The sequence below is a fragment of the Variovorax sp. 20P10.2.4 genome (assembly GCF_058244205.1).
This window is the reverse complement of the sequence record NZ_JBZAYE010000007.1, coordinates 1-43153: the sequence shown is the minus strand read 5'-3', so window position 1 is coordinate 43153 and position 43153 is coordinate 1. Positions and strand designations below refer to the sequence as shown.

The window sequence follows — 43153 nt, the reverse complement described above, 5'->3', positions numbered from 1 at the left end:
AATGTGCGCGAACTGGAGAACCTCGTCGAGCGCCTGCTGGCCTGCCACGGCTACCTGGCGCCCGAGGGCCGGCTGGACCGCGCCCGGCTGCTCGAGGTGTTCGCGGAATGCACGCAGGCACGCCCGGCGCCCGCGCGCAATCGCCTGCTCAAGGGCGCGCGCACGGCCGCGGAGCGGCAACGGGTGCGCGAGGTGCTGCAGTCGGTCCAGGGCGACCAGGACCAGGCCTGCGCCATTCTCGGCATCAGCCGCTCGACGCTGTGGCGGCGGTTGCGCGACGAGGGGCCGGGGGCGTAGGCGGCCTTCCTCGAGAGGGGCGGCACGGCCGCTGTCCGATAATCGCGTCGCCGCGCAACTGGCGAACGGATGGAGCACCATCGGGGAACGCGGCCATCGTCACGCCGATCGCCTGGGCATGTCTGTCGTCTTTTCAGGAGTTCCGACGATGAGTGTCCGCATGCCCGCGCCGCACCGGCGCATCCTTTCGCTGCCACGGCTTTCGCCCTTCCGCTCCGGAGGTGCGCGATGACCTGCATCCTGCTCGACGGCAAGTCGGTCGCCACCACGAACGAGGAGGCGCTGCGACAGCGGGTCTTCGCATTGAAAGCGAGGAACGGCGAACGCACTCCCATCCTCGCGACCCTCCTGGTCGGCGACGATCCTTCGTCCGCGACCTACGTGCGGATGAAAGGCAATGCCTGCCGCCGCGTCGGCATGGACTCGCGCGTCGTGACGCTCGATGCGCACGCAACCACGGCGGACGTGCTGCGCGAGATCGATGCACTGAACGCCGACGAACAGGTGCACGGCATCCTGCTGCAGCATCCCGTTCCCGCGCAGGTGGACGAGCGGCAGTGCTTCGACCGCATCGCCATCCGCAAAGACGTGGACGGCGTCACCAGTCACGGCTTCGGCCGGATGGCATTGGGCCAGCCCGCCTTCGGCTCGGCGACGCCCGCGGGCATCATGCGGCTGCTCGCGCACTACGGCATCGACGTCGCCGGCAAGCGCGCGGTGGTGGTCGGCCGCAGCCCGATCCTCGGCAAGCCGCTGGCGATGATGCTGCTGAACGCCGATGCGACGGTGACCGTCTGCCACTCGAAGACCGCGAACCTCGCCGACGAGGTGCGGCGTGCCGAGGTGATCGTCGGCGCCGTCGGCCGGCCGCGCTTCATCCGCGGCGACTGGATCCGCGACGGTGCCATCGTCATCGATGCCGGCTACCACGAGGGCGGCGTCGGCGACATCGAGACCGAGGGGCTGTTCGAGCGCTGCGCGGCACTCACGCCGGTGCCGGGCGGCGTGGGGCCGATGACGATCTCGACGCTGATCTCGCAGACGCTGGAGGCGGCGGAGCGCGCGGCCGCCTGAGCACGCTGCGTCGTTGCGCGACTGTAGCCTTGTGGCTACAATGGCGCCATGTTCACGGTCATTGAAACCGATGAGTTCTCAGGGTGGCTGGAGGGGTTGAAGGATGGCATGACGCGCATCCGGCTGGCCCGTCGGCTCGACAAGGCGCGCCGAGGGAATCTGGGGGACGTCGCGCCCGTCGGTGAAGGTGTTTTTGAAATGCGTGAGTTCTTTGGCCCCGGTTGGCGCATGTATTTCATCGAGCAGGCCGGGACCATCATCGTCATGCTGGGTGGTGGCGACAAGTCGACCCAGCAGCGCGACATTGGACGAGCCAGGAAGATGGCTCTGGAGTTGCGAAATGAGCAAGATCAAGACCCGTCCCTTTGACATCGCCAACTACCTCGCCAGCGAGGCCGACATGGTGGAGTACCTGCGCCAGGTCGTGGATGACAACGACCCGGCCGAACTGGCAGGGGCACTTGGCGCCATTGCGCGCGCACGCGGCATGGCCCAGCTCGCCAAGGACACGGGCCTGTCCCGCGAGAGCCTGTACAAGAGCCTCTCGGGAGAAAGAGCGCCCAGCAGCGATACCTTGTTCAAGGTCATCAAGGCGCTGGGCTTCAAGCTGACGGTGGAGCCGGCGGACACCTGAACCGCCGGGGCCTCTCAGCCCTGCTCTTCGTGCTCTCCGCGAATGATCTGGTGCAGCGTGCGCAACAGCACCTCCGGCTGCACCGGCTTGAACATCACGACCAACCCGCTGGCATAGGCCGCGCGCACCCGCTCGGGATCGGTATCGCCCGTGACGAGGATCGTGGGCACGCGGCGGCCGGCGAGCCGGCGCAGTTCCGCGGTCGCCTCGATGCCGTCCTGCGGATCGGCGAGCCGGAAGTCGATCAGGAAGGCGTCGAAGCCGTCGGGCGTGGCGCGCACCTGCGCACTGGCATCGGCGAGCCGGCAGGTGATCTCGATACGCTCGCAGTAGGGTGCGAGCCACATGCGCACCGCCTCGCCCACCGGCTGCTCGTCGTCGAGCAGCAGCACACGTGGTGGCACCAGCGGCAGTTCGGTGATGTCGGCCTGCGCGGTATCGGGCATGACCGCGGGCGCGACGGGCAAGGCGGTGGGCACGGGCGGGCGGCGCGGCAGGTCGACCCAGAACACGCTGCCGTGGCCTAGCCGCGAGCGCACGCCGATCTCGCCGCCAAGCAGGTCCACCAGCCGCTTGACGATCGCCAGCCCGATGCCCAGGCCGCGCGCGACGTCGCGCTGCGGGTTGTCGACCTGGTAGAACTCGTCGAACACATGCGGCAGGTGCTCGGGCGCGATGCCCAGGCCGGTGTCCCACACGGCCAGCCGCAGGCGGTCGCCGCGCGGCCGCGCGCTCACGAGGATGCCGCCCTGGCGCGTGTACTTGAGCGCGTTGTCGACGAAGTTGGTCAGCACGCGCAGCAGCAGGTCGCCATCGGTCTGCAGCCATTCGGGCGCGGTGTGGAAGCGCAGCGCGAGGCCGGCCTGCTGGGTGCGCGGCTCGAAGATCTGCGACAGCCGCAGGAACAGCGGGTCCACCGCCATCTGCACCGGCTGCGGCACCACCGTGCCGGCATCGATCTTCGAGATGTCGAGCATCGCGTTGAGCAGGCCGCTCACCGCATCGGTGGCCTGCACCACGCGGCCGGCCACGGGCGCCAGCGGATGGTCGGCCAGGTCGCGCTCGAGCGAGCGCGAGAACAGCGCCAGCGCATGCACCGGCTGGCGCAGGTCGTGGCTGGCCGAGGCGAAGAAGCGGCTGCGCTCGCGGTTGAGCCGCTGCAGCTCGAAGGACTGGCGCAGCAACTGCTCGCTCAGCAGTTCCTTGTCGATCTGGTCGGACAGGCTGCGCCGGATCAGCTGGTGCTGCGACAGCGCATAGCGCGCCATCGAGCCGCCGAACAGCAGCCCGACCACGCAGGTGAACCAGCCATCGGTGCCGCCCATCCAGGCGAAGCGCGTGACCACGCCCAGCGTGAGCGGAATCGTGACCACGGGCACCATCGCGCGCCAGGTGGCGATCACCGGCACCGAGCCCATCAGCACCGCGAACATGCCCAGCAGCAGGATCAGGATGCGCATCGGCGATTCGGTGCCCGGCGGCATCAGCGCCCAGGGCGCCAGGGTCCACATCGACATGTAGGCGCCCAGCGGCAGCATGAAGCGCCAGGCGCCATCGGGCTGGCGCAGCGTGAACTCGGGCTCGGGATAGAGGCGCGCGTTCCAGCGCATGAACACCAGCCGCAGGCACAGCAGCGTGCAGATCACGATGCCCCATGCCAGCGCGCCGAAGCCGCGCGTCATCCCGAAGAACACGCCGGCCATCGCGATCGCCGAGGCCAGTGCCGTCAGCACCGTGGGCGGGCCCATCACGAACATGCGGCGCAGCAGGCGTTCGCGGACCAGTTGGGCATGGGAGTCGGCGGGCCCGGGCACGGGGCCCGACGGGGTGGAGGTGGCGCCCGGCGTACGCATGGGCGGCAGTGTAAGGGCCGGGGGCAACTACCATCGGCGGGAACCGATGTCCTTTTCTTGATGGCGAACTGGCCTGGGGGAGAAAGTTCTTGCGCGAAGAGGTCCACTACAGCCGAGCGATCGAGGTCCCCGGCCTCGTGCTGAGCACGGCCCGGTTCGCCGCGTTCCGCTTCAAGCCTCACTACCACCTGGACTGCCACGTGGCGCTGGTCGCCGAGGGCGTTCAACGCCAGCGCTTCAAGGGCGAGTCGCTGCTGCTCACGCGCGGCGCGATCCAGTTGATGCCGGCGGGCGAGGTCCATGATGGCGTCGCCGGTGCCGACGAGGCCTACACGCTGCAGACCTTCAGGCTCTCGCCCGCGCTGCTGGCGGGCCTGGGCGAGGAGATCACCGGCAAGCACCACTTTCCTTCGCAGGCCGCCCTGGTGCTGCGCGATGAGCGGCTCGCGGAACGGTTGCTGGGCATGCACGCGGCGCTGCGGAACGCGGCGGCCGATCCGCTGCTCGAGGAAGCCCGCGTGGTGGAACTCTTCGAGTCCCTGTTCGCGCGGTTGCTGAAGCCGCCGCCCCAGCGCATCGCCGGCACCTTGACGCCCCGGCAACTCCAGCGCGTGCGCGACTTCATGGAGGCGCAGTTGTGCGAGAAGCTCGGCCTGGAGGATCTCGCCCTCCTGCTGGAGCTCGACCGCTTTCGCTTCCTCAAGCTCTTCAAGCGCACCGTCGGCATGACGCCCCATGCCTGGCTGTTGCGGCTGCGTCTCGAGAAAGCGGTCGAGCTGATCGAGGCGAAGCGCGACATGTCGATGACCGAGATCGCCCACACGGTCGGGTTCTTCGACCAGAGCCATTTCACGCGCGCGTTCAGCGATGCCTATGGGGTGACACCGACCCGGTTCCAGCGGCCCAGGGGCAATTTTTTACAAGGCGACCCCGCAGCCGATCGGTAGCCTTCGACCTAGATGCCCGGCCGCTTGCGGAGCCGGACGCCCATGGAAGCGCACCGAATGACCACCTTCAGTTTTCTCGACGACTACAGCGAGGGCGCGCACCCCGACATCCTGCGCGCGCTCGCCGACACCAACCTCGTGCAACAGGCGCCCTACGGGGACGACGACTACTCGGCGGACGCGGCATCCAGGATCGGGGCGTACCTGGGAGAGGCCTTCCAGGGCGCCATCCACTTCGTCGCGAGCGGGACCATGGCCAACATCGTCTCGATATCGAGCTGCCTGCGCCCGCACGAGGCCGTGATCGCGGCGGCCTCCGGCCACATCGTCGTGCGCGAGGCGGGCGCGATCGAGGCCACGGGGCACAAGCTCATCCTCGTTCCAGCGGTCGACGGAAAGATCACGCCCGAGAACGTCGAGATCGCGCTCGCGGCCAACGCGCACTTTCCGCACATGGCCAAGCCGCGGCTGATCTATCTCTCGAACGCGACCGAGACGGGCACCGTCTACACCCTCGCCGAACTGCGCCGGCTCTCGGCCCTCGCCAGGGAGCGGGGGCTGATCCTGTTTCTCGATGGCGCGCGCCTCGGCGCCGCCCTGGCCTCGCACAGGAACGATGCCGCGCTGGCCGACATCGCCTCGTTGGTCGATCTGTTCTGGATCGGTGGCACCAAGGTCGGCGCCCTGCTGGGCGAGGCCATCGTGGTCTGCAATCCCGTGCTGGCCGAGGACTTTGCGTTTCACCTGAAGCAGCGCGGCGGCATGCTGGCCAAGGGGCGCCTGCTCGGCATCCAGTTCCGGGCGCTGTTCGGCGACTCGCCTCTGTTCTTCGACCTCGCGCGGCATGCGAATGCGATGGCGGCGAGGCTGGCGGCCGGCATCGCATCGTGCGGCCATGCACTGGCCGCGTCGACCGAGACGAACCAGGTGTTTGCCATCCTCCCGGACCCGGTCGTGGCTGCGCTGCGCCGGGACTTCGCGTTCTACGTGTGGGGCGAATCCGCACCCGGGCATTCGGTGATCCGCCTGGTCTGCTCGTGGGCGACGAGCGCAGATCGGGTCGATGCTTTCGTGTCCCGCCTGGCTTCGCTCTCGGCGCCCGAAAACGCAGTGCTAGACTGACCCTTCCCGCTCCAAGACCTTGGCGGGCCGAATTCCGACGCGGAACAGACGGCCTCGCAGAAGTGCATAACAAGCCAGGGTTGCGTTTCACCACTGCGACAGCGCTCGAACGAGCGCGACGAAGGACCTCCATGAACGCGATCAAGGAAGCACGCCGGCTCATCACGGCCGACCCGAACAGCGAGGAGTCCCTGACCCTGGCACGGCTGGTCCTGGCGCTGGAGTCGGATGTCGATTTCTCCCTGGCCAGCCTCTATGCGCTGAAGCTCAAGAGCTTCGATCTGGCCCTCGACATCCTCAAGGAATGGCGGCTCGACCGCTACTACGTGCAGAAGGGCAAGCTGCTCGACGTGTCGTACCAGGCGCACGTGCTGGCGGCGCACTGAGCGGTTGCACCGGCGTTCGCGCGCTGGTTGTTGGCGCCCCAAAAGGCCGCTCCCACCGGGTAGCGCAGCGGCCGCGGCGATCCGGCTCGCCAGCCGATCTCAATGCATCTCGGCCAGCGCCTCCTTGACGCCCTGCTCCTGCAATGGCGTGTCGCCGCCGTCGAGGTGCAGGGCCGCGTGCGGCGGTACCGGGGTTGCGCAGTCCTTGTGGATCACGCCATCCTTCATCACCAGTTGCACCCTGGCCGGGTCCGTCAGCAGCGACAGGTCTTGCAGCGGGTCGCCGTCCACCAGGACGATGTCGGCGAGAAAGCCGGCCTTCAACCGTCCCAGTTCGTCGGGCCGCAGCATGATCTGTCCGCCCAGCCGCGTCGCAGCCATCAGCGCCTCCTTGGGTGTCATGCCGATGTAGTCGACGAAGTACTGGAGGTCGTTGGCATTGGTGCCGTGCGGCATCCACGCGAATCCGTAGTCGCCGCCCGGCAGGATGCGAATGCCGCGCTTGTGCATCTCGCGCAGCGACGCCGATGCGATCTCCAGTTCGCGCTTGTAGCCCATCTGCGTGGCGACCGCCTCCGTGATGCCGTACTCGGCCGCGTTGAAGGTCGTGCGAATGAGCCAGCCGATGCCTGGTGCGACGAAGTGCCGGTCCTTGGCCGCCTCGAGCATGTCGAGCGCTTCCGAATCGGCAAAGCTGGCGTGGTAGACCATCTCGATGCCGTGGCGCACGCACTGCTTGACCGACTCGCTGGAGCGCGCATGCGCGGCCATGCGCTTGCCATAGCGCTTGGCTTCCTGCGCCAGCATGGCGACCTCGTCTTCGGCGAACGGCGACATCTCCGCGGGCAGGCCGGCGATGTACTCGCCCGACAGATTGATCTTCAGATGGTCCACGCCGTACTTGATGAAGGTGCGGGCCGACTTGCGGATCTCCTCGGGGCCGCTGCAGACGCTGCCGAAACTGAGTTCTTCGAACTTCATGTGCGGCAGCGTGTTGTCGCCCAGCGCGCCGATGGTGGTGATCTCCTGGCTGCCGGCCAGGTAGCGCGGGCCGGGGAACTCGCCCGCGTCGATGGCGTTGCGCAAGACCACGTCCAGCCGCGGCTTGGCCGCTGCCGCGCCGATCGCGGAGGTCCACCCCATGTCGAGGTAGCGCTTGGCCACGCGCACGCACCAGAGCATGTGCTCCTCGGGCGGCATGAACTGAATGGCCGCGAGGGACGGCTGGTCGTTCCACGAGAAATGCGTGTGGGCCTCGGTCATGCCCGGCATGAGAAAGCGGCCTTTGCCGTCGATCACGCGTGCGTCATCGGTGCTCACCCGCTGGGGGAAGCGCGCCACCTCGACGATGCGCTTTCCCTCCACGAGAAGGTCGCCGGTGTAGGGGTCCTCGCCCGAGCCGTCGAAGATGCGAACGTTGGTGAATGCAATACGGGTCATCGTTGTCTCCTCCGGCATGCGCTGCCGGCCATGGGGTTGTCGAATGGCGACTGGCGCCGTCTCAGCGCAGTGCTGCGTAGAAGGCTTCGATTTCTCGTGCGCAGCGCTGCGGCTGTTCAAAGGTCGTCCAGTGGCCGCACCCGTCGAGCACGACGACGCGGCTGCCCGCGATGCGCTCCTGCATGGCGCGGACGTTGTGCGGCGCTGCCACGCCATCCTGATCGCCGGTGACCAGCAGGGTGGGCACATCCAGGCGTTCGAGCGCGGCCGACTGCGCATCGGCGAGCGCCGCGCAGCTTTGCGCGTAACCCTCGGGCGACTGGCGCATCACGCTCTCCCGCACCAGCGCGAGCACCGCCGGTTGTTGTTCCTTCGTTGGCGTGCCGGTCGCGCCTTTCACGATGGCATCGGCGATCTCCTGCATGGCGGCCACACCGCCTCGCGCCGCGTTGGCACGGGCCGCGATGTTGGGGCGGGCGGCATCGGGAGGCGCGGCCAGCGGGCCGAAGAGCACCAGCGATTTCACCGAACCAGGACAGCGAAGCGCCAGGTGTTGGGCGACGATCGTGCCCATCGAGTGGGCCATGACATGCACCGATCCGATGTCGAGCGCCGAGAGCAGACGCACCATCGCGTCCACGTAGCGCTCGATCGACAACGCCTGGCCGTCTTGCGGCAGCGGTGACCTCGCGCTTCCTGGAAGATCGGGCCTGATGCAACGAAAGCCGCCGAGCACCGGCAACAGGGGCGTCCAGTTGTTCGACGAGCCGCCGAGCCCGTGGATGCACAGCAGCGCCTCGCCGGTGCCGTCGATCTCGACGGCCAGGTCGTTCAGAACTTGAGTCGTCATGCGCAGCCCTTCAGACGAACTTGTTCTCGATGGCGCCGAGCCGGTCGATCTCCACGCGCACCACGTCGCCGGCGCGCAGGTAACGCGGCGGACTCATGCCCATGCCCACGCCGGCCGGCGTGCCGGTCGCGATGACGTCGCCGGGGTAGAGCGTGATGCCGCGCGAGATGGTCTCGATCAGCGTGGGAATGTCGAAGATCATGTTCTCGGTCGGACCGTCCTGGCGCAGTTCGCCATTGACCCAGCAGCGCACGCGCGTCTTCGTGCCGTCGAACTCGTCGGCGGTGACGATCCACGGGCCCATCGGGCAGAAGGTGTCGAAAGACTTGCCAAGATCCCACTGGCCATGGCGCATCTGCACATCGCGCGCGGTCACGTCGTTGACGACCGTGTAGCCGAACACATGCGACATCGCGGCGGCGCGCGCGATGTTCTTGCCGCCCTTGCCGATCACGACGGCCAGTTCGGCTTCGTAGTCGATCTGCGTGGAGACCTCGGAAGGAACGAGCACGTCGTCGTGCGGGCCCACGACGCACTCGGGCACCTTGGTGAAGACGATGGGCCACTCGTCGGTCCTGGCCGTGTTGTCCTTGAACACCGAGGCCGCCAGTTCCTTGGCGTGCGCATGGTAGTTGCGCCCCACGCACCAGAGGTTGCGGCGAGGCTTGGGCAGCGGTGCATCGAGCACCACCTCGCCCAGGTCGACGGCGGGGCCGGCCGGCTCCGGAAGCGAGCCGCCCTCGGCGAGGGATTGGATCAGCGTTAGCACGCCGCTGTCGGCCTGGACCTGCGTGAGCTGTAGCGGGGTGACGGTCTTTCCGTCGGCGCAGACGAGCCCGACCTTGCGGTGGCCTTCGCTCGTGAAAGTGGCGATTCGCATGAAGCTTTGCTCCTGTGTTGTGGCGATGCGGCAACTTTAGGAATTGCGGGCCCACGCCGCTTATCGGTCGATCCGGCGACGTATCGAATCGTCTGGTGCCCTCCTAAGGACTTACCCGAGGCACGGTGCCGGTCGCGGAGCCGGGAAGGAACAATCGCCGCAAACCACCTCGATGAAGCAAACAGATGCAGGAAGCCTATGCACTTCACGAAGGCGCGTTCGGCACGGCGATCGTCCTGGAGGCGAGCGCCAATCTGGTGTCGCACGCGCACTCGGAAACGCAGCTCGCCCTCTGGCTGGGCGGGGCGCGCGCCTGCGCGCATGTCGGTGCGCAGACCGTGCCCTACAGCGAGAGCGTGGCGCTGGGGGTGAACGCGTTCGAGGCGCACGACATGGTTCGCCTGGACGACAGCGGATCGAGCCTGTTCATCGTCTTCATGATCAAGAAGGAGTGGCTCGACGAACTTGGGCAGGCGAAGGACCGCAGTTTTCGCTTTCCCTCGCCGCGGGTGCCCATCGGCGATGCGCTGCGCCGCTCATGCTGGCGTGTGCTGGACCTGATGATCTCCGCCGGCAGCGGACGCGACCAGGTCGACAAGGAGGTCGAGCGCTTGCTGGAAGCCGCCATCGCGGCCTCCAGGACGGGTGGCGAGGCCCCTTCGGTCGCGGCGGGCATCGGTGTCACGCTCGATCATCGCCTTCGGGCCGCCATCGCCCATATGCGCGCGCACGTCTCGGAGAAAACGACCATCGACGAGATCGCGGCCAAGGTGGGCCTGTCGCGCGCGCACTTCTTCGCGCTGTTCCGCGACCAGTTGCACACGACGCCGCAGGTGTTCTGGAGCGGCGTGCGCGTCGAGGAAGCGATGCGTCGCGTCAGCGAAGGTGGCGAACTCACGGACGTTGCGCTCGACCTGGGCTTTTCGGCGCCCGGCAACTTCTCGCGCTTCTTCAAGGAGCACACGGGGATTTCGCCATCGATCTTCAAGCGGGCCACGCGCGCGCCCTCTCCGGTCACCGTGACGGGCATTCCGCGCGAGGGGCAGAGTCTCTGTCCATCCGCCGATGCGCCGGAAGATGAAGGCGCGCAAGAACCAAGGCGCGAGCACGGCCATTGACCGTGCTCGCGCCTTGGCAGGCCAGCGGGCGCCGCGGCCCGCGCCGGCTCAGTTGGCCGCGGCCGCCACCTTGTCGGCGGCGCGCTTGATCACCGCGGCCACGGCCTTGGGATTCGAGACGTAGACGGCGTGGCTGCCGGGCGTTTCGGTGACCACCGAGCCCGCGCGCCTGGACATGCCGCGCTGCGCCGGCGGCGGGATCATCTTGTCGTCCGTGGCCACGAGGTACCAGCTCGGCTTGGACTTCCACGCCGGCTCGCTCACCGCGCCGCCCAGCGCGGCGACACCCCACGGCACCTGCGAGTTCGCCATGAAGGCGGCGGTTTCCTTCTTCACGTCCGCCGCGAACGAGGCGGCGAACTTCGTCTTGTCGAGCAGCAGGAAGCCGTCGACCGGCGGCAGGATCGGGGGCACCGGCGCGCCGGGCGCCGGGTTCTTGATCAGCGAGTCGACGGACTCGCCCTTGTCGGGCGCGAAGGCCGCGATATAGACCAGGCCCGCCACCTTGTCGTCGTTGCCGGCCTCGGTGACGACGACGCCGCCATACGAGTGGCCGACCAGAACGACCGGCCCCTTCTGCGCCGCGATCGCGCGCCTGGTGACGGCGACATCGTCGGCCAGCGAGAGGGTCGGGTTCTGGACGATGCTGACCTCGTACCCGTCCTTCGCGAGGATCTTGTAGACCCCTTCCCAGCCGGACCCGTCGACGAAGCCGCCGTGCACCAGGACGATGGCGGGCTTGGCCGGCGTGGCAGCCGCTGCCGTGGTGGCGCCACCGGCGCCCGCGCTGGCAACGACTGCGGCGCCGAAGGCGGCGGTGGTGAAGAACCTGGCGATCTTGAGCATGGACATTTGCGACTCCTGAATGCGCGGGTTGGCGCGCCGATGGACCGAGTGCGTGAGGGTGATGCCACCGAGAGCTGCACTCGAAGCTCTCGCGGTGTCGCAAATTTATTCCTCAATAGTTTAGGTGTCAATCATTTTGTTTTGAACCATATTCGGCTCACAAGGTCGGCAGCGTGCCCTGCGCTTCGTCGGCCAGCGACGACCAGGCTTCCCAGGTCGACAGGCGCTGCGCATAGGCCTGCCGCGCGGCGGGCAGGCCGGCCTTGCCGAGGAAGAGCCGCAGCGGCGGGTGCTCGGCATCGACCGCCGCGAGGATCGCGGGGGCCGTCGCGGCCGGATCGCCGAGCGCCCTGTTGGCGCTCATGGCCTTGATCTTCCGGCGCAGTTCCTCGTAGGCCGGCATCGGCTCGGCGCTGGTGGCCGAGCCCGCGCGCCAGTCGGTGTCGTAGCCGCCCGGTTCGACCAGCGTCACCTGGATGCCGAAGGCCGCGACCTCCGAGGCCAGCGTCTCCGTCAGCCCTTCGACGGCCCACTTGGTCGCGTTGTAGACACCGGCCGTGGGAAAGGTGATGACGCCCGCGACGCTCGAGGTCACGAGGATGTGTCCCCTGCCCTGCGCCCGCAGCCGGGGAAGCGCCGCCTGGATCACCCACAGCGTGCCGAACAGGTTGGTCTCGAACTGCGCGCGCGCCTGCGGCTCGCTGCTCTCCTCGATGGCGCCGAACAAGGCGTAGCCGGCGTTGCTGACCACCACGTCGAGCCGGCCGAAGCGCGCGATCGCCGCCTCGATGGCCGCGAACACCGCCTCGCGGTCCCTGACGTCGAGCGACAGCGGCAGGACCGCGTCGCCGTACTTCTCCACCAGCGGCTGCAGGGAGGCCACGGAACGGGCCGTGGCCACGACCTTGTCGCCGCGTTCCAGCGCCGCCTGCGCCCAGACGCGGCCGAGTCCGCGGGAAGTGCCTGTGATGAACCAGATTCTGGAGGTCATGAGATCGATGTCCTTTGCGCTTGAAAAATGCAGTGAGCTCCGCCGCATGTGCCGCGAAACATGGAACCCATGCTAGGTTTCGGCGCCCGCCGCCACTATGCTGATCTCGCCATCCGATAGCTCATTTGCGCCATGCTCTCTTCCGACCTCGATCCCCTCAAAGACGGCGTGACCGGTCCCTTGGCGGTCGTGGTTTCGCAGTCCGTCGAGGGGAGCTCGCTGGTGGCGTCCCACAGCCACGTGCGAGGACAGTTGCTGGGCGTCTGGCGCGGCCTGCTCACGCTGTGCACGGAGTCCGGCAAATGGCTGGTGCCCAAGGTCCACGCGGTCTGGATTCCGCCGGGGCAGCTGCACTGGGCCAGCGTGCATGGGCAGGCCGATGCCTGGAGCGTCTACCTTCGCCCCGATGCCTGCACGGGCCTGCCGGCGCAGCCGGCGACGCTGCGCATCTCGGCCCTGCTGCGCGAGACCGTGCGGCGGCTGGAAGGCCTCGATGGCGAACCGACCGAGGCGATGCGCCGTCTGCTCGAACAGGTCGTGGTGAACGAGGTCGCATCGCTGCCGGCCGAGGCGCTCGACCTGCCGATGCCCACCAGCGCGTCGCTGGTGAAGATCGCGCAGGGCCTGCTGGCGGACCCCGCCGACGAACGTTCGCTGAACGACTGGGCCGAGGTGGCGAACGTTTCGCCGCGCACGCTCAATCGGCGCTTTCCGATCGAAACCGGCTACAGCCTCGGCGCCTGGCGCCAGCGCGCGCGGCTGCTGCGCGGGCTCGAGCTGCTGGCCGAGGGCCGGTCGGTCACGGCCGTCGCGCTCGATCTGGGCTACTGCAACATCAGTGCATTCATCGCGCTGTTCAAGCGCACCTTCGGCGTCACGCCCACGCAGTACCTGCGCAACGCCTGAGGTGGCGCACCGCGCCTTCCCCCGGGCGCCAATGCGGCCATACCCGCGACGTATGGGAATGTGACTCGAAAAGGTATTTCTAAATATGGCGAGGCATGCCTACGATGCCCGCATGACAAGAAGAGACAAGCCGCAGGAGCCCCCTGCACCTCGGCGGACCGCCAAGCGCCGCACGGCCCTGCTGCTCGCGGCGGGCCTGCTGTTCGGCACGGCCTGCGCCGCCGCACCGCAGGTCTCCACCATCATCGTGCCTGCGCCGCCCGGCGGCCCCATCGACCGCGTGGCGCGGCTGCTCGCCCCCGAACTCGCGGCCGCGCTCGGCCATCCCGTGCTGGTCGACAACCGCCTCGGCGCGGCCGGCAAGATCGGCGTGCAGGCGGCCCTGCGCGCACCGCGCGACGGCCACACGCTGATCGCGGTCTCGCCCTCCATCGCCTCGGTCAACCCGGTGCTCGACAAGGCGCCCGGCTATGACCCGCTGAACGACTTCGATGCACTGGGCATCGTGGCGGCCAATGCCGGCGTGGTGGCGGTGCGCGCCGACCTGCCGGTGGCCGACATGGCCGAGCTGGTGCGGTATGCGAAGGCGCATCCGGGCGAGTTGACCTACGGCTCCTTCGGCATCGGAACCAGCCTGCACCTGCAGAGCGAGGAGCTGCTGCGCACGCTCGGCATCGACGCGCGGCACATCCCCTACAAGGGCGAGGCGCAGGCGATGAATGCGCTGGCGGGCGGCGAAGTGGACCTGATGCTCTACGCCACCGCGCCCATCGTCCCGCTCGTGCAGAGCGGCCGCGTGCGCGCGCTGGCGGCCACGTCCTCGCAACGCTGGGCGATGCTGCCCGAGGTGCCGAGCTACGCCGAAACCGGCCTGCCGGCCTTGCGCAGCTACCAGTACCACTCCTGGGTCGGCCTGGTGCTGCCCAGCGGCACGCCGGCGGCGGCGCGGCGCGAAGTCCTGCAGGCCTGGCAGCGCGCGCTGGCCAGTCCGAAGCTGCGCCAGTCCCTGGTCGCGCAGGGCTTCGATCCCGCCTCGGGCGATCCCGCGGAAATGCAGCGCACCATCGCCGCCGAGATCGCGCGCCACCGCGCGCTGCTCGCGAGCGGCCGCATCAAGCTCGATTGAGCGGCCCGCCCTTCGCGATATCCATGACAGCGAGACGCGCGATGGGGCCGATCAGCCGATCACGGCTTGCGCGCCTTCGGCGTCTTCTTCGCCGGCGCGACCTGCAGCCCCGTGATGCCGTTGAGGAACAGCTGCGTCGCGATCGGTGCCATCTGGTCGTAGGAGAAGCGTCCCCCGGGCTTGAACCAGGTGAACATCCAGTTGAGCATGCCGAACAGGAACATCGTCAGCAGCTTGTGCAGCTGCGAGGCGTGCAGGTCGGGGCGCGTGGCGGCGATGGCGTCGGCGAACACCCGCACCACCGTGCGCTCCTTGTCGAGCACGCGCGCCTGCGCCTCGGGCGCCAGGAAGCGCACGTCCTCGGTGAGCACGCGGTGCTCGTGCTGCGCCTCGGCGTACTCGGCCATGAAGGCCTCGATCAGCTCGGGCAGCCGCTCGTCGGGCGCGAGCTGCAGCGCTTCCACGCCCGTGACGATGTCGACCAGGCGCGACACATGGCCGTCGGCGATGTGAAGCAGCACCTCGGCCTTGTCCTTGAAGTGGTGGTAGAGGCCGGGCTTGGACAGGTGGCTGGCCTCGGCGATCTCGTTCATCGACGTCGCCGCATAGCCCTTGCGGGCGAACAGCTCGGCGGCGGCCCTGGCGATCAGGCTGCGCTGGTCGTTGGGGCGGGAGGAAGCGGTGTCAACGGTCATGGGTGGCAATGAAGGGCTGCGCGCGAGGCCACGCGGTCCGCGATCTTAGGGGTTAGTCCCGAGCCTTTGCCGCTTGCCCGTATCCGCGCTGCTGCGTTAGCCTTGCGCGGCTTCCAAACCGACCGGTCGGTTGGTTTTCCTGGTCGATCCACATCGGCCGGACGACGAAGCCCATCGAGCGAGATCCGCCGGCCATCCGGCACCCATCAAAATATCGGAGACAACCATGCGCGACGAGAAGTGTGTGAACCGTGCCCTGCTGTCGGCGGGCCTGCTGATGGCCGCCGGCCTGGCCCTGCAAGGCTGCGGGGGCGGCGGCGGCGGAGGCAGCGGCTTCCTCCCGATTCCGGCGCCCGCGCCCGCACCGGCCGCGCCGCCGCCCGCGGGTCCGTCGGGCCCCAGCGTCGAGCAGCTCAAGAGCACCTGCAACGGCCTCAAGGGCCAGGTGCTGGCGGGCGTCACGGTCACGCAGACCGCGCGCTTCGAAGCCAAGACCGCTGTCAACGCCTCGGGCTTCTGCCAGGTGCTGGGCACGCGCGCGCCCTTCCTCGACATCGAGATCGACGTGCCCGACAACTGGACCGGCCGCTACTGGCAACAAGGTGGCGGTGGCTTCGACGGACGCATCGCCTCGGCGGTGACCAAGGACGGCGGCGGCGCGGTGACGGCGGTCGATCCCACGCTCGCGCTGAAGGGCGCGGTGTATGCGGCCTCGAACGGCGGCAACCGCGCGAGCGTGCCCGCGCAGGCCGCGCCCGGCGTCTGGGCCAGCGGCACGCCCGAGGGCCAGCAATCGGCGACCGACTATGCCTATGCCGCGGTGGGCACCACGGTGCGCTTCGGCAAGGCCGTCGCGCAGGCCTTCTTCGGCAAGGCGCCGACGCACAGCTACTTCAACGGCTGCTCCAACGGCGGACGCAATGCCTACATCGCCGCGCAGCGCTGGCCGCAGGAGTTCGACGGCATCGTCGCGGGCTGCGAGACCATGGACATGGCGGGCCAGACCGGCGCCTGGCTGCGCGCGGCCTCGCTGACCGGCACGCCCGCGGCGCTGAGCCCCGCGCAGACCGGCGCGGCCTATGCGGCCGCACTGTCGGCCTGCGATGCGCTCGACGGCGCCAGCGACAGCCTGATCGGCAATCCGCAGGCCTGCAGCTTCGATCCGGCCGTGCTGCAGTGTGGCGTGGCGGGCGCGAGCAGCGATCCGGCCCTCTGCCTGAGCGCCGCGCAGGTGGGCACGCTCCAGTCCTTCCTGTCGCCGCTCAAGCTCTCGAACGGCTCGACCGTACTCTCGGGCTATTCGTGGGGCAACGGCCTCGGGCTCGGCTGGGGCGGGCTCGGCGGCGGCTTCGCGCTGCTCGCGAGCGGCGACCCCGCCTGGCTCACGCCGGCCAAGCAGGCGGGCTTCCAGCTCGAGACCGACTACTACATGCTCGGCGCGGGCCTGGCGCGCATCGGTGCCGACCACGACAAGGCCGCCATCGCCAGCTACGTGGCCTCGGGCCGCAAGCTGATCTCCTGGCACGCCGGCAGCGACGCGCTGCTGTCGCCGAACGACCACTACCGCAACTGGACCACCATGACGGGCATCGCGAAGTCGCTGGGGCTCGCCGATCCGAACAGCGCCACGCGCTTCTTCATCGTTCCAGGCGGCGGGCATGGCGCCGGCGGCAGCCTGCAGGAAGTGGACTGGGCCTCGGCCATCATGGGCTGGGTGGAGAACGCCGACGCGCCCACGCAGCTGACCTACAGCTTCACCAGCGGTGGCACGGCCCGCAGCATGCCCGCCTGCCAGTACCCCAAGTACCCGAAGTACAAGGGCTCGGGCGACGTGAACGCGGCGGCGAGCTACAGCTGCAGCTGAGGGCCGCAGCTTGCGCGGGCACCGCGTGCACGCGCGGTGTTCTCGTACCATCGATGCATGAGCATCGAAGCGAAAGCCGCCTCCCCTTCCCTCGTCGACATCGGCGTCAACTTCCATTCGGGCCAGTTGGCGTCGATCACCGCGCCGCTGCTGGCGCGTGCCAAGGCCGCGGGCGTGGCGCAGATCCTGGCCACGGGCACCTCGCTCGCCTCGAGCCTGTGCGCACTCGAGCTGGCGCGGGCGCATCGGGGCGTGGTCTTCGCGACCGCGGGCGTGCATCCGCATGACGCGAAGTCCTTCGACGCCGCCACCTTCGAGCAGCTGGCCGAACTGTGGCGCTGCCCCGAGGTCGTGGCGGTCGGCGAATGCGGCCTCGACTACAACCGCAACTTCTCGACGCCCGAGGCGCAGCGCGCGGCCTTCGACCGGCAGCTCTCGATGGCCGCGCGGACCGGCAAGCCGCTGTTCCTGCACTGCCGCGATGCCTTCGCCGATTTCCACGACATGCTCGCGCCCGTGGTGGCCGATGGCGCGCACGGCGTGGTGCACTGCTTCACCGGCGACCGCGCCGAAGCCGAAGCCTTTCTCGCGATGGGCCTCGACATCGGCATCACGGGCTGGGTGACGGACCTGCAGCGCGGCCAGGCCTTGCGCGCCGCCATCCCGGCCATTCCGCTGGACCGGCTGCACCTCGAAACCGACGCGCCCTACCTGCTGCCGAAGAACGCGGGCCTGCGCGGCAAGCCGAACGAACCGGCGTACCTGCCTTGGGTTGCCGCGGGCGTGGCCGAACTGCTCGAACGCGATGTCGCCGAGGTCATCGCGGCCTGCAGCGCCAACAGCCGACGGCTGTTCGGACTCCCACCCGTCGAGGTCGCCGCATGAGCACGTCGAGAAAGATCACGATCGAGGTCGATGCCGAGCTGCGGGTGTCGGGCCTGATCGACGCGGCCGACGATGCACGCTTCGCCCTCGTGCTCGCGCACGGCGCGGGTGCGGGCATGACGCACGCGTTCATGGAGGCCGTGGCGCGCGGCCTCGCCGAACGCCGCATCGCCTGCCTGCGCTACCAGTTCCCGTACATGGAGCGCGGCTCGAAGCGGCCCGACGCACCGCCGCTCGCGCACGCCACGGTGCGCGCGGCGGTGGCCAGCGCTGCCGCGCACTTCCAGGGACTGCCCCTGTTCGCGGGCGGCAAGTCCTTCGGCGGGCGCATGACCTCGCAGGCCCAGGCGCTGGGCCTGCTGCCCGAGGTGACCGGACTGGTCTTCCTCGGCTTCCCGCTGCACGCGGCCGGCAAGCCCTCGATCGATCGCGCGGCGCACCTGCACGAGGTCGACGTGCCGATGCTGTTCGTGCACGGCGCGCAGGACAAGCTCGCGGAACCGCCCTGCTTCGCGCAGGTCGTCGACTCGCTCGGTGACTGGGCGAGCGTCGATGAATACGCGGCGGCCGACCATGGCTTTCACGTGCCGAAGAAATCGGGCCTGACGGACGCGCAGGTGATCGACCGGATGCTCGATGCGGTGGCGGTGTGGATGCAGGCCTGGCTGCTGCCCTGAGCCCGGCTCAGCGCAGCGCGCGGCAGAAGCGGTCGATGCGCCGGCAGGCCATGTCGAGCGATGCGTCGTCGAGCGCATAGGCGATCCGGAAGTACGGCGCCAGTCCGAAGGCCGCCCCGTGGACCACGCCCACATCCGCCTCGTCGAGCAGCGCGAGCGCAAGGTCCTCGTCGCTGGCCAGCACGGTACCGGCCGCGGTCGTCCGGCCGATCAGTGCCTCGCACGAGACGAAGGCATAGAAGGCACCCGACGGTCTGTCGCAGCGCAAGCCCGGCGTGGCGTTCAGCGACGCGACCAGCAGATCGCGGCGCCGCTCGAAGGCGGCGCGCGAACGCGCGATGAAGTCCTGCGGCCCGTTCAGCGCCGCGAGCGCCGCATGCTGCGAGATCGAACTGGCACCCGAGGTCTGCTGGCCCTGCAGCTTCTCCATGGCATCGAGCAGCCAGCGCGGGCCGGTGCCGAAGCCGATGCGCCATCCGGTCATGGCATAGGCCTTCGAAACGCCGTTCATCGTCAGCGTGCGCGCGGCGAGGCGGGGTTCGGCCTGGGCCAGCGTGTGGAAGGCCAGCCCGTCGAAGACCAGGTGCTCGTAGATGTCGTCGGCCAGCACCAGCACCTGGGGATGGCGCAGCAGCACCTCGGCGAGCGCGCGCAGTTCCGCGAGCGTGTACACGGCGCCCGTCGGATTGCTCGGCGAGTTGAGGATCAGCCACCGGGTGCGCGGCGTGATCGCGGCCTCCAGCGCTTCGGGCCCGAGCTTGAAGCCGGACTCGCCACCGCAAGGCACCACGATCGGCCTGGCGCCGCACAACTGCACGATCTCGGGGTAGCTGACCCAGTAAGGCGCCGGCACGATCACCTCGTCGCCGAGGTTCAAGGTCGCCGCGAGTGCATTGAAGATCACCTGCTTGCCGCCCGAGCAGACGATCGTGTCCTGCCAGCCGACGTCCAGGCCGTTCTCGCGCCGGAACTTGGCCGCGACGGCCTCGCGCAGCGCACGCAGGCCCGCGACCTGCGTGTAGCGCGTATGGCCCTCGCGGATGGCCGCCACGGCCGCGTCGCCGATGTGCGCGGGCGTGTCGAAGTCGGGCTCGCCGGCCGACAGCGAGACGATGCTGGCACCGCCCGCGCGTCGCGCCGCCACCCGGTCCATCATCCGGTAGGTCGCGGAGGGCTGCGCGGCCGCGAGGTGCACGTTCAATCGCGCGGCCGATGCCACCGCGGTGTCGCTGCTCATGGCGCCTTCCGCTGCAGCGTGTGGTAGCCCATCGCCGCGCGCGCCTCGCCGAGCGTCTTGCCTTGCTCGATCCAGGCGCGGATCTGCGACTCGGCGGCCTCGATCCGGCGCGCGAGTTCCGCAACCTCGCGGGCCCGCGCGCGCGGCACCACCAGCACGCCGTTCGCGTCCGCCACCACGATGTCGCGCGCGACCACGCGGGCCTGGCCGATGGACACGGGAACGTTCACGCCCTCGACCTGCACGCGGTCCTTGCCGGTGCGCATGAAGCGCCCGCGCGTGAACAACGGGTAGCCGTCGTTCAATGCCTTCGACACGTCGCGGCAGACGCCGTCGATCACGGTGGCGGCGATCCTTCGCCGGCCCGCGTACTGGGTCATGATGTCGCCCCAGACCGTGCAGTCGGTGCGTCCGCCGTTGTCGATGACGAGCACGTCGCCCTCGGCCACGTCGTCGATGAAGTCGCCGACCGAGCCCGCGGGCGTGCTGGCCGGAACGTACTTCACCGTGAAGGCGGGCCCCACGGTCACGCCGGCGTAGTCGGCCAGCGGCACGAGGCCGAAGCAGTGGCCCGGCAGGCCGAGCTTGTCCATGGCGTCCGAAACGCCGGGGGTGTCGAGGCCTTCGAACAGGGCCACGAGGTCCTTGTCTTCTTGTTGCATGGGAATGGCTTTCACTGGGAGCGTGGTGATGGATGTCAGAGGCCGTGCGCCGACAGGGTCCGGTCGAGCCAGCCCTGTTCGACGCGCCCGGTGGCGATCTCCGCCTTGATCGCGTCCTCGGTCCGGGTGGTCTGCGCGACGGCCGCGAGCAGGCGCTCCCCGTCCGCGGGATCGAAGCAGACCACGCCGTCCTCGTCGCCGACCACCACGTCGCCCGGATGCACCACCTGCCCGCCGACGCAGACGTCGCGGTTCATGGAGCCGGGGCCGAACTTGTAGGGCCCGCGGTGCGTGCTGCTGCGTGCGTGGCACGGGAAGTCGGCCTCGAAGAAGGCGCGCGTGTCGCGGATCGCGCCGTCGATCACGAAGCCCGCGCAGCCGCGCTGCATCGCGTAGAGCATGATCAGCTCGCCGACCAGTGCGTTGTGGGGATCGCCCGCGCCATCGATCACGAGCACATGGCCGGGCTCGATGTCCTTGAGCGCGCGATAGATCAGCAGGTTGTCGCCGGGCCGCGCCTTGATCGTGAAGGCGGTGCCGACCAGCTTGCGCGCGCGGTGGAAGCGCTGCAGGCCGACGATGCCCGACAGGCGCCGCAGGTTGTCGCTGAGGTGCGGCGTGACGACGTCCCGCAGCGCGGCGATCAGCGCGTCGGGCGCCAGTTTTGGAACGGGTCCGATGTCGAAGTTGGAAAGGGTCACGGTGTGCTCGCTGGGTGTGGTGGTCTATCGCGCGGCCGCGTAGCTTTCCATCGGCAGGTCGTTCGGGTCCTGCCAGAGCTTCTGCAGCGCGGCGGGCGGCGCCATGTTCAGCCGTACGTTGCGCGGCGGAATGGGTTCGGCGTACCACTTGGTCCACAGCGTCTTCATCTCGCCCGAACGCATCATGTCGCGCAGGGTCCGGTCGGCCAGCGCCTTGAGCGGCGCGTCGTCCTTGCTCAGCATGATCGCCAGCGGCTCGGTGTTGAGCACCTCGCCCACCACGGCGAAGTCGGCCGGATTCCTCGCGTTGGCGATCGACGCATTGAGCAGCCCCGCGTCGATCACCCAGGCGTCAGCCTTGCCCGATTCGAGGATCAGGAAGCTCTCGGCATGGTCCTTGCCGAGGATCTCGTTGAACTTCAGGCCGGTGGCGCGGCTGTTGCGGCGCAGATGCTGGACCGAGGTCGTGCCCGTGGTCGCCACCACGGTCCTGCCTTCGAGGTCCTTGATCGAGCGGATGCCCGAGCTGGCGCGCACCGCCATGCGCACCTCCTCGATGTAGGTGGTGAGCGTGAAGGCGACGTCCTGCTGGCGGGCCTGGTTGTTGGTGGTGGAGCCGCACTCGAGGTCGACCGCGCCGTTCTTCACCAGCGGCACGCGGTTCTGCGAGGTCACGACCTGGTAGCGGACCTCGAGCTTCTGCAGGTTCAGCTGCTTCCTGATCGCGGCGACGATCCGCTGGCAGATGTCGACCTGGAAGCCCACGGCCTGGTCGCTGCCCAGCACATAGGACATCGGCAGCGAGCTGTCGCGCACGCCGAGCGTGACCACGCCCGTGCTGCGGATGCGCTCGAGGGTCTGGGCCGGCGCTTCGGCGGCGCTGCCCAACGCGAGCGCGGCCGCCAGGAAGATTGCGATTTTTCTCATGGAGGACCTCGGAGGACTGGACGATGCGGATCGGTCTATCGCGCCTCGGCGGGCTGGCGCTCTTCCATCACCGCCGCGAAGTGCCTGTCGTGCATGGCCTCGGCCACCGACTGGCCGGCGCGGATCCGCGACACCATGCCGGCCTGCTTCGCGGCGGTGCGCTCCGCGATGTCGAGGATCTCGTCGATGCGCGCAGCCGGCACGAACACGCAGCCGCAGCGATCGGCGATCACGAAGTCGTCCTGTGCGACCTCGACGCCCGCGACCTTCACGGGCGCGCCCGAGCCCGTCTGCACCAGGCGGTTGCGGGCACTGACCATGGTCACGCCGCGGCCGTACACCGGGTAGCCGATGGCCTCGCTGCCCTCGATGTCGCGGCTGAAGCCGTCGATCACCGTGCCGCGGATGTGCTTCATGGTGGCGGCATTGGCGACGATGTCGCCCCAGCACGAGACGCCCTCGATGCCGCCGGCGATCACGAGGATCCGGTCGTCGCCGCGGCTTTCGGCGATCACGCTGGTGATGGGATGCACCGTCGGGCCGCCGCTGGCCTGCTTGGGCGCCAGCTGGATGGTGGAGGCGCGGCCGACGATCTGCGGGCACCGCCACAGCGGACGCAGGCCCACCGTGGCGCCGGGCAGTTCGAGGAAGTCCAGCGCGTCGGACACGGTGTTGGTGTCCAGGTCGGCGAGGCGGGAGAGTCGTTGGGCGTCGGTGGTCATGGTCTTTCAGGGGCTGGTGGCGCCGAGGGAGGCGATCGGGTCCGTCATGGCGTTCACGGGTGCAAGGGAAAGCCGATGTTCCGGGGCCGGGTGCGATACGTCCATTCGCAAGAAAGGAAGAACTTGATACGCTTGGCCTATCGATGATCAACTTCCGCCTGCTCCGCCATCTCTACCTTTTCTCGGTGGTCGCCGAGGAACTGCACTTCCGGCGCGCCGCGGCGCGGCTCGGCATGTCGCAGCCGCCGCTGACCGAGCAGATCCAGGTGCTGGAGGCCGCGCTCAAGGTCCGGCTCTTCGAGCGCTCGAGCAAGGGCGTGCAGCTCACGGCCGAGGGCGCGGCCATCCTGCCGGCCGTGAAGAAGCTGGTGTTCCAGATGGACCGCGTGGAGGTCTCGGTGCAGGAGGCGCTGCGCGGCCGCGGGCGCATGCTCACCATCGGCGCCATCACCACGGCCATGGCCAGTCCCCTGCCCGCGGTGATCGAGCAGCTGAAGGCCGAGGTGCCGGACGCGAGCATCTCGGTGATCGAGATCGACAGCGCCGAGGCGCTGCTCGCGCTCGACGAGGGCGTGATCGACGTGGCCTTCGCGCGCATCGAGGGCGACGCGGGGCAAGGGGTGCAGGCGCGGCCGCTGCGCACCGAGCGCCTCGGCGTCGCCCTGCCCGCGTGGCACCGGTTGGCCGCGCGCAAGACCATCGCGCTGCGCGAGCTGGCGGACGAGGAATTCATCATGTTCCCGCGCGCGGTGAGCCCGAGTTTCTTCGACGGCATCGTCGCGGCCTGCCGCGCGCACGGCTTCACGCCGCGCATCCTGCACGAATCGCGCTCGGTCACCTCGCAGATCGCCATGGTCGGCTGCAGTCAGGGCATCGCGCTGGTGCCGCTGGGGCTGCAGGAGCTCGGCGGCGAGCGGGTGGCGATCAAGCCCTTGAAGGAACAGGTCGACGTCGTGACCATCGCGGTCGCATGGAGCGCGCGGACGCAGGATCCGATGGTCGAGCGCATCGTCGCCATTGCCGCCGCGCTGGGCGCGGGCGGCGGGGCGCGGAAGTCCGTGGCGAAAAAGTAGGCGAGGCCGCCGCTACTTCGCGACGATCACGACCAGCACCGACGCATCCTCCCCATCGGCCGAACGCAGCTTGTGCGCGATGGTGGAGTCGAACTGCACGCAGTCGCCCACGTTGAGCATCTCCTTGCGGTTGCCGATCTGCAGCTCGATGCGGCCCGTCAGCACGTAGAGGATCTCCTCGCCGTCGTGGTGGCTCATGATCTTGCTGTGGCCGCCCGCGCGCTCGCCGGGACGCAGCACGAAGGCGCGCATCAGCCGGCCCTGGCTGACGCCGGCGACCAGCGACATGTAGGTGCGGGCCTCTTCTTCCGACGGCGCGGGCGCACGCACGATGGACACGGCATCGGCCACGGTGGAGCGGCCGAACAGGTTCTCGACCGTGACGCCCAGCGCGCTCGCGATCTTCAGCGCCGATTCGATGGACGGCTTGGAGATGCCGCGCTCCACCTTCGACAGGTAGCTGCGCGTGAGTCCGGAGTCGCTGGCCAATTGCTCGAGCGTCAACCCGCTCTGCACCCGCAGGAACTTGAGATTCAGCGCCATGTGTCTGTGGTGTCCATGCGGTCGATCTTAGCGTCGGCGCAGCGGGGCCCGGCGGCTCAGCAGTCGAGCGGCGCCGGGGCGCCACGGGTCTGCCGGCACCAGTAGTCGAAGGTGGCGTTGACGATCGAGGGCTTGAGCAGGTAGTCGTGCGCCTCGCGCGCGAGCACGTCGTCCACCGGCGTCAGCGGGCCGAAGGCCTGGGCGCGGATCTGCATGCGCGCGGCGCGCTCGAGGTAGACCGACAGATAGGTCGCCTCCTCGATGGTCTGGCCGGCCGTGAGGTAGCCATGGTGCGCGAGCACGATGGCGCGCTTGCTGCCGAGCGCGCCCGAGATGATCACGCCCTCCTGGTCGGCGATCGGAACGCCCGGCCATTCGCCGAGGAAGGCGCAGTCCTCGTGCAGCGGCGTCATGTCCATCTGCGAGATCACCAGCGGCTGGCGCGCGGCCGCGAGCGCCGAGGCCCAGGGCGAGTGGGTGTGGATGATCGACTGGACATCGGGCCGCGCGCGATACACCCACAGGTGGAAGCGCGTGGCGGGGTTGGCCATGCCGGTGCCGGTCAGGGTGTTCAGGTCCTGGTCGACCTCGATGAAGTCCTCGGGCGTGGCCTCGTCGAAGCCGAGGCCGAAGCGCAAGGTCCAGTAGGCGCCGGGGCGTTCCGAGCGCGCGCTGATCTGGCCCGCGAGCCCGGCCTCCTGGCCGGTCATCGCGAGGATGCGGCAGGCATAGGCCAGCGTCTCTTTCATGGTGCGCGGCGCGCCCGCCAGGTGCTGCGCCATCTCGCGGGTGGCGCGCTCGTCGAAGTATTCCTTGCTGCGGAGTTCTGGGGTCATGGTTCGATGGAGAGAAAGTGTGGGGTGGAAAGGAAGAGGCGCGGCGCTCAATGCACGGCCGCCAGCACCATGTCGACCAGCCGCTGGACCAGCGGCGATTGCGGCTTGCCCGCGCGCGTGATCACGACCACGCGGCGGCGCATCAGCGGCCGTTCGATGCGGACCTTGCGCAGGTCGTTGTCCTGCAGCAGCTTGTCGGGCATGCGGGTCGGCAGGATGCAGGCGCCCATGCCCGCGGCGACCAGCTTGACCAGGGTGTCGACGGTCTCGGCCTCGGCGACGATCGGCAGCTTCAAGCTGCCCTGGCGCACCATCTTGCCGAGCGCATAGTGGGCCGGAAAAGCCACCAGCCGCGGCCGCTCCTCCGTGAGGTCGATGGTCTCGCCATGGGCACTGTCGCGCGTGGCGATCAGGCACATCTCGTCGTCGAACAGCGGCCGCGTTTCCAGTGTCTGCGAGGCGACGGCCGTGTCGTAGACCAGGCCGATGTCGGCCTTGCCGTTCTCCACCAGCTCGGCCGCGTCCGACGAACTGCGGCACATCAGCGACAGCGCGACATCGCTGCATTCGGCCGAGAAGCGCGCCACGATCTCGCCGAGCAGGTAGTAGCTCAGGGTATGGACCGCCGCCACCCGCACCGTGCCCTGCGACACGCCGTCGTGCTTGCGCACGCAGTCGACCGCGGCATCGATGCTGCGGTAGGCGGCCTCGGTCTTCTCCTTCAGGCCGCGGCCGGCTTCCGTCAGCTCCACGCCGCGCCCGTTGCGCACGAACAGCGGCTGGCCGAGGCAGCTCTCCAGCGTCGCCAGCTGGCGGCTCAGGCCGGGCTGGGTTTGGTCCAGCGCCTCCGCGGCGCGCGAGAGCGACTTCAGGCTCGCGATCTTGAGGAAGTACCGCAGCTGGCGGTCGAGGGAGTCCACGGGGTGTCGTTCAGGCGTTCACGTCCACGATCAGCCGCCCGGCGACCTTGCCGTCGATCAGGTCCTGCGCGGCGGGAATCGCCTGCGCCAGGCCGATGGTCGCGGTCATCGCGAGCGTTTCGTCCGCGCCCAGCGTGCGCTGCAACTGGGTCCAGGCTTCCAGGCGCCGGGGCAGTTCGGCCTTCACGCTGTCGATGCCCACGAGCGTCACGCCGCGCAGGATGAAGGGCGCGACGGTGGACGGGAAGTCCATGCCCTGCGCCAGCCCGCAGGCCGCGACCACGCCGCCGTACTTCGTGGCGGCGCAGGCATTGGCCAGCGTATGGCTGCCCACGCAGTCGACCACCGCGGCCCAGCGCTCCTTCTGCAGCGGTTTGCCCGGCGCGGACAGCGGCTCGCGGCCGATCACCTCGTGCGCGCCCAGTGCCTTCAGCCGCGCGGCCTCCTGCGGGCGACCCGTGGCGGCCACGACCCGGAAGCCGCGCCTGGCCAGCAGGCTGACCGCGAAGCTGCCCACGCCGCCATTGGCGCCGGTCACCAGCACCTCGCCGGCCTGCGGCGTGATGTCGCGCTCGATCGCGAGCACGCACAGCATGGCCGTCAGGCCCGCGGTGCCGATGGCCATCGCATGGCGGCTCGTGAGGCCCGCCGGCATCGCCACCAGCCAGGCGGCCGGCACCCTCGCCTTCTGCGCCAGCCCGCCCCAATGGCCTTCGCCCACGCCCCAGCCCGTGAGGATCACCTGGTCGCCGGCCTTGAACTCGGGCGAGGTGCTCTCGCCGACCGTGCCCGCGAAGTCGATGCCGGGCACCATCGGCCACTGGCGCACGATCGGGCCGCGGCCGGTGATGGCGAGTGCGTCCTTGTAGTTGAGGCTCGAAAACTCGACGTCGACCGTGACGTCGCCCTCGGGCAGCGCCGAGGCCTCGAGGGCTTTCACGGCGGCCAATGTCTTGCCGTCCTGCTGGGTCAGGTGGATCGCGTTGAACATGGGATTCCTTGGGTTCTTCTTCAAAGGGCCGACCGCAGCGAGTCGGCCAGCGCATAGTGGGTGGCGCAGCGCACCTCGATCACGGCCGGGCCGCGCACGGCCAATGCCTCGGCCATGACTTGCGCGGCCTCGTCCGCATGCCGCACCACATGGCCCGAGGCGCCGAAGGCCCGGGCGAGCGCGGCGAAATCGGGGTTGCGCAGGTCGGTGCCGCTGACGCGGCCCGGATAGGCGCGCTCCTGGAACGAGCGGATCGTTCCATACGAGGCGTTGTTGGCGACGACGATCTTCAGGTCGATGCCGCGGTCCACCGCGGTCGCGAGCTCGTTGCCGCTCATGAGGAAGCCGCCGTCGCCGCAGAAGGCGATCACCTGCCGCCGCGGATGGCGCAGGCCCGCAGCCAGGCCCGCGGGCACGCCCATGCCCATGGCACCGCAGGCCGAGCCGAGCAGGCGGTTCGACGACCCGAGCCGCAGCGCGCGATGCACCCAGGCGGCGAAGTTGCCCGAGTCGGTCGTGAGGATCGTGTCGTCGCGCATCGCGCCGCGCACGGCATTGATCACATGGCCCAGCACGTCCTGCGCGGGCACGCGGGCTTCGTTCCAGCCGTGCGCGGCCTCGCGCGCATGCAGGCCCGCGCGCAGCCATTCGCTGCGGTCGATGGACGGCGGCGTCATGCGCAGCAGCGCGTCCACGAAGGCGCGCGCGGTCGACACCACGCCGAGCGTGGTTGTGAAGTGGCGGCCGATCGCGCCGGCATCGGGGTACACATGCAGCAGCTTCTGCGCGTCGGGCGACTGGCGCGGAACCGTGAAGCCCTGCGTCGACACATCGCCGAGCCGCGTGCCGATGCCCACGACGACGTCGGCCTGCGCGAACAGCGCCGTGTGGACGGCGGAGGGAAAGAAGCCCAGCTGCCCGAGCCAGTGCGGATGCGTGTTGGGAAAGAGGTCCTGGTTCTTGTTCGTGACCGCGACCGGCAGCTGCCAGGCCTCGCTGAGCGCGACCAGCGCCTGCCTGAAGGCGCCATCGGCGCAGGCTTCGCCGCCGACGATGAGCACCGGCCGCTCGGCCCGCGCGAGCAGCGCGGCGGCGTCTTCCATCGCCTGCATCGACGGCTCGGGCCGCGCGACGCCGAAGCGCGTGGCGGCGCATTCGGGGATCTCCAGGGCCAGCAGGTCCTCGGGCAGCTCGACGACCACCGGGCCCGGCGTGCCGCTGGCCGCGGTCGAGAAGGCGCGCGCCAGGGTCTCCGCGGCCTGCGACGCGAGGTGGATGCGGGCGGTCCACTTCGCCATCGGCCCGAACAGGCGCGCGGCGTCGATCTCCTGCACCGCGTCGCGCCCCAGGTTCGGCAGGTCGACCTGCCCGACCAGCACCACCAGCGGCAGCGCCTCCTGCGAGGCCACGTGGATGCCGATGGTGGCGTTCGCGAGGCCCGGTCCCCGGCTCACCATCACCACGCCCGGCGTGCCCGTCAGCCGCGCATCGGCCGCTGCCGCGAGGCTGGCGGAGCCTTCGTGGCGGCAGGTCACGAGATCGAAGTCCTCGCGGCCGTACAGCGCGTCGAGCAAGGGAAGAAAGCTCTCGCCCGGCACGCTGAAGGCGCGCTGCACGCCGTGAAGGGCGAGGCTGTCGGCAAGGAGGTCGGCGACGCGGAATGGCATGGGGGACTCGGCTTCTATGGGAATTCGTCGTGCGTTCATGCGGCGAGGGCCGCGGCCGGGCGCAGCGGCGCGGCGGTCAACGCCTGCAGCCGTTCGAACGAGAGGCCGTCGACCATGCGGCTCACCACCAGCCCGTCGGGCTCGACCTCGATCACGGCCAGGTCGGTGAAGATGCGCCGCACCACGCCCACGGCGGTCAGCGGAAAGGTGCAGGCCTCGACGATGCGCGAAGCGCCCTCCTTCGTCTGGTGTTCCATCAGCACCCAGATCGACTTCGCGCCCACGGCCAGGTCCATCGCGCCGCCCACGGCCGGCGGCGCCGAGCCGTCGAGGCCCATGCTCCAGTTGGCGATGTCGCCGCGCGCGCTGACCTGGTAGGCGCCGAGGATGGCGATGTCGAGATGGCCGCCGCGCATCATCGCGAACGACAGCCCGGTGTCGAAGTAGGAGCCGCCCGGCAGGATGGTGACGGGTGTCTTGCCCGCGTTGATCAGGTCGCGGTCTTCCGCGCCCGGCGCCGGCCGCGGCCCGATATGCAGGATGCCGTTCTCGCTGTGCGTGACCACGCCCGAGGCCGCGGTGATGTGGTCCGACACCAGCGTCGGGAAGCCGATGCCGAGGTTGACGAAGCTGCGCGGCGGCAGCTGCGAGGCCGCCAGCGCGGCCAGTTGTTCGCGCGTGAGTCTGTTCATGACCGATCTCCCAGGAAGACGCGGTCGACGAAGATGCAGGGCGTCACGATGCATTCGGGATCGAGGCCGCCGACCGGCACGATCTCGTCGACCTCGAACACCACCGTGTCGGCCGCGGTGGCCATCACCGGCGAGTAGTTGCGCGCCGTCTTGTTGTAGACGATGTTGCCCATGGTGTCGGCCTGCCTGCCCTTGAGCAGCGCGAAGTCGGCGCGCAGCGGCTTCTCGAGCACGTAGTCGCGCCCGTCGATGCGCTCCACGCGCTTGCCCTCGGTCAGCACGGTGCCGATGCCCACCGGCGAATAGAAGCCGCCGATGCCGGCGCCGCCGCAGCGGATGCGCTCGATCAGCGTGCCCTGCGGCACCAGCTCGAGCTCGACCGTGCCGGCGCGGTAGGCCACGGCGAAGGCCTTGGCGCTGCGCGGGTACGAGCAGACGATCTTGCGCACGATGCCGGCCGTGAACCAGAGCGACAGGTCGTCGGCATCGGCGCCCGCGTTGTTGGAGATCACGGTGAGTTCGCGCACGCCCAGCGCCAGCACGGCCTGGATGATGGCGCGCGGCAGGCCGGCACCGCCGAAACCGCCGACCAGCAGCGTGGCGCCATCGCGCAGGCCCTCGAGGGACTGCGCGGCGCTGTCGACGACCACATGTCGCAGGCTCATGGTTGCTTCGTTCCTTGTTCCTCACCCTGGGCAGGCGCCGAGGGATAGGCCGCGGCCAGCCCGCGGCCGATGCGGTCGTTGAGCATCTCGGTGCTGCCGTCGGCGAAGGCCGCGAGCCGCACTTCGGAGGCGAGCGCGACCAGGCCGCTCGGCGCGGTGGCGCCCACGGCGCCCATCGCGCGGATGCATTGCTCGATGCCCTCGGTGGCGGTCTGGACCGCGATCTTCTTGGCGCTGGCCGCAAGCTCGGGGCTGCAGGTGCCGGCATCGATGCGCCGCGCCGCCTTCACCACGAGCGCATTGGCGGCCTCGAGATGGGCCGCGACCTCCGCGAGTGCCCATTGCAATCCCTGGTGTGCGAGCAGCGGTTGGCCGAACGCGGTGCGCCGGCCACAGTACGCGACGGCCGTGCACAGCGCCGCATGCAGCGAGCCCGTGCACATGGCCGCCACGTGCACGCGCGCCGCGTTGATGGCTTCCATCGAGGCGCGGAAGGCCTCGCCGGGGGCATGGATCAGCGCCCAGTCGGGAACGAAGTGCCGTTCGAAGCGGATCTCGGCGAGCCTGAACTCCATCGCGCCCGGCAGCTCGTGCGGCGTCGCGGCGAAGGCCTTGCCGGCCTCGGGCTCGACCAGGAAGCCCGCGATCGCCTGCGATCCGTCGGCCGCGGTGGTGCGCGCGAGCACCATCAGCAGGTTGGCGATAGCGCCGTTGCTGACCCAGGCCTTGCTGCCGTCGAGCAGCCAGCCGCCCTCGGTGCGCACGGCCTGCGAACGCAGTTGCGTGAGGTCGCTGCCGGCCGTGGGTTCCGACATCGCGGGCGCGCCGATCAGGCTGCCGGCCAGCAGCCCCGGCAGCAGGCGTTCCTTCTGCACCGCCGAGCCGTGGCGCCACAGCCGCGTCGCCATGCCCTGCATGTTGTTGAGGCAGAAGGCCGCGGCGAAGCCGTGGCCCGCCATGGTCTGCGCGACGCGGACCTTGCAGAGGAAGGAGGCACCGAAGCCGCCGCCCTCCTCCGGCACCTGCAGCCCGAGCATGCCCAGCGCGGCCCATTGGGCGATCACCGTGCGTTCGCAGGGCTCGCCGCGCGAACGCGCCTGCACGAGCCGTGGCGCGAGCACCTCGGTGCAGAAGCGCTCGGTGTCGCGCACCAGCGCCAGCTCGCGTGCCGTGAGGCCGCTGTCCAGTTCGTCGAAGAAGCTCATGGTCAGCGCCTTCCGTCTCAATCGACGATCGGGAAGTTGGAGTCCTTCACGAACTTCTTCCAGTAGTCGATTTCCTTCTTGATGTCGGCCGCGAAGGACGCGGGCGTCGAGCCCTTGATGGCCACCGCGCCGATCGGCGCGAGGCGCTTCTCGAAGTCCTCGCTCGCGATCGCGCGGGTCAGCGCGGCCGAGGCCTTGGCGATGATCTCGGGCGGCGTCTTCGCGGGCGCCACGAGGCCGAACCAGGGCGAGATGTCCATGCGCGCGGCGCCGGCCTGCTGCAGCGTGGGCAGTTGCGGGAACAGCGCCGAGCGCTCGTCGGCCGCGATGGCCAGGGCGCGCAGTTTGCCGGCCTGCACCTGCTGCGCCACGGTGGACTCGGTGAAGAAGCCGACCTGCACCACGCCCGCCATCAGGTCGGTGATGGGCTGGCCGCCGCCCGGGTAGTTCACCAGCGTGAGGTCGACGCCGTTGAGCACGCCGAACAGCGCGCCGCCGAAATGCGAGGACGCGCTGTAGGTCGCGCTGTAGTTGAGTTCGCCGGGATGGGCCTTGGCATAGGCGACGAACTCCTTCACGTCCTTGGCGGCCAGCGCGGGGTTCACCACCATCAGCACGCGCTGCTTCGCGAACTTGCCGATGGGCTCGAAGTCGGCCACGGGGTCGTAGGGCAGCTTGCGGAACACGGCCGCCGCGCGGGTCTGCACCGACTCGGCCGTGAGCATCAGCGTGTCGCCGTCGGGCTTCTGCTTCGCGACGTAGGCGGCGGCCACGGTGCCGCCCGCGCCGCCGCGGTTCTCGATGATCACCGGCTGCCCCAGCTCCTTCGACAGCGACTGGCCGACGATGCGCGCCACGATGTCGGTCGGCCCGCCCGGCGGGAAGCCGACCACCAGGCGCACGGGCCGCGTGGGCCAGGCCTCCGTGGCCATCGAAGCAGCAGTGGTCGCGACGAGTGCCGCACAGACCAGGGACTTGAGCAAGGGAGAGATTCGCATGTGGATACCTCGGAACGTGTGATGAATATGTCCCATATGACACTTTGTGTCAAACCTGGAAACGAGCGTTTTCCGTTGAATAACAGCTATGCGTCAGAGGGAAAGGAAGGCGTTGTGGCCTGCGGAGGAACGGAGCACCGTTCATGCCAGAAGGAAACTTTGGGTCCTGCTTCGGCGGCGGGCAGGCCTTCGGGACGGTCGTTGGAATGGAGCTAGCCCGGCCCCGCGCTGGAGGCCTCCCGCCGAATGGACGCGGGCCGCCGGCGCGCCTCGCGGCCGGCGCGCGAGCCATGCATCGCGCGAGATAGCAGCTATGCGGCTGCGGCCCTTCATGCGCGACCCGTGACGGGCCCGGATGCACGGCCGCGTGCGCCGCGACGGTGCGCTACAGCGCCTCGAGCGCCTGCTTCAGGTCGGCGATCAGATCGTCCACGTCTTCCAGCCCCACCGAGAGGCGCACCAGCTTCATGGTCACGCCCTCGCTGAGCCGCGCGCCCGGCTCCACCTGCTGGTTGGCGCGGATCAGCGCGCCCGGATGCGTGATCAGCGTCTCGGTGTCGCCGAGGCTGATCGCGCGCGAGATCAGCCGCAGCCGGTCGATCATGCGGATCGCGCCCTGCTCGCCCGACTTGAGGTCGAAGGAGAGCATGCCGCTGCCGTGCTTCATCTGGCGCTGCGCGATCGCATGGCCCGCGTTGTCGGCCAGGAAGGGATAGCGCACCACCTCCACCGCCGGATGTGCAGCGAGCATCTGCGCGATCTTCAATGCGCTCTCGCCGTGCTGGCGCATGCGCAGCGTCAGGGTCTTGAGGCCGCGCAGCACCAGGAAGCAGAGCATCGGCGACAGCGTGGCGCCGGTCAGGTAGCGCAGCCCGGCCTTGCGGATCTTGTGGACGGTGGCGGCGTCGCCCAGCACCACGCCGCCGAGCAGGTCGCCATGGCCGTTGATGTACTTGGTCAGCGAATGCACCACGAGGTCGGCGCCATGGTCCATGGGCCGCTGCAGGGCCGGCGACGCGAAGGTCGAGTCGACCACCACCCTGGCGCCATGCCGGCGGGCGATGTCGGCCAGCGCCCGGATGTCGAGCACCTCGCCGGTCGGGTTGACCGGCGATTCGAAGTACACGATCTTGGTCTTGTCCGACAGCGCCTGCTCGAGATGGCGCGGATCGGAGAAATCGACGCGCCGCACGCGGATGCCGAAGCGCGGCAGGCCGTCGGCCAGCAGCAGGCCCACGGTCGAATAGGCCGTGTGATGCGCAATGAGCTCGTCGCCGGCCGACAGCAGGGTCAGCAGCGTGGCGCTGATGGCGCCCATGCCGGAGCCGGTGACCAGGCCCGCCTCGGCGCCCTCGAGGTCGGCCAGCCGACGCTCGAGCAGCGCCTGCGTGGGGTTGTGCTGGCGGCCGTACACGTACTTCTCGCTCTCGCCCGAGAACACGGCGGCCGCGTCGGCGGTCGATTCGAAGGCATAGGTCGAGGTCAGGTAGATCGGCGGCGAGACGGCGCCGAAGGCATCGGCCTCGTGGCCCGCGTGGATGGTCCGGGTCTGGAATCCCGCCGCGTGGGCGGCTTCGTTCGATGGCATCTGTGCTCCTGGTGGTTGGGAATCGGTGGCGCTCGGGTCAATGCACGATCTGGCTCAGGAAGAGCCGCGCGCGCTCGGTCTGCGGATCGGCGAAGAAGCGCTCGGGCGCGCCCTGCTCGACGATCTCGCCGCGGTCCATGAAGATCACGCGGTCGGCGACCTTGCGCGCGAAGCCCATCTCGTGCGTCACGCACAGCATCGTCATGCCGCTTTCCTGCGCCAGGCCGATCATCACGTCGAGCACCTCCTTGACCATCTCGGGATCGAGCGCCGAGGTGGGCTCGTCGAACAGCATGACCTTCGGGCCCATGCACAGCGAGCGCGCGATCGCCACGCGCTGCTGCTGGCCGCCCGAGAGCTGGCCCGGGAACTTGCCGGCCTGCTCGGGAATGCGCACGCGCTCGAGGTACTTCATGGCGGTCGCGCGGGCCTCGGCCATCGGCTTCTTCAGCACCCAGACCGGGCCGAGCGTGAGGTTCTCCATCACCGTCAGGTGCGGGAACAGGTTGAAGTGCTGGAACACCATGCCCACGTCGCGGCGAATGGTCTCGATGTGGCGCAGGTCGTTGCTCAGCTCGGTGCGGTCGATGACGATGCGGCCGCTCTGGTGCTGCTCGAGGCGGTTGATGCAGCGGATCAGCGTCGACTTGCCCGAGCCCGACGGGCCGCAGACGACGATGCGCTCGCCGCGCGCCACGTCGAGGTGGATGTCGCGCAGCACGTGGAACTGCCCGTACCACTTGTTGACGGCTTGCATCTGGATGATCGGTTCGGTCACGGCGGAGTCCTTCGTTCTTGTTGGGGTCATGGCGGCCTTGCTTGCCTGCGTTATTTGCCGGCGTTGTCGCTGGTATGGCCGGTGGCGAGCGAGCGCTCGAGCGACCGGCTGTACTTGGAGAGCGAGAAGCAGAAGACGAAATAGATCGCGCCGATGAACAGGTAGGCCTCCACGCCGAAGCCGCCCCAGGCCGGATCGGCCAGCGCGGCCTTCGCGGCCTGCGTGAGGTCGAAGATGCCGATGATCACGACCAGCGAGGTGTCCTTGAACAGTGCGATGAAGGTGCTGACCAGCGGCGGTATCACGACCTTCAGCGCCTGCGGCAGCACCACGCGCCGCATCTGCTGCGCATACGACAGGCCGATGGACTCGGCGCCCTCGTACTGGCCCTTGGGGATCGACTGCAGGCCGCCGCGCACCACCTCGGCGATGTAGGCCGCGGCGAACAGCACGATGGCCAGTTGCGCGCGCAGCAGCTTGTCGATGCTCATGCCCTCGGGCAGGAACAGCGGCAGCATCACCGAGGACATGAACAGGATGCTGATCAGCGGCACGCCGCGTATCAGTTCGATGTAGCCCACGCACAGCGCCTTGATGGCCGGCATTCTCGAGCGGCGCCCGAGCGAGAGCACCACGCCAAGCGGGAACGCGAAGGCGATGCCGAAGGTCGAGAGGATCAGCGTCAGCGGCAGGCCGCCCCAGCGCACGTTCTCCACGTAGCTCAGGCCGAACAGGCCGCCCCACATCAGGACCGCGACGAGCGCGAGCACGCCGGTCCAGAGCATGGTGAGCCTCAGGTCCCACGTGCGCCGCGCGGCGCTGTAGACCAGCGTGCCGATCAGCGCGAGGGTCGCAAGCAGCGGCCGCCATTGCTCGTCGTAGGGATAGGTGCCGAACAGGATCAGCCGGTGCTTCTCGGCGATGAAGGCCCAGCAGGCGCCGCCGGGCGCGTTCCGGCAGCCCTGCGCGGTCGGCGACGAGAAGGTGGCCTTCACGAGGAGCCAGTCGACCAGCGGCGGCACGGTCATGAGCAGCAGCCACAGGCACAGCAGGGTGCCGAGGATGCCCGCGGGCGACTGGAACAGGCGCTCGCGGATCCATGGCCAGGCACGCAGGACGCGCTCGGGCGCGCGCGGGGTGGCGGTCGTGCCGCCGGTCAGGGAAGTGGGATTCATGTCAACGCTCGACGAGCGCGATGCGCCGGTTGTAGGCATTCATGGCGAGCGAGATGCACAGGCTCACCGTCATGAAGGCGGCCATGATGATCAGGATGCCCTCGATGGCCTGGCCGGTCTGGTTCAGGGTCGTGTTCACCACGGAGACGAGGTCGGGATAGCCGATGGCCACGGCCAGCGAGCTGTGCTTGACGAGGTTGAGGTACTGGCTCGTGGCCGGCGGCACCATCACCCGCAGCGCCTGGGGCAGCACCACCAGCCGCAGCGAACGACCGCGCCGCAGGCCCAGCGATTCGGCCGCCTCCCACTGCCCGCGGTTCACCGACTGCACGCCCGAGCGCACGATCTCGGCGATGAAGGCCGCCGTGTAGCTCACGAGCCCGACCAGCAGCGCGAACAGCTCGGGCGAGAGGTTCCATCCGCCGGCGAAGCCGAAGCCGCTCGGGTGCGGGACCTCCATCGACAGCTGCGCGCCGCTCAGGGCCCAGGCCAGCACGGGCAGGCCGGCGAACAGCACCGCCGCCCAGGGCGCGAGCGCCATCGGATGGCCGGTCAGCGCCTGCCGTCTCCTGCTCCAGCGCGCGAGGAAGAAGGTGCCCGCGCCTGCCATGGCCAGCGCGCCGACCATCCATGCGAGCGAGTCGCCGAGCAGTGCCGGCATCAGCAGCCCGCGGTTCGACAGGTACACGCCCGGCAGCGGATGGTGCGCGGCGCGCGGCCCCGGCATGCTCTCGGAGATCAGCGCATACCAGAGCAGCAGCTGCAGCAGCAGCGGCACGTTGCGCACGCATTCCACGTAGGCCGCGGCCAGCCGCGACACCAGCCAGTTGCCCGACAGCCGTGCCACGCCGACCAGGGTGCCGAGCACGGTGGCCAGCACGAGCGCGATGAGCGAGACGCGCAGCGTGTTGAGCAGGCCGACGACGATGGCGCGGCGATAGGTATCGGCCGGCGTGTAGTCGATCGGCGTCTCGCCGATCGCGAAGCCCGCCTCGCGGTCGAGGAAGGCGAAGCCGGTCGAGATGTTGCGTGCCGCCAGGTTGTGCAGCGTGTTCGACACCAGGTACCAGGCGGTCAGCGCCACCAGCGCGACCACGACGACCTGGTAGACCAGCGCGCGCAGGCCGGGGTCGCTCCACGACAGGCGCGCGCGCGGCCGTGGGGGCATGGCGCCCGTGTTTTCTTCATCCATGGGAAATCCTCGATTCGCTTCGGGTACGGCCGTGCCGGCGGTTGCCCGCCGGCACGGCCTCTCTCGTTCAGGAACGAATCAGCGGATCGGCCAGCCGTACATCAGGCCGCCCTTGGTGTAGAGCGCATTGAGGCCGCGATCGAGCTTCATCGGGCTGCCCGCGCCGACGCTGCGGTCGAAGACCTCGCCGTAGTTGCCGACCTGCTTGATGATCCGGTAGGCCCACTTGTCGTCCACGCCCAGCGCCTTGCCCATGCCGGGCACGGTGCCGAGGATGCGCTGGATGTGCGGCGCCGGATTCTTCAGCGCCTCGTCGACGTTCTTCGAGCTCAGGCCGTACTCCTCGGCCTCGAGCATCGCGTTGAGCGACCAGCGCACGACGTTGAACCAGGCCTCGTCGCCCTGGCGCACCATCGGCCCGAGCGGTTCCTTCGACAGCGGCTCGGGCAGGATCACGTACTTGTCGGTGCTGCCCAGGTTGATGCGCGCCAGCGCCAGCTGCGACTTGTCGAGCGTGATGCCGTCGCAGCGCCCCGACATGAAGGCGCGCTTGATCTCGTCCACCGTGTCGAGCAGCACCGGCTTGAACTCCATCTTCAGCCCGCGGAACCAGTCGGCCAGGTTGAGTTCGGTGGTGGTGCCCGGCAGCACGCAGATGGTGGCGCCCGCGAGCTTCTTCGCACTGGTGACGTTCGAGTCCTTCGTCACCATGATCCCCTGGCTGTCGTAGTAGTTGACGCCCACGCCGATCAGCCCGAGCGTGGTGTCGCGCGTCAGCGTCTGGGTGGTGTTGCGCGTCAGCACGTCGATCTCGCCGGACTGCAGCGCGGTGAAGCGCGCCTGCGTCGTGAGCGGCACCACGCGGAACTTGGTCGCGTCGCCGAACATCGCCGCGGCGATCGCGCGGCAGGTGTCGACGTCGATGCCCTGCCACTCGCCCTTGCTGTCGGTGAAGGCGAAGCCCGGCAGATTGGTCGACACGCCGCACTGCACCAGGCCCCGTTTCTTGACTGCGTCGAAGGTGGTTCCCGCATGGGCGCGGGTTCCGACGGTGAGGACGAGCAAGGCGCTCAGCGCAAGGCCCAACAGCTTCATGGATTGTCTCTTTCTGGAATTCCTGGAATCAGGCGGAGTGGCTTCGAAGGGCCACGCTTGCTTCGCGACCAGGGTGCCGCCGCGAAGTGCGCGAAGTATCGGGACGATGGCGCGCGAAGGCCATGTACGAAGCGCCATATCAGCTATACCGCCGGGCCGGTCGCCCTCCTCTCATTCGCTGTCCATGAAGACGCGGCGCAGCTACCAGCGATAGGTCGCCGTGGCGCTCACCTGCCGCAGGTCGCCATAGGAGCAGAAGTTCGCGTCGCAGCCGCCGAAGTAGGCCTTGTTGGTCAGGTTGCGCAGGTTGAGCGCCAGGCTCCAGCGCTCGAAGTCATAGCCGACCATGGCGTCGAACAGGGTGTAGGCCGGCACCTTGGCCGGCGCGGCACTGCCTTCGCCGCGGGTCGAACCCGAGTAGCGCACGCCGAGGCCCGCCTTGACGCCGTTGGCGAAGCGGTAGTCGACCCACAGCGCGGCGCGCTGCCTGGCGACCGCGTTGGGCTGGGTGCCGATGTCCCTGGGGTTGCTGCTGGCGATGGTCTTGTACTGCGGGATCCAGGTGTAGCTCAGCGACACGTTCATCTTCGGGATCGGCTGGAACAGCGCCTCGAGTTCCAGGCCGCGCGACAGCACTTCGCCCGTCTGCCGCGGCTGGAAGTCGGGGTAGTACGAGAGGTAGTTCCTGCGCCGCAGGTCGAAGACCGCCGCGCTGTAGCTGTCCTTGGTGCCCGGCGGCTGGTAGCGCAGGCCCGCTTCGTACTGCCGGCCGGTCTCGGGATCGAAGGGACGCCGGGTGTCGGGGTTGATCGTGAGCACCGGCGTGAACGATTCGGAGTAGCTCAGGTAGGGCGCCCAGCCGCTGGGCGCCAGGTAGACCAGCCCCGCGCGCTTGGTGAACTTGTGGCTGCGGATGCGCGTGACGCTGTCGGCGAGGCGGTCGGTCGATTCGGTTTCGGCGCTGTCGTAGCGCCCGCCGATCGTCGCCACCCAGTGCTGCGCGAACCTGATCTGGTCCTGCAGGTAGAGGCCGGTCTGGGCCAGCGTGCCGTCGCTGGAAATGTACGGGTCGGGCACCTGCACCGGGCCGCCGTAGACGGGCGCGAACACGTCGATGGGCGCGAAGCTGCCGCCGTAGCGGCTGATCTGGTCGTAGCGCGAGCGCTGGTATTCGAGGCCGACCAGCGCGGTGTGCTGCGTGGCGCCGAGCTGGAACCGGGCCTGGGCCTGGTTGTCGACCACGAACTGCTTCGCCTTCTCCTTGCTCGCGAACACGACGCGGTCGAACTGCCGGAAATTGGCCGGGCTGTCGGCGTTGTCGGGATCGACGCTGCGGTATCCGGCGCCGGGCCAGGTCTGCTGCAGGTCGGTGCGCAGGCGGCCGTAGCGCAGGTTCTGGCGCACGGTCCAGGTGTCGCTGAAGCGGTGCTCGAACTGGTAGCCGACCATCCACTGGTTCTGGTCGAAGCGATCGAAGCCGGGCTCGCCCAGGAAGGTCGAGGCGCGGATCCTGCCGTTCGGGTTGGGCAGCAGCGTTCCCTGGACCGGCGCCGCGTTGTAGACCACGCCCGAGCGGTCGCGCAGGAACTGGGACAGCAGTGTGAGGCTGGTGTCGGCGGAAGGCTTCCAGGTCAGCGAGGGCGCGAGGTAGAGCCGGTCGTCCTTCTCCTTGGCATCGATCGGCAGCTTGGCGTCGCGCGCGACGCCGGTGATGCGATAGAGCCACTTGCCCTCGTCGTCGAGCGGGCCCGAGAAATCGCCGGCCACCTGGCGCCGGCCGTGGTCGCCGATCTGCAGCTGCATCTCGCGCAGCGGCTGGGCGGTCGGCCGCTTGCTGGTCTGGTTGATGATGCCGCCCGGGCTGCCCTGGCCGAACAGCACCGATGCCGGGCCGCGCAGGACCTCGACCCGCTCCAGGCCGTAGTTGTCGGTCCGCCACAGGCCCCAGGTGTTCATGTTGCGCAGCGGCATGCCGTCCAGGTAATTGCCGGGCGTGTAGTTGGTGAAGCCGCGCAGCGAGATCCAGTCGAAGCGGCTGTCGGCGCTGTAGGCCGAGGTCACGCCGGGCGTGTAGCCCAGCGCCGTGCCCAGCGTCCGCGCGCCGATGGCATCCATGCGCTCGGCCGTGACCACGGAGATCGACTGCGGCGTCTCGATGATCGGCGTGTCGGTCTTGGTGGCGCTCGCGCTACGCAGCGCCACGTAGCCGCGCACCGGCCCGGTCACGGTCTCTTCCTGCGCGTTGACGGTCACCGGGGGCAGCGTCGCGCCCGGTGCCGGGGCCGTCGACTCCTGCACGATCACCGCCGTGCCGTCGACGCGGGCCGCGAGGCCGCTGCCGGCCAGCAGCCGGTCCAGCGCCTGCCTCGGGCTCAGGGCGCCCGAGACGGCCGGCGCCATCTTGTCGCGCACCAGCGCGGGCTGGACGATCAGCTGCATGCGCGTCTGCAGCGCCCAGTCGCCGAGGGCCTGGCCCAGCGGCTTGGCGGCGATGTCGAAGCGCACGGCGCTGGCCGAGAGATCGATGCCGGCGGTCTGGGCGTGCAGCGGTGCGACGGCGAAGACCAGCGCGCAGGCAATGGCCAGCGGCGCGGGGCGCAACGGAAAGCGGGACATGAGGGGTTCTCCAGAGATGAAACGGATGGCAGTCAGCCGTGGAGACGGGCGAGCTTCCGGATACCCCAGGTCGGGCCCGCGAAAAAAATCGATGCGCGCGACCGCGCGACCCTTCTATCGGGCCAGCACCACTTCCGCGGCGCCGCCCTCGGTCTCTTTCAAGCGCACGGGCAGCGAAGCCGGCAGCACGCGCCGGAAGGTCGCCATGTCGCGCGGATCGAACACGCCGGTGATCGGCAGGGCCGCGACGGCGGGGTCCGCGATCACGAGCCGCGGATCGCCATAGCGCGCCAGCTCGGCCAGCGCGCGGTCCAGGCGCTGGTTGTCGAAGCGGACGCGGTGATCGCGCCAGGGCGCGAGGCCGGCGCTGGAGACCGGCGAGACGGCCGACAGCGCACCTTGCGCATTGCTCGAGACCTGCTGCCCGGGCGACAGCAGCAGGTCCGCCTCGGTGCCCGCGCCGCGCGCTGCCTGCCCGACGCGCACCCGGCCCTCCTCGACGGCCACGTGCACGCCTTCGCTGCCGGCGATGTCGGGCGTGTGACGCACGAAGAAGCGCGTGCCCACGACGGTGATGCGCAGCGGTCCGGCCAGCACGTGGAAGGGCCGCGCGGGATCGCCCTGCACGGAGAAGGCCGCCTGGCCCTCGAGCAGCCGGACCTCGCGGCGCTGGCGGTAGTAGCTGATCTCCAGCCGGGTCGCGGTGTCGAGCCGCAGGCGGCTGCCGTCGGGCAGCGGCACGTCGAGCTGCTGGCCGCGGCGGGTGGCCATGGCCTGCACGAACACCGGCTGGGCTTCCCAGTGGTTCCAGGCGAGCAGCCCCGTGCCGGCCACGGCCACGACGGCCGCCACCGCGACGGCGGGCACCAGCACGCGGCGCCGCGAGGGCATGGCCGGCATGGCGGGTGTCCCGGCGGGGCTGGCGGCCTCCATGGCGCGGTCGTAGGCCAGGTTGCGCTGCAGCAGGCTTCGCATGTCCTGCGGGATCGCATCGAAGGCCTGCCATTCGCCGCCCCAGCGTTCGAAGGCCTCGCGGTGCAGCGGATCGGCCGCGAGCCAGTCCTGGAAGGCCTGTTCCTCGCGCGCGCCGAAGGCTTCGTCGCGGCGGCGGACAAACCAGTCCAGCGCTTGCTCGCGCAGGCGCGCGGCATCGGCTGGCTGGATCGATGGGTGGCTCATGGGGCGTTGGTTCTCGTCGAGGTAGACGTGCGGGCGGTCGAATACCCTAGGTCGGACAGCGATACGGTTTTCTCACTCGAGCCGCGAGCGGTGGAGCTTCCTGCGCGGCGCGGCGGCGGCGTTGCCGTCGCCGCCCGCGGACAGGTTGCGGCAGCGCTCGCAGGCATCGAGCGCATGCTTGAGGTGCTGCTCCACCATCTTGACCGAAATGCCCATCCGCGCGGCGACCTGGGCATAGCTCAGGCCGTCGAAGCGGTTGAGCATGAAGGCTTCGCGACAACGCGGCGGCAGATTGTCGATGACCGAGACCAGCGCCAACAGGCCCTGGCGCGAGGCCAGCGCGGTTTCGGGTTCCCAGCTTCGCGGGCCCGGTGCTTCGACGGGTTCGAGCTGCGCGGGCGGCAACTCCACGCCGGCGCGCACCCTGCCGTGGCGCTGGTGATCGATCACGAGGTTGCGCGCGGTCTGGTAGAGCAGCGCGCGCGGATCGCCGATGGTCGAGCCCGAAGCCTGCGCCGCATAGACGCGCGCATAGCTTTCCTGCGTCATGTCGGCCGCAATGCTGCGATCGGACACCTTGCGGGAAAGAAAGCCCAGCAATTCGCGGTAATAACGCTCGAACACAGCCCGCCGAAGTCCTGAAATAGGTTGGTCGAAGTCCCTGGGGCAGGTTGGCTTCGGCGCGGCGTGGCTGACCTGATGCGGTTCGGAAGCGTCCGAACGCGCCGGGATTATCCGCGATGGTTCGCGGGCCCCGGCCGATCAGGTTCCGTTCACGCAAGGCTTCTAGCATCCGCGCATGCTGCTCGCACGCATCCGCCGATTCGCCGAAGCGCACCACCGCGCGTGGTGCCTCGCGGGCATCCTGCTGGTGTTCCTGCAGCCCTTCATCGCCGCCCACTTCTGCTGCGACGGCATCGAGGACGAGCCCATGCTGCGGGTGCGCGCACTCGGGGAAATGAGCCAGTTCGAGGCCGACGACCGCGAGAACCACGCCACCGACCGCGAGACCACGATCTTTGCGCAGGTGCCCGCGGGCATCGATCACTCCGATACGCTGAGTGCCGGCCTGGGCACGCTGCTGGCGCTGGTGCTCGCAC

Annotated in this window: 44 protein-coding genes and 1 riboswitch; of the genes, 15 read left to right on the top strand and 29 right to left on the bottom strand. The window is 69.4% G+C overall.

Features of this window, described 5'->3' with window-relative positions; all coding sequences use genetic code 11:
- The 4 genes from AC27VN_RS01715 to AC27VN_RS01700 all read left to right on the top strand — a co-directional run.
- Positions 1-297, top strand: a 297-nt coding sequence (locus tag AC27VN_RS01715) for a helix-turn-helix domain-containing protein (protein WP_490875393.1), incomplete at its 5' end; no start/stop codon positions are given.
- A 44-nt stretch (positions 298-341) separates the two neighbouring features.
- Positions 342-422: riboswitch (ZMP/ZTP riboswitch) on the top strand.
- A gap of 103 nt (positions 423-525) precedes the next feature.
- Complete coding sequence (locus tag AC27VN_RS01710; protein WP_490875392.1) at positions 526-1371, top strand: tetrahydrofolate dehydrogenase/cyclohydrolase catalytic domain-containing protein; 846 nt, start codon at positions 526-528, stop codon at positions 1369-1371.
- A 48-nt stretch (positions 1372-1419) separates the two neighbouring features.
- Positions 1420-1740, top strand: coding sequence for a type II toxin-antitoxin system RelE/ParE family toxin (locus AC27VN_RS01705; RefSeq protein ID WP_490875391.1), 321 nt, complete (start codon positions 1420-1422; stop codon positions 1738-1740).
- Complete coding sequence (locus AC27VN_RS01700) at positions 1712-2005, top strand: addiction module antidote protein (protein ID WP_093349783.1); 294 nt, start codon at positions 1712-1714, stop codon at positions 2003-2005. Before AC27VN_RS01705 ends, AC27VN_RS01700 begins: the two co-directional genes overlap by 29 nt.
- Positions 2006-2019: 14 nt before the next feature.
- Here the strand turns inward: AC27VN_RS01700 and AC27VN_RS01695 are convergent, their stop codons facing one another.
- Entirely contained in the window at positions 2020-3858 is a 1839-nt protein-coding gene (locus AC27VN_RS01695; protein WP_490875390.1) for a sensor histidine kinase, read from the bottom strand.
- 137 nt (positions 3859-3995) lie between these two features.
- Here AC27VN_RS01695 and AC27VN_RS01690 point away from each other — a divergent pair, with 137 nt between their 5' ends.
- The 3 genes from AC27VN_RS01690 (at position 3996) to AC27VN_RS01680 (ending at position 6313) form a co-directional block, all read left to right on the top strand.
- Positions 3996-4805: an AraC family transcriptional regulator gene (locus tag AC27VN_RS01690; RefSeq protein WP_490875394.1), complete on the top strand. Its 810-nt coding sequence runs from the start codon at positions 3996-3998 to the stop codon at positions 4803-4805.
- Between the two features lie 57 nt (positions 4806-4862).
- A complete protein-coding gene (locus AC27VN_RS01685) occupies positions 4863-5927 on the top strand; it encodes a threonine aldolase family protein (RefSeq protein ID WP_490875389.1) in 1065 nt (354 codons plus the stop codon).
- Between the two features lie 131 nt (positions 5928-6058).
- Positions 6059-6313 (top strand): hypothetical protein, encoded by a 255-nt coding sequence (locus AC27VN_RS01680; RefSeq protein WP_093349791.1) that lies wholly within the window; start codon positions 6059-6061, stop codon positions 6311-6313.
- A gap of 99 nt (positions 6314-6412) precedes the next feature.
- Here the strand turns inward: AC27VN_RS01680 and AC27VN_RS01675 are convergent, their stop codons facing one another.
- The 3 genes from AC27VN_RS01675 to AC27VN_RS01665 all read right to left on the bottom strand — a co-directional run bounded on the left by AC27VN_RS01675 (position 6413) and on the right by AC27VN_RS01665 (position 9483).
- Complete coding sequence (locus AC27VN_RS01675) at positions 6413-7753, bottom strand: metal-dependent hydrolase family protein (protein ID WP_490875388.1); 1341 nt, start codon at positions 7751-7753, stop codon at positions 6413-6415.
- A gap of 61 nt (positions 7754-7814) precedes the next feature.
- On the bottom strand, positions 7815-8603 hold the full coding sequence (locus AC27VN_RS01670; protein WP_490875387.1) for an alpha/beta fold hydrolase: 789 nt from the start codon (positions 8601-8603) through the stop codon (positions 7815-7817).
- Between the two features lie 10 nt (positions 8604-8613).
- Positions 8614-9483, bottom strand: coding sequence for a fumarylacetoacetate hydrolase family protein (locus AC27VN_RS01665; protein ID WP_490875386.1), 870 nt, complete (start codon positions 9481-9483; stop codon positions 8614-8616).
- Positions 9484-9668: 185 nt separating this feature from the next.
- Here AC27VN_RS01665 and AC27VN_RS01660 point away from each other — a divergent pair, with 185 nt between their 5' ends.
- Entirely contained in the window at positions 9669-10601 is a 933-nt protein-coding gene (locus AC27VN_RS01660) for a helix-turn-helix domain-containing protein (protein WP_490875385.1), read from the top strand.
- A 48-nt stretch (positions 10602-10649) separates the two neighbouring features.
- Here the strand turns inward: AC27VN_RS01660 and AC27VN_RS01655 are convergent, their stop codons facing one another.
- Both AC27VN_RS01655 and AC27VN_RS01650 read right to left on the bottom strand, forming a co-directional pair.
- Positions 10650-11453, bottom strand: coding sequence for an alpha/beta hydrolase (locus AC27VN_RS01655; protein ID WP_490875384.1), 804 nt, complete (start codon positions 11451-11453; stop codon positions 10650-10652).
- Between the two features lie 151 nt (positions 11454-11604).
- On the bottom strand, positions 11605-12438 hold the full coding sequence (locus tag AC27VN_RS01650) for an SDR family NAD(P)-dependent oxidoreductase (protein WP_490875383.1): 834 nt from the start codon (positions 12436-12438) through the stop codon (positions 11605-11607).
- Between the two features lie 132 nt (positions 12439-12570).
- Between AC27VN_RS01650 and AC27VN_RS01645 the strand changes: the two genes are divergently transcribed.
- Positions 12571-13344 (top strand): AraC family transcriptional regulator, encoded by a 774-nt coding sequence (locus AC27VN_RS01645; RefSeq protein WP_490875382.1) that lies wholly within the window; start codon positions 12571-12573, stop codon positions 13342-13344.
- Positions 13345-13456: 112 nt separating this feature from the next.
- Positions 13457-14470 (top strand): Bug family tripartite tricarboxylate transporter substrate binding protein, encoded by a 1014-nt coding sequence (locus tag AC27VN_RS01640; protein ID WP_490875381.1) that lies wholly within the window; start codon positions 13457-13459, stop codon positions 14468-14470.
- A 59-nt stretch (positions 14471-14529) separates the two neighbouring features.
- Here the strand turns inward: AC27VN_RS01640 and AC27VN_RS01635 are convergent, their stop codons facing one another.
- On the bottom strand, positions 14530-15165 hold the full coding sequence (locus AC27VN_RS01635) for a TetR/AcrR family transcriptional regulator (protein ID WP_296782267.1): 636 nt from the start codon (positions 15163-15165) through the stop codon (positions 14530-14532).
- 226 nt (positions 15166-15391) lie between these two features.
- Here AC27VN_RS01635 and AC27VN_RS01630 point away from each other — a divergent pair, with 226 nt between their 5' ends.
- The 3 genes from AC27VN_RS01630 to AC27VN_RS01620 are packed head-to-tail and all read left to right on the top strand — an operon-like array spanning position 15392 to position 18591.
- Positions 15392-17029, top strand: a complete 1638-nt coding sequence (locus tag AC27VN_RS01630) for a tannase/feruloyl esterase family alpha/beta hydrolase (protein ID WP_490875380.1) — start codon at positions 15392-15394, stop codon at positions 17027-17029.
- A 57-nt stretch (positions 17030-17086) separates the two neighbouring features.
- Positions 17087-17914 carry a TatD family hydrolase gene (locus AC27VN_RS01625; protein WP_490875379.1) on the top strand — a complete coding sequence of 276 codons (828 nt, stop codon included), beginning with the start codon at positions 17087-17089 and terminating at the stop codon, positions 17912-17914.
- On the top strand, positions 17911-18591 hold the full coding sequence (locus AC27VN_RS01620) for an alpha/beta hydrolase family protein (RefSeq protein ID WP_490875378.1): 681 nt from the start codon (positions 17911-17913) through the stop codon (positions 18589-18591). The genes AC27VN_RS01625 and AC27VN_RS01620 overlap by 4 nt, the downstream gene beginning before the upstream one ends.
- Positions 18592-18598: 7 nt before the next feature.
- On the opposite strand, the gene AC27VN_RS01615 is transcribed toward AC27VN_RS01620, so the two are convergent.
- Genes AC27VN_RS01615 through AC27VN_RS01595 form a run of 5 tightly spaced genes read right to left on the bottom strand, consistent with a single transcriptional unit; the run spans position 18599 to position 22840 of the window.
- Positions 18599-19828 carry a pyridoxal phosphate-dependent aminotransferase gene (locus AC27VN_RS01615; protein ID WP_490875377.1) on the bottom strand — a complete coding sequence of 410 codons (1230 nt, stop codon included), beginning with the start codon at positions 19826-19828 and terminating at the stop codon, positions 18599-18601.
- Positions 19825-20490 carry an RraA family protein gene (locus tag AC27VN_RS01610; protein WP_093349817.1) on the bottom strand — a complete coding sequence of 222 codons (666 nt, stop codon included), beginning with the start codon at positions 20488-20490 and terminating at the stop codon, positions 19825-19827. The genes AC27VN_RS01615 and AC27VN_RS01610 overlap by 4 nt, the downstream gene beginning before the upstream one ends.
- Positions 20491-20525: 35 nt before the next feature.
- Entirely contained in the window at positions 20526-21191 is a 666-nt protein-coding gene (locus AC27VN_RS01605) for an RraA family protein (protein ID WP_490875376.1), read from the bottom strand.
- A 24-nt stretch (positions 21192-21215) separates the two neighbouring features.
- Positions 21216-22118 (bottom strand): amino acid ABC transporter substrate-binding protein, encoded by a 903-nt coding sequence (locus tag AC27VN_RS01600; protein WP_490875375.1) that lies wholly within the window; start codon positions 22116-22118, stop codon positions 21216-21218.
- A 35-nt stretch (positions 22119-22153) separates the two neighbouring features.
- Positions 22154-22840: an RraA family protein gene (locus tag AC27VN_RS01595; protein WP_490875374.1), complete on the bottom strand. Its 687-nt coding sequence runs from the start codon at positions 22838-22840 to the stop codon at positions 22154-22156.
- Between the two features lie 143 nt (positions 22841-22983).
- On the opposite strand from AC27VN_RS01595, the gene AC27VN_RS01590 reads away from it, so the two are divergent.
- A complete protein-coding gene (locus tag AC27VN_RS01590; RefSeq protein WP_398491567.1) occupies positions 22984-23913 on the top strand; it encodes a LysR family transcriptional regulator in 930 nt (309 codons plus the stop codon).
- A 12-nt stretch (positions 23914-23925) separates the two neighbouring features.
- On the opposite strand, the gene AC27VN_RS01585 is transcribed toward AC27VN_RS01590, so the two are convergent.
- The 17 genes from AC27VN_RS01585 to AC27VN_RS01505 all read right to left on the bottom strand — a co-directional run bounded on the left by AC27VN_RS01585 (position 23926) and on the right by AC27VN_RS01505 (position 42677).
- A complete protein-coding gene (locus AC27VN_RS01585; protein WP_296782247.1) occupies positions 23926-24456 on the bottom strand; it encodes a helix-turn-helix domain-containing protein in 531 nt (176 codons plus the stop codon).
- 56 nt (positions 24457-24512) lie between these two features.
- Positions 24513-25292 (bottom strand): aldolase, encoded by a 780-nt coding sequence (locus AC27VN_RS01580; RefSeq protein ID WP_490875373.1) that lies wholly within the window; start codon positions 25290-25292, stop codon positions 24513-24515.
- 47 nt (positions 25293-25339) lie between these two features.
- Positions 25340-26212: a LysR family transcriptional regulator gene (locus AC27VN_RS01575; RefSeq protein WP_490875372.1), complete on the bottom strand. Its 873-nt coding sequence runs from the start codon at positions 26210-26212 to the stop codon at positions 25340-25342.
- A gap of 10 nt (positions 26213-26222) precedes the next feature.
- Positions 26223-27203 (bottom strand): acrylyl-CoA reductase (NADPH), encoded by a 981-nt coding sequence (gene acuI / locus AC27VN_RS01570; RefSeq protein WP_490875371.1) that lies wholly within the window; start codon positions 27201-27203, stop codon positions 26223-26225.
- Between the two features lie 20 nt (positions 27204-27223).
- On the bottom strand, positions 27224-28870 hold the full coding sequence (locus AC27VN_RS01565; protein WP_490875370.1) for a thiamine pyrophosphate-dependent enzyme: 1647 nt from the start codon (positions 28868-28870) through the stop codon (positions 27224-27226).
- 35 nt (positions 28871-28905) lie between these two features.
- The gene (locus AC27VN_RS01560; protein WP_490875369.1) at positions 28906-29562 is read right to left on the bottom strand and encodes a 3-oxoacid CoA-transferase subunit B; all 657 of its coding nucleotides are present in this window, start codon (positions 29560-29562) and stop codon (positions 28906-28908) included.
- Positions 29559-30227, bottom strand: a complete 669-nt coding sequence (locus AC27VN_RS01555) for a 3-oxoacid CoA-transferase subunit A (protein WP_490875368.1) — start codon at positions 30225-30227, stop codon at positions 29559-29561. The genes AC27VN_RS01560 and AC27VN_RS01555 overlap by 4 nt, the downstream gene beginning before the upstream one ends.
- Positions 30224-31432 (bottom strand): acyl-CoA dehydrogenase family protein, encoded by a 1209-nt coding sequence (locus tag AC27VN_RS01550; protein WP_490875367.1) that lies wholly within the window; start codon positions 31430-31432, stop codon positions 30224-30226. The genes AC27VN_RS01555 and AC27VN_RS01550 overlap by 4 nt, the downstream gene beginning before the upstream one ends.
- Positions 31433-31449: 17 nt before the next feature.
- Positions 31450-32430, bottom strand: coding sequence for a Bug family tripartite tricarboxylate transporter substrate binding protein (locus AC27VN_RS01545; RefSeq protein ID WP_490875366.1), 981 nt, complete (start codon positions 32428-32430; stop codon positions 31450-31452).
- A 385-nt stretch (positions 32431-32815) separates the two neighbouring features.
- A complete protein-coding gene (locus AC27VN_RS01540) occupies positions 32816-34018 on the bottom strand; it encodes a trans-sulfuration enzyme family protein (RefSeq protein ID WP_490875365.1) in 1203 nt (400 codons plus the stop codon).
- Between the two features lie 37 nt (positions 34019-34055).
- Positions 34056-34796: an amino acid ABC transporter ATP-binding protein gene (locus AC27VN_RS01535; protein WP_093349853.1), complete on the bottom strand. Its 741-nt coding sequence runs from the start codon at positions 34794-34796 to the stop codon at positions 34056-34058.
- A 50-nt stretch (positions 34797-34846) separates the two neighbouring features.
- Positions 34847-35971 carry an amino acid ABC transporter permease gene (locus AC27VN_RS01530; protein ID WP_490875364.1) on the bottom strand — a complete coding sequence of 375 codons (1125 nt, stop codon included), beginning with the start codon at positions 35969-35971 and terminating at the stop codon, positions 34847-34849.
- Position 35972: 1 nt separating this feature from the next.
- On the bottom strand, positions 35973-37163 hold the full coding sequence (locus AC27VN_RS01525) for an amino acid ABC transporter permease (protein ID WP_490875363.1): 1191 nt from the start codon (positions 37161-37163) through the stop codon (positions 35973-35975).
- A gap of 78 nt (positions 37164-37241) precedes the next feature.
- Entirely contained in the window at positions 37242-38258 is a 1017-nt protein-coding gene (locus AC27VN_RS01520; protein ID WP_490875362.1) for an amino acid ABC transporter substrate-binding protein, read from the bottom strand.
- Positions 38259-38459: 201 nt separating this feature from the next.
- On the bottom strand, positions 38460-40874 hold the full coding sequence (locus AC27VN_RS01515) for a TonB-dependent siderophore receptor (RefSeq protein WP_490875361.1): 2415 nt from the start codon (positions 40872-40874) through the stop codon (positions 38460-38462).
- 114 nt (positions 40875-40988) lie between these two features.
- On the bottom strand, positions 40989-42053 hold the full coding sequence (locus tag AC27VN_RS01510) for a FecR family protein (protein ID WP_490875360.1): 1065 nt from the start codon (positions 42051-42053) through the stop codon (positions 40989-40991).
- A 72-nt stretch (positions 42054-42125) separates the two neighbouring features.
- Positions 42126-42677, bottom strand: a complete 552-nt coding sequence (locus AC27VN_RS01505) for an RNA polymerase sigma factor (RefSeq protein ID WP_490875359.1) — start codon at positions 42675-42677, stop codon at positions 42126-42128.
- Between the two features lie 175 nt (positions 42678-42852).
- On the opposite strand from AC27VN_RS01505, the gene AC27VN_RS01500 reads away from it, so the two are divergent.
- Positions 42853-43153, top strand: a 301-nt coding sequence (locus tag AC27VN_RS01500; RefSeq protein ID WP_490875358.1) for a hypothetical protein, incomplete at its 3' end; no start/stop codon positions are given.

Coding starts and splice junctions, on each gene's coding strand:
- AC27VN_RS01680 (WP_093349791.1), top strand. CDS start 6,059: ATGAACGCGATCAAGGAAGCACGCCGGCTCATCACGGCCGACCCGAAC.
- AC27VN_RS01640 (WP_490875381.1), top strand. CDS start 13,457: ATGACAAGAAGAGACAAGCCGCAGGAGCCCCCTGCACCTCGGCGGACC.
- AC27VN_RS01595 (WP_490875374.1), bottom strand. CDS start 22,840: ATGACCACCGACGCCCAACGACTCTCCCGCCTCGCCGACCTGGACACC.
- AC27VN_RS01565 (WP_490875370.1), bottom strand. CDS start 28,870: ATGCCATTCCGCGTCGCCGACCTCCTTGCCGACAGCCTCGCCCTTCAC.
- AC27VN_RS01520 (WP_490875362.1), bottom strand. CDS start 38,258: ATGAAGCTGTTGGGCCTTGCGCTGAGCGCCTTGCTCGTCCTCACCGTC.
- AC27VN_RS01525 (WP_490875363.1), bottom strand. CDS start 37,163: ATGGATGAAGAAAACACGGGCGCCATGCCCCCACGGCCGCGCGCGCGC.
- acuI (WP_490875371.1), bottom strand. CDS start 27,203: ATGTTCAACGCGATCCACCTGACCCAGCAGGACGGCAAGACATTGGCC.
- AC27VN_RS01530 (WP_490875364.1), bottom strand. CDS start 35,971: ATGAATCCCACTTCCCTGACCGGCGGCACGACCGCCACCCCGCGCGCG.
- AC27VN_RS01645 (WP_490875382.1), top strand. CDS start 12,571: ATGCTCTCTTCCGACCTCGATCCCCTCAAAGACGGCGTGACCGGTCCC.
- AC27VN_RS01620 (WP_490875378.1), top strand. CDS start 17,911: ATGAGCACGTCGAGAAAGATCACGATCGAGGTCGATGCCGAGCTGCGG.
- AC27VN_RS01615 (WP_490875377.1), bottom strand. CDS start 19,828: ATGAGCAGCGACACCGCGGTGGCATCGGCCGCGCGATTGAACGTGCAC.
- AC27VN_RS01670 (WP_490875387.1), bottom strand. CDS start 8,603: ATGACGACTCAAGTTCTGAACGACCTGGCCGTCGAGATCGACGGCACC.
- AC27VN_RS01630 (WP_490875380.1), top strand. CDS start 15,392: ATGCGCGACGAGAAGTGTGTGAACCGTGCCCTGCTGTCGGCGGGCCTG.
- AC27VN_RS01665 (WP_490875386.1), bottom strand. CDS start 9,483: ATGCGAATCGCCACTTTCACGAGCGAAGGCCACCGCAAGGTCGGGCTC.
- AC27VN_RS01550 (WP_490875367.1), bottom strand. CDS start 31,432: ATGAGCTTCTTCGACGAACTGGACAGCGGCCTCACGGCACGCGAGCTG.
- AC27VN_RS01540 (WP_490875365.1), bottom strand. CDS start 34,018: ATGCCATCGAACGAAGCCGCCCACGCGGCGGGATTCCAGACCCGGACC.
- AC27VN_RS01510 (WP_490875360.1), bottom strand. CDS start 42,053: ATGAGCCACCCATCGATCCAGCCAGCCGATGCCGCGCGCCTGCGCGAG.
- AC27VN_RS01600 (WP_490875375.1), bottom strand. CDS start 22,118: ATGAGAAAAATCGCAATCTTCCTGGCGGCCGCGCTCGCGTTGGGCAGC.
- AC27VN_RS01555 (WP_490875368.1), bottom strand. CDS start 30,227: ATGAGCCTGCGACATGTGGTCGTCGACAGCGCCGCGCAGTCCCTCGAG.
- AC27VN_RS01625 (WP_490875379.1), top strand. CDS start 17,087: ATGAGCATCGAAGCGAAAGCCGCCTCCCCTTCCCTCGTCGACATCGGC.
- AC27VN_RS01655 (WP_490875384.1), bottom strand. CDS start 11,453: ATGTCCATGCTCAAGATCGCCAGGTTCTTCACCACCGCCGCCTTCGGC.
- AC27VN_RS01685 (WP_490875389.1), top strand. CDS start 4,863: ATGACCACCTTCAGTTTTCTCGACGACTACAGCGAGGGCGCGCACCCC.
- AC27VN_RS01580 (WP_490875373.1), bottom strand. CDS start 25,292: ATGACCCCAGAACTCCGCAGCAAGGAATACTTCGACGAGCGCGCCACC.
- AC27VN_RS01590 (WP_398491567.1), top strand. CDS start 22,984: ATGATCAACTTCCGCCTGCTCCGCCATCTCTACCTTTTCTCGGTGGTC.
- AC27VN_RS01585 (WP_296782247.1), bottom strand. CDS start 24,456: ATGGCGCTGAATCTCAAGTTCCTGCGGGTGCAGAGCGGGTTGACGCTC.
- AC27VN_RS01705 (WP_490875391.1), top strand. CDS start 1,420: ATGTTCACGGTCATTGAAACCGATGAGTTCTCAGGGTGGCTGGAGGGG.
- AC27VN_RS01650 (WP_490875383.1), bottom strand. CDS start 12,438: ATGACCTCCAGAATCTGGTTCATCACAGGCACTTCCCGCGGACTCGGC.
- AC27VN_RS01610 (WP_093349817.1), bottom strand. CDS start 20,490: ATGCAACAAGAAGACAAGGACCTCGTGGCCCTGTTCGAAGGCCTCGAC.
- AC27VN_RS01545 (WP_490875366.1), bottom strand. CDS start 32,430: ATGCGAATCTCTCCCTTGCTCAAGTCCCTGGTCTGTGCGGCACTCGTC.
- AC27VN_RS01660 (WP_490875385.1), top strand. CDS start 9,669: ATGCAGGAAGCCTATGCACTTCACGAAGGCGCGTTCGGCACGGCGATC.
- AC27VN_RS01515 (WP_490875361.1), bottom strand. CDS start 40,874: ATGTCCCGCTTTCCGTTGCGCCCCGCGCCGCTGGCCATTGCCTGCGCG.
- AC27VN_RS01695 (WP_490875390.1), bottom strand. CDS start 3,858: ATGCGTACGCCGGGCGCCACCTCCACCCCGTCGGGCCCCGTGCCCGGG.
- AC27VN_RS01635 (WP_296782267.1), bottom strand. CDS start 15,165: ATGACCGTTGACACCGCTTCCTCCCGCCCCAACGACCAGCGCAGCCTG.
- AC27VN_RS01675 (WP_490875388.1), bottom strand. CDS start 7,753: ATGACCCGTATTGCATTCACCAACGTTCGCATCTTCGACGGCTCGGGC.
- AC27VN_RS01710 (WP_490875392.1), top strand. CDS start 526: ATGACCTGCATCCTGCTCGACGGCAAGTCGGTCGCCACCACGAACGAG.
- AC27VN_RS01560 (WP_490875369.1), bottom strand. CDS start 29,562: ATGAACAGACTCACGCGCGAACAACTGGCCGCGCTGGCGGCCTCGCAG.
- AC27VN_RS01700 (WP_093349783.1), top strand. CDS start 1,712: ATGAGCAAGATCAAGACCCGTCCCTTTGACATCGCCAACTACCTCGCC.